This window comes from Sphingomonas elodea ATCC 31461 (genome assembly GCF_000226955.1).
Taxonomy (GTDB): domain Bacteria; phylum Pseudomonadota; class Alphaproteobacteria; order Sphingomonadales; family Sphingomonadaceae; genus Sphingomonas; species Sphingomonas elodea.
In genome coordinates this window covers 1-44,807 of record NZ_AGFU01000070.1, presented here as the reverse complement: position 1 = coordinate 44,807, position 44,807 = coordinate 1, and the positions used below count along the sequence as shown (strand labels likewise).

38 protein-coding genes are annotated in these 44,807 nt (G+C 68.0%); 20 read left to right on the top strand and 18 right to left on the bottom strand.

The window, feature by feature from the left end; all coding sequences use genetic code 11:
• Together KK7_RS0116930 and KK7_RS0116925 are read left to right on the top strand one after the other, a co-directional pair.
• A partial coding sequence (locus tag KK7_RS0116930) for a phospholipase domain-containing protein (RefSeq protein ID WP_010545834.1) occupies positions 1 to 455 on the top strand: 455 nt, incomplete at its 5' end.
• 59 nt (positions 456 to 514) lie between these two features.
• The gene (locus KK7_RS0116925) at positions 515 to 1,501 is read left to right on the top strand and encodes a substrate-binding domain-containing protein (protein ID WP_010545833.1); all 987 of its coding nucleotides are present in this window, start codon (positions 515 to 517) and stop codon (positions 1,499 to 1,501) included.
• A 27-nt stretch (positions 1,502 to 1,528) separates the two neighbouring features.
• On the opposite strand, the gene KK7_RS0116920 is transcribed toward KK7_RS0116925, so the two are convergent.
• The 10 genes from KK7_RS0116920 to KK7_RS0116875 all read right to left on the bottom strand — a co-directional run bounded on the left by KK7_RS0116920 (position 1,529) and on the right by KK7_RS0116875 (position 16,845).
• The gene (locus tag KK7_RS0116920; protein ID WP_010545832.1) at positions 1,529 to 3,334 is read right to left on the bottom strand and encodes a response regulator; all 1,806 of its coding nucleotides are present in this window, start codon (positions 3,332 to 3,334) and stop codon (positions 1,529 to 1,531) included.
• Positions 3,327 to 4,199: a CheR family methyltransferase gene (locus tag KK7_RS0116915; RefSeq protein ID WP_029623386.1), complete on the bottom strand. Its 873-nt coding sequence runs from the start codon at positions 4,197 to 4,199 to the stop codon at positions 3,327 to 3,329. The genes KK7_RS0116920 and KK7_RS0116915 overlap by 8 nt, the downstream gene beginning before the upstream one ends.
• Positions 4,184 to 7,291: a response regulator gene (locus KK7_RS0116910; RefSeq protein ID WP_029623385.1), complete on the bottom strand. Its 3,108-nt coding sequence runs from the start codon at positions 7,289 to 7,291 to the stop codon at positions 4,184 to 4,186. The genes KK7_RS0116915 and KK7_RS0116910 overlap by 16 nt, the downstream gene beginning before the upstream one ends.
• Positions 7,292 to 7,453: 162 nt before the next feature.
• On the bottom strand, positions 7,454 to 8,839 hold the full coding sequence (locus KK7_RS0116905) for a TolC family protein (RefSeq protein ID WP_010545829.1): 1,386 nt from the start codon (positions 8,837 to 8,839) through the stop codon (positions 7,454 to 7,456).
• Positions 8,836 to 9,909, bottom strand: coding sequence for an HlyD family secretion protein (locus KK7_RS0116900; protein ID WP_010545828.1), 1,074 nt, complete (start codon positions 9,907 to 9,909; stop codon positions 8,836 to 8,838). The genes KK7_RS0116905 and KK7_RS0116900 overlap by 4 nt, the downstream gene beginning before the upstream one ends.
• Positions 9,899 to 11,584 carry an ATP-binding cassette domain-containing protein gene (locus KK7_RS0116895; RefSeq protein ID WP_010545827.1) on the bottom strand — a complete coding sequence of 562 codons (1,686 nt, stop codon included), beginning with the start codon at positions 11,582 to 11,584 and terminating at the stop codon, positions 9,899 to 9,901. The genes KK7_RS0116900 and KK7_RS0116895 overlap by 11 nt, the downstream gene beginning before the upstream one ends.
• A gap of 73 nt (positions 11,585 to 11,657) precedes the next feature.
• A complete protein-coding gene (locus tag KK7_RS0116890) occupies positions 11,658 to 12,599 on the bottom strand; it encodes a hydrogen peroxide-inducible genes activator (RefSeq protein WP_010545826.1) in 942 nt (313 codons plus the stop codon).
• 37 nt (positions 12,600 to 12,636) lie between these two features.
• On the bottom strand, positions 12,637 to 12,897 hold the full coding sequence (locus KK7_RS0116885; RefSeq protein WP_010545825.1) for a hypothetical protein: 261 nt from the start codon (positions 12,895 to 12,897) through the stop codon (positions 12,637 to 12,639).
• The gene (locus KK7_RS0116880) at positions 12,894 to 15,293 is read right to left on the bottom strand and encodes a YbcC family protein (RefSeq protein ID WP_010545824.1); all 2,400 of its coding nucleotides are present in this window, start codon (positions 15,291 to 15,293) and stop codon (positions 12,894 to 12,896) included. The genes KK7_RS0116885 and KK7_RS0116880 overlap by 4 nt, the downstream gene beginning before the upstream one ends.
• 4 nt (positions 15,294 to 15,297) lie before the next feature.
• Positions 15,298 to 16,845, bottom strand: coding sequence for a proton-conducting transporter transmembrane domain-containing protein (locus KK7_RS0116875; protein WP_010545823.1), 1,548 nt, complete (start codon positions 16,843 to 16,845; stop codon positions 15,298 to 15,300).
• A gap of 103 nt (positions 16,846 to 16,948) precedes the next feature.
• Between KK7_RS0116875 and KK7_RS0116870 the strand changes: the two genes are divergently transcribed.
• From KK7_RS0116870 to KK7_RS0116855, 4 genes are all read left to right on the top strand, one after another.
• A complete protein-coding gene (locus tag KK7_RS0116870) occupies positions 16,949 to 17,833 on the top strand; it encodes a LysR family transcriptional regulator (protein ID WP_010545822.1) in 885 nt (294 codons plus the stop codon).
• Between the two features lie 81 nt (positions 17,834 to 17,914).
• Positions 17,915 to 18,673 carry an EAL domain-containing protein gene (locus KK7_RS0116865; RefSeq protein ID WP_010545821.1) on the top strand — a complete coding sequence of 253 codons (759 nt, stop codon included), beginning with the start codon at positions 17,915 to 17,917 and terminating at the stop codon, positions 18,671 to 18,673.
• Positions 18,674 to 18,753: 80 nt separating this feature from the next.
• The gene (locus tag KK7_RS0116860) at positions 18,754 to 20,277 is read left to right on the top strand and encodes a fumarate hydratase (protein ID WP_010545820.1); all 1,524 of its coding nucleotides are present in this window, start codon (positions 18,754 to 18,756) and stop codon (positions 20,275 to 20,277) included.
• 4 nt (positions 20,278 to 20,281) lie between these two features.
• Positions 20,282 to 20,671, top strand: a complete 390-nt coding sequence (locus tag KK7_RS0116855) for a DoxX family protein (RefSeq protein WP_010545819.1) — start codon at positions 20,282 to 20,284, stop codon at positions 20,669 to 20,671.
• Here the strand turns inward: KK7_RS0116855 and KK7_RS0116850 are convergent.
• Both KK7_RS0116850 and KK7_RS0116845 read right to left on the bottom strand, forming a co-directional pair.
• Positions 20,668 to 20,877: a hypothetical protein gene (locus KK7_RS0116850; RefSeq protein ID WP_010545818.1), complete on the bottom strand. Its 210-nt coding sequence runs from the start codon at positions 20,875 to 20,877 to the stop codon at positions 20,668 to 20,670. The two genes, KK7_RS0116855 and KK7_RS0116850, sit on opposite strands and share 4 nt — an antisense overlap.
• Before the next feature lie 76 nt (positions 20,878 to 20,953).
• Positions 20,954 to 21,631: an acyloxyacyl hydrolase gene (locus KK7_RS0116845; protein WP_010545817.1), complete on the bottom strand. Its 678-nt coding sequence runs from the start codon at positions 21,629 to 21,631 to the stop codon at positions 20,954 to 20,956.
• A 124-nt stretch (positions 21,632 to 21,755) separates the two neighbouring features.
• On the opposite strand from KK7_RS0116845, the gene KK7_RS0116840 reads away from it, so the two are divergent.
• Together KK7_RS0116840 and KK7_RS0116835 are read left to right on the top strand one after the other, a co-directional pair.
• Positions 21,756 to 22,346 carry a hypothetical protein gene (locus tag KK7_RS0116840; protein WP_237709244.1) on the top strand — a complete coding sequence of 197 codons (591 nt, stop codon included), beginning with the start codon at positions 21,756 to 21,758 and terminating at the stop codon, positions 22,344 to 22,346.
• Positions 22,346 to 22,582 (top strand): helix-turn-helix domain-containing protein, encoded by a 237-nt coding sequence (locus tag KK7_RS0116835; protein WP_010545815.1) that lies wholly within the window; start codon positions 22,346 to 22,348, stop codon positions 22,580 to 22,582. The genes KK7_RS0116840 and KK7_RS0116835 overlap by 1 nt, the downstream gene beginning before the upstream one ends.
• Before the next feature lie 13 nt (positions 22,583 to 22,595).
• Here the strand turns inward: KK7_RS0116835 and KK7_RS0116830 are convergent, their stop codons facing one another.
• Both KK7_RS0116830 and KK7_RS0116825 read right to left on the bottom strand, forming a co-directional pair.
• Positions 22,596 to 23,099: a hypothetical protein gene (locus KK7_RS0116830; RefSeq protein WP_100207624.1), complete on the bottom strand. Its 504-nt coding sequence runs from the start codon at positions 23,097 to 23,099 to the stop codon at positions 22,596 to 22,598.
• 23 nt (positions 23,100 to 23,122) lie between these two features.
• Entirely contained in the window at positions 23,123 to 23,671 is a 549-nt protein-coding gene (locus KK7_RS0116825; protein ID WP_010545813.1) for a TetR/AcrR family transcriptional regulator, read from the bottom strand.
• Positions 23,672 to 23,854: 183 nt separating this feature from the next.
• On the opposite strand from KK7_RS0116825, the gene KK7_RS0116820 reads away from it, so the two are divergent.
• From KK7_RS0116820 to KK7_RS0116795, 6 genes are all read left to right on the top strand, one after another.
• Positions 23,855 to 25,321: an efflux transporter outer membrane subunit gene (locus tag KK7_RS0116820; protein WP_202798687.1), complete on the top strand. Its 1,467-nt coding sequence runs from the start codon at positions 23,855 to 23,857 to the stop codon at positions 25,319 to 25,321.
• Positions 25,314 to 26,507, top strand: coding sequence for an HlyD family secretion protein (locus KK7_RS0116815; protein ID WP_010545811.1), 1,194 nt, complete (start codon positions 25,314 to 25,316; stop codon positions 26,505 to 26,507). Before KK7_RS0116820 ends, KK7_RS0116815 begins: the two co-directional genes overlap by 8 nt.
• 13 nt (positions 26,508 to 26,520) lie before the next feature.
• Positions 26,521 to 28,050 carry a DHA2 family efflux MFS transporter permease subunit gene (locus tag KK7_RS0116810; RefSeq protein WP_010545810.1) on the top strand — a complete coding sequence of 510 codons (1,530 nt, stop codon included), beginning with the start codon at positions 26,521 to 26,523 and terminating at the stop codon, positions 28,048 to 28,050.
• 705 nt (positions 28,051 to 28,755) lie between these two features.
• Positions 28,756 to 31,368 (top strand): TonB-dependent receptor plug domain-containing protein, encoded by a 2,613-nt coding sequence (locus KK7_RS0116805; protein WP_010545809.1) that lies wholly within the window; start codon positions 28,756 to 28,758, stop codon positions 31,366 to 31,368.
• 89 nt (positions 31,369 to 31,457) lie between these two features.
• Positions 31,458 to 32,273, top strand: a complete 816-nt coding sequence (locus tag KK7_RS0116800) for a sulfite exporter TauE/SafE family protein (protein WP_010545808.1) — start codon at positions 31,458 to 31,460, stop codon at positions 32,271 to 32,273.
• Between the two features lie 36 nt (positions 32,274 to 32,309).
• The gene (locus tag KK7_RS0116795; RefSeq protein WP_010545807.1) at positions 32,310 to 33,479 is read left to right on the top strand and encodes a pyridoxal phosphate-dependent aminotransferase; all 1,170 of its coding nucleotides are present in this window, start codon (positions 32,310 to 32,312) and stop codon (positions 33,477 to 33,479) included.
• 54 nt (positions 33,480 to 33,533) lie between these two features.
• On the opposite strand, the gene KK7_RS0116790 is transcribed toward KK7_RS0116795, so the two are convergent.
• Positions 33,534 to 34,712, bottom strand: coding sequence for a sensor histidine kinase (locus KK7_RS0116790; RefSeq protein ID WP_010545806.1), 1,179 nt, complete (start codon positions 34,710 to 34,712; stop codon positions 33,534 to 33,536).
• The gene (locus KK7_RS0116785) at positions 34,702 to 35,946 is read right to left on the bottom strand and encodes a sigma-54-dependent transcriptional regulator (protein ID WP_010545805.1); all 1,245 of its coding nucleotides are present in this window, start codon (positions 35,944 to 35,946) and stop codon (positions 34,702 to 34,704) included. The genes KK7_RS0116790 and KK7_RS0116785 overlap by 11 nt, the downstream gene beginning before the upstream one ends.
• Positions 35,947 to 36,085: 139 nt before the next feature.
• On the opposite strand from KK7_RS0116785, the gene KK7_RS0116780 reads away from it, so the two are divergent.
• From KK7_RS0116780 to KK7_RS0116760, 4 genes are all read left to right on the top strand, one after another.
• Positions 36,086 to 37,369: an efflux RND transporter periplasmic adaptor subunit gene (locus KK7_RS0116780; RefSeq protein WP_010545804.1), complete on the top strand. Its 1,284-nt coding sequence runs from the start codon at positions 36,086 to 36,088 to the stop codon at positions 37,367 to 37,369.
• 9 nt (positions 37,370 to 37,378) lie between these two features.
• Positions 37,379 to 38,059, top strand: coding sequence for an ABC transporter ATP-binding protein (locus KK7_RS0116775; RefSeq protein WP_010545803.1), 681 nt, complete (start codon positions 37,379 to 37,381; stop codon positions 38,057 to 38,059).
• A 94-nt stretch (positions 38,060 to 38,153) separates the two neighbouring features.
• Complete coding sequence (locus KK7_RS0116765; protein ID WP_010545802.1) at positions 38,154 to 40,565, top strand: ABC transporter permease; 2,412 nt, start codon at positions 38,154 to 38,156, stop codon at positions 40,563 to 40,565.
• Positions 40,566 to 40,680: 115 nt separating this feature from the next.
• On the top strand, positions 40,681 to 40,905 hold the full coding sequence (locus KK7_RS0116760; protein WP_010545801.1) for a hypothetical protein: 225 nt from the start codon (positions 40,681 to 40,683) through the stop codon (positions 40,903 to 40,905).
• Between the two features lie 45 nt (positions 40,906 to 40,950).
• On the opposite strand, the gene KK7_RS0116755 is transcribed toward KK7_RS0116760, so the two are convergent.
• Positions 40,951 to 41,130 (bottom strand): hypothetical protein, encoded by a 180-nt coding sequence (locus KK7_RS0116755; protein ID WP_029623378.1) that lies wholly within the window; start codon positions 41,128 to 41,130, stop codon positions 40,951 to 40,953.
• A 2-nt stretch (positions 41,131 to 41,132) separates the two neighbouring features.
• On the opposite strand from KK7_RS0116755, the gene KK7_RS0116750 reads away from it, so the two are divergent.
• Positions 41,133 to 43,283: a M3 family metallopeptidase gene (locus tag KK7_RS0116750; RefSeq protein ID WP_010545800.1), complete on the top strand. Its 2,151-nt coding sequence runs from the start codon at positions 41,133 to 41,135 to the stop codon at positions 43,281 to 43,283.
• Positions 43,284 to 43,330: 47 nt separating this feature from the next.
• Here KK7_RS0116750 and KK7_RS0116745 read toward each other — a convergent pair whose 3' ends face one another.
• On the bottom strand, positions 43,331 to 43,849 hold the full coding sequence (locus KK7_RS0116745) for a thioredoxin family protein (protein WP_010545799.1): 519 nt from the start codon (positions 43,847 to 43,849) through the stop codon (positions 43,331 to 43,333).
• Between the two features lie 286 nt (positions 43,850 to 44,135).
• Between KK7_RS0116745 and KK7_RS0116740 the strand changes: the two genes are divergently transcribed.
• Positions 44,136 to 44,807: gamma-glutamyl-gamma-aminobutyrate hydrolase family protein (locus KK7_RS0116740; RefSeq protein ID WP_010545798.1), on the top strand; the 672-nt coding region annotated here is incomplete at its 3' end.

Here is a 44,807-nt window from a genome sequence, read left to right as displayed (position 1 = left end):
CCCGCCTGCACCTCGATGCGCTTCCGCGACGCTACACGCTGGCGGAAGGCGGGTCGCTGGAGGCCGAATGGCCGCTCGACGAGACGGGTCGCTACGATCTGTGGCTGCTCGGGCCCAATGGGTTCCACCGGCATTTTGCCGGCCGCGGCACGGCGCATGCGGGCAGGGTCCGGTGGGAACAGCAGCAGCGGCGCGGGCTCCCCTCGCTGATCCTGGATGCTCCAGCCGGCCTCGATCTTGGGTGGCCGCGCCATCCCGCCCTCGCGGCTGCGTTCCCGCAAACGCGCAACAGAATGCACATCCCGCTGAACAAATCCGGCGGCTGGTACGACCTCGTCCTAACCGATCCAGATGACCCCGGTTTCCATCGACGTCTCGCTGGTCGGATAGAAAATGGCCAGGACGGCTGGTCGGAGCCGACTTTGATCAATGTTGAGGTTTCCCAAATCGATTAGACTCGTTAGTGTCAGCGCTGACAGAACAAGTTTGACGGGGGACGACGCAATTGAAGTCAGTGGGCCTGGTCGAACTAGCGAAGATCGCGGGTGTATCGGTTTCCACCGCGTCCCGCGCGCTATCCAACCATCCGCGTGTCGCCCGCGGTACGCGAGAGCGTATTGTCGCGCTCGCTCAGGAACATGGCTTCCGCCTCAACCAGACGGCGAGCGCGCTGCGCAAGCAACGGACCGGCGCGATCGGCGTGGTCGTGCCGCTCGGGCATGAAGTCGACCAGGCACTTTCCGATCCGTTCTTCATGGGACTGGTCGGCGGACTTGCCGATGCGCTGAGTCGCCGCGGGTACGACCTGTTCCTCTCCCGCGTGCTGCCGCAGGGGCCGGGATGGCTGGAGGATATCATCGCCTCCGGCCGGGTCGACGGCATCATCCTGATCGGCCAGTCGGACCAGATCGACGTGATCGAACAGGTTGCCGAGGATTACGAACGGATGGTCGTCTGGGGCGCGGCGCGGCTTGGCTCGCACCAGGTCACCGTCGGCACCGATAACGTGACCGGCGGAGAACTCGCCGCCCGCCACCTGATCGCACGCGGGTGCAAGCGGCTGGCATTTCTCGGCAACCCCGAGGTGCCGGAATTCGCCGATCGCTACCGCGGCTTCCACGCCGCGATCGCCGAGGCGCAGGGCGTGGCCGACATGGTGGTGCCGATCCACCTCACCGTGGAAAATGCCTATCAGGAGATGCGCGACTTCCTCGACGCCAATCCGGCGCCGGACGGCGTGCTCGCCGCATCGGACGTGATCGCGATGAGCGCCATCCGCGCCTTCGCCGATCGCGGCCTGCGCGTACCGGCGGATGTGGCGGTGGTCGGCTATGACGATATCCTGCTGGCCGGCTACACCTCGCCGGCACTCACCACGATCCGGCAGGACGTGGTGCACGGCGCGGACCTGCTGGTCGAACTGCTGCTCGCCCGCATTGCGGGGCAGACGGTGGGCTCGGTGGCCATGCTGCCGGAGCTGATCGTCCGCGACTCCGCCTGATCCCCGGTCACAGGGCGGAAGCGACACTCAGCCGTCCTGCGGCAGGAACAGCTGGTGCAGAGAGGCGAGCAGCATGCGGGCATCGAACGGCTTGTCGATCACGGCCACCGCCCCCAGCCCGATCGGCAGGTGATCGCGCCCGTAGCCGCTGACGAACAGGAAGGGCATGCCGCGCGCGACCAGCGCTGCCGCCACGTCGTCGACGCGCGCGCCTTGCAGGTTGCCGTCGAGCAGTACCGCGTCCGCGGGCATGCCTGCGATCGCGGCCATTGCCTCCTCCGCCGTCGCGGCGAGGCCCGCCACCACCATGCCGGCATCGCCCAGGATGGTCGCCAGTTCGAGCGCGACCAGCGGCTCGTCCTCCACGATCAAAACGCGCTTGCCGGCCAGCACGGTCCCGCCCCCGGCGGGCATTGCCGGCACCGGCTTGCGCGCAGACCGCTGGTCACCGCGCAACCGAACCGCGCTCGCATAGGGAATGGACAGCTTCCATGAGACGCCCCCCTCGCCATAGCCCGGCACCGCGCTGCCGCCCTCGGCCTTCAGGCTGCGTTCGATCAACGCCGTACCAAAGCCGCGACGCGTCGGCGGCGCCACCGCGGGCCCGCCATTTTCCTGCCAGTCGAGCTCCAGCATCCCGCCGCGCACGCCCCATTTCAGGCTCACCCGGCCCTCCGGGACCGACAGCGCACCATATTTATGGGCGTTGGTGGCGAGTTCGTGCAGCACCAGCGCCAGGTGCAGCGCCGGCTCGGGCGCGAGGTCGATCGCCGGACCGCCGGTCTCGAACCGCAGGGGGTCGATCGTGCCGATCTGGAGCTGTCCCTCCACCAGTTCGTGCAGGCTCGCCCCCTGCCAGGTGGTGCTGCTGAGCAGCGAATGGGCGCGCGCCAGGGCGTGGATGCGGCCGATAAAGGTCGGCGCGAAGTCCGACGGGCCGGAGGAATGGCGCAAGGTCTGCGTGGCGATCGCCTGCACGGAGGCGAGCGTGTTCTTCACCCGATGGTTCAACTCGCCGATCAGCAGCCGCTGGGTCTGCTCGGCACGTATCCGGTCGGTGACGTTGAGGATCTGCGTGTTGACCGAGAGCAGTACCCCGTCCGCGCCCAGCAGGGCCGAGCCATAGACTTCGCAGTCGAGCGTCACGCCCACCGCCGTGCGCAACCGCAGCGGCCGCATATCGCGCACCTGCGCACCGCCGATCATGCCGCAGATCATCGTATCGAACTGCCCGGCGTGCTCGGCATCGAGCCATTCCAGCTCGGACGGCCTGAGGCCCGAGACCTCTACCGCGCGCCAGCCGAACATCCGCTCGGCGCCCGCGGACCAGGCGATGATCCGCTGCTCGGCGTCGAACTCCACGATCGCAAGCGGCGAATTGTCGCGATGCGCCTTAAGCCGGGCGAGCGCCGCGGCATGGCGGTCGCGCTGATGGGCGATTTCCTGCCGCTGGCGGGCCAGCTCGACGAAGATCTCCACCTTGTTTCGAACGATCTGCGGATCGACGGGCTTGAGCAGATAATCGACCGCGCCGGTTTCATAGCCGCGGAAGCGGCGGCGCTCATCGGTGGCGACGGCGGTCAGGAAGATGATCGGCACGCGCCGGGTGCGTTCGGTGCCGCGCATCAGCTCGGCCAGTTCGAACCCGTCCATGCCCGGCATCTGCACGTCGAGCAGCGCCAGCGCCACGTCGTGCACCAGCAGCAGTTCCAGCGCCTCCATGCCGGAGGCGGCGGTGAGCAGCTCCAGCCCCTCCTGCGCGAGCAGCGCTTCCAGCGCGATCAGGTTTTCGGGCACGTCGTCGACGGCAAGGACCTTCACCGGATCACCCATCGGCCAGCGCCTTCAGGTCGATCGTGTTCCGCCGATAGATCCGCTCGTCGATATCGAAATCGGCAAAGGCTTCCGAGTAGCGGGAGAAGCGCAGCGTCTCCCGAGAGCCGAGCCCCAGGAACCCCCCGCGCACCAGCGATTCCCCGAACAGCCCGAGCGCGCGATCCTGCAGCCCGCGATCGAAATAGATCAGCACGTTGCGGCTGGAGACCAGTTGCGCCTCGGCGAATACCTGATCGGTGGCGAGGCTGTGCTCGGCGAACACGGCGCGCGCGCGCAGGCTCTTGTCGAACACCGCGCCGCCATAGGCTGCGGTGTAATAGTCGGAGAGCGAGCTGCGCCCGCCCGACTGGCGATGATTCTCGGTGAACTGCGGAATCCGTTCCAGATCGAAGATGCCGGCCTCGGCCTTGGCGAGCGCTGCGGGGCTGATGTCGGTGCAGTAGAAGATCGTGCGGTCCTCCAGCCCCTCCTCCCGGAAGAGGATGGCGAGCGAGTAGAATTCTTCCCCATTGGCGCAGCCGGCGATCCACACCTTGAGCGAAGGCCAGGTGCGCAAGTGTGGCACCACCTTTTCGCGCAACGCCCGGAAATAGGCCGGATCGCGGAACATCTCGCTCACCTGGATGGTGAGGAAGCCCATCAGCTCGGTAAACACCGCCGGCTCGCGGAGCAGCCGGTGCTGGAGCTGCGACAGCCCGTCGCACGCGAACCGGTGGCACGCCCGCTCCATCCGCCTGTGCAGCGAACTGCGCGAATAGCCTCGGAAATCATACTGATAGTGCCGCCAGATCGCCTCGAGCAGCAGGTCCAGCTCGATCTCCTCATGGGGCGCAAACACGTCCTCGATCACCGCGGCATCCAGACCCGCACGAGGCTGAGCAGCTTGTCGATGTCGAGCGGCTTGGCGAGATAATCATTCGCGCCGGCGTCCAGGCACTCCTGCTGATCGCGCGCCATCGCCTTGGCGGTGAGCATCAGGATCGGCAGCGTCTTGCCCCAGGGCTGCTTGCGGATCTCGCGTGTGGCGGTGAGACCGTCCATCTCCGGCATCATCACGTCCATCAGCACCAGATCGACCGCGTCGGTAAGCTTGCGCGCGGATTCCTCCAGCGCGTGCAGCGCCTCGCGACCATTGCGCGCGATACGAACCTTGACCCCATGCGGCTCGAAAATGCTCGTGAGTGCATAAACGTTCCGGATGTCGTCCTCGACCACCAGGATCGAGCGGCCTTCCAGCGCCGCATCGCGGCCCAGCGCCTTGGCGATCAGTGCCTGTTGCGGCTCGGGCAGTTCCGAGACGACCTGGTGGAGGAACAGCGTCACCTCGTCGAGCAGCCGCTCGGGCGACTTGGCGCCCTTGACGATGATCGACTTGGAATATTTGCGCAGGCGCAGTTCCTCGTCCTGGCTGAGGTCGCGGCCGGTATAGACGATCACCGGCGGGAAGCCGACGCTCTCGTCCTCGCTCAGCCGGTCGAGCAGATCGAGCCCGGAGGCATCCGGCAGGTTGAGGTCGAGCACCATGCAGTCGAATGTCTCGCGGCCGAGCAGGTCGAAGGTCTGCGCGGCGGAATGTGCCTCCACCGTCTCCACGTCCCGCGAGGCGAGCAGTTCCTTGACGCTTTCGGCCTGCTGGGCGTCGTCCTCCACCACCAGCACGCGGCGCATCCGCTGCGACATGCGGGCCTCCAGCCCTTCCAGCATGTCGACCAGCTGCTCGCGCTTCACCGGCTTGAACAGATAGCCGACCGCCCCGCTCGACAGCGCCGCCTGGCTGTCGTCATCCACCGAGACGACGTGCACCGGGATGTGCCGGGTGCGGACGTCGCGCTTGATCCGGTCGAGCACCGACAGGCCGGTATGGTCGGGCAGGTTCATGTCGAGGATCACCGCGTTCGGCACATATTGCCGCGCGAGCAGCGCGCCTTCGTCTGCGGTGCCGGCGATCAGGCACTGGAAGCCCTGGTCATGCGCGATGTCGCACAGGATGCGCGCGAAGACGGGATCGTCCTCGACGATCAGGATCACGCGGGAATCACCCGACAGCGTCTCGCGATCGTCCTCGCACGGTTCGGCACTCCGGCGGCGGCCGGGCTTGGGGTTGGACGGCTGCGGCTTGGCGGGCGCCGGGCTCGGCAGCGGTGCGGGCGCCTGGACGAGGGCCGGATCATAGGCCTCGGGCAGCACCAGCGAGAAGGCGCTGCCCTCGCCCGGCGTGCTTTCCACCACCACTTCGCCGCCGAGCAGGCGCGCCAGCTCGCGCGAGATCGACAGGCCAAGGCCGGTGCCGCCATATTTGCGGCTGACGGTGCCGTCCGCCTGGCGGAAGGCCTCGAAAATCACCTGCTGCTGCTCGGCCGGGATGCCGACGCCGGTATCGCGCACGGTGAACGCCACCCGCCCGTCCGGCCGCCGCGAAACCCCGAGCGACACCTCGCCCCTGGCGGTGAACTTGATCGCGTTCGACAGGAAGTTCTTGAGCACCTGCTCCAGCCGCTGGGGATCCGTCTCGATCTCGCCGGGCGCGCCGCTGGCCTGCTCGGTGCGGAACGCCAGCCCCTTGGCGGTCGCGGAGGCGGCGAACACCGCCTTCAGCTTGTCGAGCACCGAAAGGATGCGCACGCGGCGCGGCTGCAGCTCCAGCTTGCCCGCCTCGATCTTCGAGATGTCGAGAATGTCGTTGATCAGCGTGAGCAGGTCGTTGCCCGAGGTCTCGATCGTCTCCGCATGGCGGACCTGATCGGCGGTGAGGTTGCCGGCGCGATTCTCCGCCAGCAACCGCGCCATGATCAGCAGCGAGTTGAGCGGCGTACGCAGCTCATGGCTCATGTTCGCGAGGAATTCGGACTTGTAGCGGCTGGCCTGCTCCAGATCGGCGGCCTGATGCTCCAGCGCGGTCTGGGCACGGGCGAGTTCGTCTCGCTGAATCTCCAGCGCGCGGGTCTGCGCCTCCAGCTCGGCGTTGCTCTGTTCGAGTGCGGTCTGCTGCGCCTCCAGCCGCGCGGCGGTATCCTGCAGCTGGCGGCTCTGGGTTTCCAGCTCGTCATTGTTGGCGCGCAGTTCCTCGCTCTGGACCTGCAGCTCCTCGGCCTGCTTCTGCGTCTCCTCCAGCAGCTCGCGCAGCCGCGCCCGGTACTTGCCCGACCGGATCGACACGCCCAGCTGCCCGCCGATCCGCTCCAGCAGTGCCTGCACCTGCGGGTCGACCGCGTGCCCGAAGCCCAGCTCCACCACGCCGTTCACCTCGCCGTCCGCATCGGTGATGCCGATCAGCAGCGCCTTCGGCTGCGCCTGCCCCAGGCCCGAGCCGTAATAGAGATACCCCTCCGGCACCTGCTCCAGCACGAACTGGCGGCGATCGGCGATCGCCTGGCCCAGCAGTCCCTCGCCAGGCTTCACCCATTCGGGCAGCGGCGCGTCGCCCGGCACCGCATAGGTACCGCGCCGACGAAAGCCGTGGCCGCTGGGATCGCGGACGAAAATGGCGCCCGCCTGCGCACCGGTATAGTCGGCGAGAAAGCGCAGCGCCGCCGTCGCCAGCTCCTCCAGCGGCAGTTCGCCGGCCACCGCCTTGGCCAGCCCCACCTGCCCCGATTGCAGCCACTCCTCCTGCCGGATCGCCAGCCGGTTGCGGATGAAGGCGAAGCCGATGCCCGCCAGGATCCAGATGATCACCGTGCCGAGGATGCGGTTGATCAGCACGACCGAGGGGTCGACGCCCGGCGGCGCCAGCGTGAAGCCGGCGAAGTTGAGCAGCGTCGCGATCGCCGCGACGATCAGCGGCACCACCGGCCGCCCGGCGACATAGGCGATCACGGTCGGCAGCAGATATCCCGCCCAGGTCGCGGTGCCGAGCGGCAGCACCGTGTCGGCGCCGAACGGCAGCACCAGCATCGCGGCCAGGCCGGCATAGAGGGGCAAAGAAGGCTTACGACTGCGCTGGCTGGGGGACATAGCAAACTCAAGGGGATAGGCAGGCTTGCGATTACCCGTCTTTACCATCCCCCCGCAACCCCGTCCGCAGGGGCAACCCGCATCGGCGGGAACCGTGCCGATCGGCATCCGCGGGGACCGCGCCGATCGGCATCGTCGCCATCGGCGCAGTCCGGGCAGCCGTCAGAGCCCCAGCACCGCCCGATCCGCCGTCGCCGCGGCCAGGTCCGCGCGCGCGACGAGCGCCTGGTAGCGCGCATCCAGCGCCCGCAGGCGTGCGTCGGTGGCGCTTTCCTCACGCTGGTTGATCAGGAAGAAGTCGCTGGCGCCCATGTCGAAGCGGCGCTGCTCGGCAACCGCCATCTTGCCCGCCAGGTCCGCCTCCTGCGCGGCGAGATCGGCGACCCTGTCGGCACCCTCGATGCCGATCGCGATGCCCTTCACTTCGATGGCGATCTGCTCCTCCAGCATCCGCTGGCGCGTGCGCAGGCCGTCGATCTCCGCTCGCGCCTCCGCGATGCGTCCCTTGGCCGAGCGACGCTCCAGCGGCACCGAGAATTTCACGCCGACCATCGCCTCCGCCGGCGTGCGAGAGGGGCCACCGGGGCCGATGGCGCCCAGGTCCTTGCCCAGCTCCGCCCGCGCGTCGAGCCGCGGCTTCAGGTCGTTCTCGGCCAAGTTCAGGCGCGTCAGCGACTGGTCGATGCGGACCAGCACCGTCTTCAGGTCCGGCCGCAGGATCGGTCCGGCCTTGCGCGGCGCGATCGCCAGCTCCGGCAGCGTCTCCGGCAACTGCTCGACCACGGGCACCAGCGGCACGCCGTTCGCATCGCGCCAGAAAAAGGACAGCGCGTTCGATGCCTCCGCCAGCTTCTGCTCGGCCTGCGCCACCATCGACCGGCGGCGGGCAAGATTCTGGTCGTTCTCGGTGATCAGGATCTGCGGGCGCGCGCCCAGCTGCACCTGCCGCGCCAGCTGCGAGCGGCGCCGCTCGGAAAGTGCCAACAAATCGCGATAGGCCTTGAGGCGCAGTCCAGCGACCGCCCAGGCCTGATAGGCGCTCATCGCCCGGCGCTGGACGCCGATCGCCACCATCTCGCGTTCCAGCCGGGCAATGTCGACATCCTGGTCGGCAAGGCGCAGCTTGGTGCGGCGTTCGTCGGTCACCCGGTCGCGCAGCAGCGAGAAGACCGCACCGACTTTGAACTCGCCCAGCTGGTTCGTGTAGGCCTTGTCCTCATAGACCGGGAACTTGCCGCGAGAGACGCGGTAGCCCGCATAGAGGCCACCGCCGTTGTTATCGAGCGCCCGGCTGGCCTTCGCCTCGACGACGGAGCCGTCATAATAGCCGAAGGGCCGCGTCTGCGCATCGACGTCGAACACGATGTCGAACGCGCCTTCCGCGCTCAGCGCCTTGCCCTCCGCCTGGCGCTGCTTAGCCAGCGCCTCGATGATCTGGGGGGCATTCTGCGCCGACGAGCGCAGCACCTGATCGAGGGTGAGCGGGCCCTGCGCGGCGGCGGGCACCGCGAAGGCCAGGGCACAGAAGGCGAGCAGTTGCCGGATCATTTCTTTTTCTTCTTGTAGACGTCCATGCCCTTGTCGTCGCCCTTTGTGTCGCCCTTGCCCGACACCGCGCCGAACTCGAGCGGGAAGTCGTTGAGCTGACGCCAGAGCTCGTAGCCGACCGGCACCGTCTCGCCCTGCACCCAGCCGCGCACCTTGGCGCCGAGGCGCACGAAGCGGTCGTTGGGCCAGGTCGGGGTGCCCGGCATCGGCTCGATCAGTACGCGGAAGAGGCCGTCGGGCATGGCGGAGGTGTCGATCGAGCGGACGCGCCCGTCGAACAGGCCCCATGCCATGGAGGGCCAGCCGCTCAGCTGGATCGCGGGCCAACCCTCGAACTCCAGCCGCACCTGGCGACCGGGGCGGACCAACGCGATGTCGCGCCCGTCGACCATCAGTTCGACGACGCGCTCGGTGCCGCCCTCCGGCGCCAGCGTCGCCAGCTCGGTCCCCGCGCTGACCAGCGTGGCGCCGGCAGCGGCGTTGAGCGTCTGGATCCGACCGTCGCGCGGCGCGCGGACGATCTGCACCGACTGGCGATTGAGCGAAACTTCGATCCGGTTGAGCTTCGCCCGCGAGTCCGCGAGCTTCGCGCCCTGGTCAGCGACGCGGATCTGCGCCTGTTCATAGTCGCGGCGTGCCGCCAGGCCTTCATTGAACAGCGTCCGCGCCCGGTTGACGTCGATCGACGCGGTTGCCCGGGCGCTCTCCACCGCTGCGATCTCGGCGAGCACCTGATCGCGTTCGGCGGCGAGGCGGGCGAGCAGCTCGGGATCATTGTCCGAAATCTTGGCGATCGGATCGCCCTTCTTCACCGCCTGCCCGTCGGTGACGAACCAGCGCTCGACGCGGCCCGGCACCAGCGCCGTGACCGACTGCACCCGGTCCTGCGGATCGAGCGCGACGATCTGGCCCCGCCCTGGCGCCGTCTGCACCCAGGGGACATAGACCATCGCCACGGCGGTGACTGCCACCGTGATCACGATCATCCAGGCGATGGCGCGCGCGATACGCGGCGGGCGCATCCCGACAAGCGTTGGGAAGTGGCCGATATGGTCGGGCTTAAAGGGCATTGCGGGCCTCCAGATCGGCAAGCGCGGTGCGGAGCTGGTCCAGGGTGTCGAAGCGGGCCTGGCTGGTCTTGCCGAGCCACAGATAGCCGTCGCGACGGATCGCCTCCGGGCGGCCGGTGAACAGCAGCACCGTGGTCCCCGCCTCGCGGAGCGCATCCAGCGCTGCGGCCAGCCGCTCGGGCGGCATCAGGTCGTAGAGCGGCCCGAGCAGCAGCACCTTTGGCCGGGCGAGCAGCGCATTGGCAAGCTTCAGCGCCATCAACTCGCCGATCGACAGCGGATAGCCCGAAGCGGCGAGCGGCGTATCCAGCCCGTCCGGCAGCTGGCCGATGCGCGCATCGAGCCCGACCCGCGCGAGCGTATCGAGTACCTTGCCCGCCGGAATGCCGGCGCCGGCCAGCGCCAGATAGCCGCGGATGCTGATCTCGACGATCGTCGGCCGATCGAGCACGATCACGTCGGAACGGAGACGATAGACGTCCAGCGCTTCCAGATCGACGCCGCCCACCATCACCAGCCCGCTGTCGGGCTGGGTGTTTCGCTTGAGCAGCATGGCCAGGCGGTTGTCCATCGTCGGCGCACCCACCGCGACCAGCTGGGTGCCGGCCGGAATCGTCAGGTCGATGCGGGCGTCGCCGGCCTTGACCTCGCGCAGCCGCACCTCGCCATTGCCCGGCGCTTCGCTGCTGCGGTTATGCGTCTCGTGCGGGATCGCATAGAGCAGCGAGACTTCCTCGGCCGCTGCGACCATGTCGTAAAAGGCGTCGAGATAGGTACCCAGCTGGCCCAGCCCGTAGAACACGCCCGACAGGATCAGTTCGGCAGCGACCAGCTGGCCGATCGAAAGCTGGCCCTGCAGGATCAGCCAGCCGCCCATCGCCAGCAGAGCGGCGCTGGCGGTCGCGTAGAGCAGCAAATAGGCGCACGTCTGGGTGAAGCTGTAACGGAAGTAACGGCGATGCGCGGAGACATAGGCCGCCGTCATCGATTCCGATCCGTCCATCGCGAAGTCGAGATGGCGGCTGGACTTGTAGAAGCCGTTGGAGGTGCCCAGCCCCTCCAGCCAGCGCGCGGCATCATGCTTGGCATGGCTGAGCGCCACCGCCGAACGGATCGCGCCGGGCGACCAGAGCTGCCAGATCAGCCAGACCAGCGCGATCAGCACGACGTTGAAGGCGAGGAAGAACGGGTGATAGAAGCTCGTCACCACCAGCCCGACCACCGACTGGAGCAGGATGGTGAAGCCGCCGATGACCAGGCTCGGCACGCTCTTCTGAACCGTCATCAGGTCGAAATAGCGGTTGAACAGGTCGACGCGGCGGGCGTCGGCGAAGAACGGGTTGCGGGCATGGACGGCGCGGATGGTGATCTCCGCCACGGTACGCGCGAAAATCCGCCGCTCGAACAGCGCCATGACGTAAACGCGCAGTGCGCTCAGGATCACGACGATCATCAACAGCGTGAACATCAGCGCCGACAGGGTGATCAGCGGCGCCGGCAGCGCGATCTTCGCCACGCTGTTGATCAGCAGCTGCACCGAGATCGGTGTCGCCAGCGAGAGCAGGCTGATTGCGATGCCATAGACCATCGCCAGCCGTAGATAGCCGCCATCGGGTCCTATCACTTCGCTCAGCCAGCCGCGCACCTGCGCCCAGCCGATCTTCTGTTTCGCCATTGCTACCTAAACTCCCTTCACGATCGATGAAGTGCGTGCAGCGCACCATAAGAACAATGGCGCACTGACTATATCATCGATAGGAAATTCCTATATCCTCAACACACGCGACCAGTTCCTGCGCCAGCCGCTGGTAGGTTGCAGCCCGTGCCACACCGCTGCGCCACAGCAAACCCAGTTCACGATAATGACGCCCGGCCCGGAACGGGCGCGAGACGACATCGTCGCCCGGCCGGATCTCTTGCCGCACATAGAGTTCGGGCAGCACCGCGAGCCCCATGCCCATCCCCGCCATCTGGCGGATCGCATCGAGGCTGGTGCCCTCATAATCGTCGCGCACCCGCGCACCCGCCTCCTCGGCGATGGCGATCGTCTGTTCGGCGAGACGGTAGCCGCGCTGGAGGGTGAGCAGGTCCTGCCCCGCCAGGTCTTCGCGGCCGATCGTATCGCGCGCGGTGAGCGGATGATCCGCGGCCATGGCCAGGTGGAGCGGCTCGCGGAACAGCCGCTCGACATGGGCACCCGGCGCCTGCAGCGGCAGTTGCACGAGAATGACGTCATGCTGTCCGTCGGCCAGCGCCTCCACCAGCTGCGCCGGCGGGTTCTCGCGCACATGCACGCGCAGTTCGTGGAACTGCTGGTGCAGCCGGGCTACCAGCCGGGGCAGCAGATAGGCGCCCACGGTGGGCGTCACGCCCAATCGGATGGTGCCGAGCAGCGCCGTGTCGCCCGCGCCGACAAGTTCGCCCAGATCGCGCACCTCCAGCAGGATGCGCCGCGCGCGTTCCGCCACCTCGCGGCCAAGCGGAGTCAGGAACGCGCGGGCACCGCGCTCCACCAGCGGCGTGCCCAGTGCCTCCTCCAGCTGGCGGATCGCCTGCGAGAGCGAAGGCTGGCTGACACCGGACACCGCGGCGGCGCGCGTGAAGCTCGCCTCAGCGCCCAGCGCCACCAGGTACCGCAGCTGGCGCAGACTCACCTGCTGCTCGAAACCGGGGGTCGTCTTCAGATCCATATCGTTTCATACTGAAGCACAACTGTTACGGCTTCGCCTACGAACTTCTAAATAGTGTTTCTCCCGTAGCGGCGAGGACGGCGTACGCGGTGCTGCGGGGCACCAGCAGGTGCCGCAGCATCTCCACATCATTGGTGATCGTCACCGGGTCCTCGCGCAGCGCCGCTTCGAGCGCGGAACGCAGCCAGGCGCTGGTGCCCGGGTGCGCGAGCACCCAGGCGATCCGGTGCTCGATCGCGGCGATCTCCACCTCCGGCTCCGGCGAGGCCCGCAGCGGCAGGTCGATCCCGATCCTCATGCGACGCCGCCCTGCGCCTCGAACGGACGCCAGTTGAGGCCGCCAACATACCGCGATGCGATCCGGCCTTGCTCATCCATGGCAAGGAGGTGCAGCCAGTGATTGTCGAACAGCGCCCGAACCCCGTCATGGCGGGCGAGGATCTCGTCAATCGCGTCCGTCGGCGCCTCGACGACGACGGTCAGCCGCAACGGATCATGAACCAGTCGCTCGCCGTCATGCACCGATTGCCAGGGCAGACCGCCGCGCAGCATGCCGCCATTGCCTTCGAGCACGCCGATCCCACCCACCGCATTATGGAGCAGCTTGTTGCCGGCGCCGAATATCCCCGGCGCGACGCTGGAGCCGTAATATTGCAGGCTGATCCAGCTCGCGACCACCACCGGCGCGGTGAGGATCAGTTCCAGCACCGAGCGATCGGTATCGGCCCGCCAGTCGTAATCGTGGAGGAACGCCCTGCCCCCCAGCACGCGACCGGCGGTGCGAGCGCGGGGTGCGGCTATGAAGGCGCTGCATCCGGCCAACCCCCATTCCGGGCGCACTTCCGCCCAGTCGCGGCCCCTCGCTTCGATCTGCTTCGCCCCGTCGGCCCGCGGAAGCCGCGCCGCCCGGGCGATCGCCGCCTCGACCGACGCCCGGGCCAGCGCCTGCTCCACCTGCGCGAGAAGCGGTGCCGGCACCGCGGCATCGCTGGTGAACAGGTGGATGCGATCGCTGGTGGTATCGTGCAGACCAGCGATCGCGACCGTCTCGGCAGGGATCTCGATGCCCCGCGCAACCAGCCCCTTGCGAACGACCGCGTCGTTGAGCAGCCCGGCAAGCAGCCGCGCGTTGACGTCTCCGGCATGACCGCCGCACGCGCCGCACTGGAGTGCGCTGGCATGCAGGTTGTTGGTCACCCCCGCGCCATGGCCTACCACGATCAGCAGCGGCGCAAAGTCGCTGGTCAGCGACATGGCGCGCAGAATCCGTTCGGCGGCATCCAGCGCATCAGCCTGGGGCAGCGGCGGGTGGAAGCGCGGCATGCCCTTGGCAGCCTTGGTGTCGGTGATCCCCAGCGTCCCCTTGAGCAGCTTGGCGGCATAGACGAACCCGGCCGACTCAACGAAGGCGAAGGAGGAGACCGCCGCCTGCTTGAAGCGCCCCCACGCCCGGTCGCCGCGCGCATTGGCGTGATCGAGCGCTTCCAGGTGCGGATCGCCGCCATCGTCGCTGGTCAGGCCCGGGCGCAGCAGCACCGGCAGCCGTGCCTCGCCTTCGCACGCGCCGTGCGGCCGATGCGCGGTGCCGACGCCAAAGAAGCCGGCAAAGCCCTTGGTACGGATGCCCGGCGCCACCCGCTCGATCGCGACGCGGATCGGCTCCGAGCGCACGTCGATGCAAAAGGCCATCTGTGCGATCGGCGCGACCTCGGCCGTCGCCGCTGCCGGCGCGTTCAGCCGATCGGCCAACCGCCGCTGCTCGGCGATTTCGGCAGCATGCTGCAGGATGGCATCGATGCACGCGTCCTGGTCCGGGCGCGCGGGTGCCTCATAATCGCGTGCCGCGCGTTCCCAGCGGGTGCGTAGCGCGGCGCCGCCCAGTTCCCAAAGCGCCGCTTCCCACAGCAGCCGCACCGCGAGCAGTTGGACCAGCGTGTCGTCGGCACCGCTCGCCAGTTCGGCCTGCCAGCGGCGATAGCGGGCGAACTGCGCCCAGCCGCCCATGCTCATCAGCAGCCGCTCGAAATAGCGCGCAGCCGCCTCGGCCCGCAGCCCCAGCCGCGCGGCGCTGACCGCGATGGCGTCGCTGGCGGTCTCTGGTGCATTGGCGACGAAGGCGCGGAAACCGGTCAGGCCGAAGATCTCCGGCGTGCGATCGAGCGCCGCCTGCTCGCGCCAGCCAGCAAAGGCACCCGCCGCGCGCGGCGCTGCCCAGAGGGCCTGGCCGACGTCGAAATAGCTGCCGGCCCAGCCGCCGATCTGGTCGGCGATCACCGAGGGCCAATCGACGCCGCCGGGGGTTGCAGCGATCTCGGCCAGGGTCGGGTGGGCGACGGGATCGGCCGCTGCCTGCCCGATCGTCATCAGGAAGGTCTCGAACCGGGCGGGCCGCTCGGCGGCGGGGGTCGCGGACCAGGCGGCGTGCAGGTCGCTTTCGTAGATCGCGCTTTCGGCGATCCGGTCCCGGTACCAGCTGCGCGGCATCGTCGCCTTGGCGCCCCCGCTCCGCGCCAGCCAGGCCGATGCCTGGGCGAGGCTGCGGCCGGTATGGCCGAGGAACGGGTTCACCGCGACGCTGGTCGCCAGCGGCCAGAGCGGCGGGATACCGCGCGCGGCCTGCTCGGCGGCCTCGAGGAGCAGCCCGACATAGCTGGGCTGCGGCGCATAGGATTGCGGGTCGGCACTGCGATACATGGGATCAAGCCTTTCCGAGAACCCGGCCGCCGATCACCCGATCGAGCAGCGCGTTGACATAGAAACCGTGGACGAGATGGATGCGCAGACGCTGCGCTGCGGGATGGTCGCACCAGAGCGGCAACATCGCCTGCGCAACCGCGATGCCGCCAAAGGCGAGCAGCGCGACACCCAGCAGCACCCACTGGAACGGGCCGGGTGCGGGCACTGCCGGCAGCGTGCTGGCGGTCAGCCACTCCGCCGCATGGTGCAGCAGGAAATAGGCGGCGGTTGCCAGGATCGCGAAGCCGAGCGTGCGCTGGAGCAGCGGTCGCGGCGCAGCCGGGCTCATGCCCTGCACGATCAAATAGGCGACGCCGAACACCAGGATTGCGCCAAGCGCCACCGCCTGGGGCGGCTTGGTCCAGGCCCCGAACCCGATCGCGAGCGCGCCGTAGAGGATCGCCGCGCCCAGCATCGCCAGGGCAACGGCCATGCCGTCCGGCTTGGCGACCGGCCCCAGCCGTCGCGCGGCCGCGATCCGCTCCACTGCGCCGCCCGAGGAGAGGAAGGCATGCGCCTTGTAGAGCGAGTGGGCGACGATGTGCAGCAGCGCCAGGTAGAACAGCCCGAGGCCGCACTGCATGATCATGAAGCCCATCTGCGCGACCGTCGACCAGGCAAGCTGGGTCTTGATCGCCGGTTGGGTGGGCAGCACGAGGCTGCCGAACAGCGCGGTGAAGCCGCCAAGCACCGCCAGCAGCGCCAGCGCCGCGGGCGACGCCAGCATCACGTCCGCCAGCCGGATCAGCAGAAAACCGCCGGCATTGATCACGCCCGCATGGAGGAGCGCGGAAACCGGGGTCGGCGCCTCCATCACCTCGGTCAGCCAACCGTGCAGCGGGAATTGGGCGCACTTGAGCATGGCGGCGAGCGCGATGCCCCAGGCGGCCAGCGCCATCGCATCCGGCGCGGTGCCCGCGCGCGCGGCGGCCAGCAACTGGGCGATGTCGGTCGTGCCGGTAGCACGCCACAGCAGCACAGACGCGCCGATCAGGAGCAGATCGGCGAGGCCGGTGCTCAGCGCCTTCTTGCGGGCAGCACGGCGCGCCGCGGCACGGTCGGCGTAGAAGAGCAGCAGCCGGCCCAGGCCCTGCCCGGTCGCGATCCAGGCGAACACCAGCTGCGGCAGCGTACCGGCGCTCACCAGCAGCATCACGCTCGCCAACGTCACCGCCAGCCAGGCCATGAAGCTGCCCTGCCGCGCCTCGCCGTCGAGATAGGTAGCGGCGAAGCGCACCACCACCCAGCCGACGAAGCTGACCAGCACGAGCATGGTGACGCTGACCACGTCCAGTCGCGTCGCGACCAGCGCCTCGGCACCCGTCAGGCCCAGCGTACGCGGGCCTGCCAGCGCCACCCAAGCTGCAAGCGCCACCGCCGCGACCAGCGCGACCAGCGCCGCCGCGTTCACGATCCGCAGCGTCCAGACGGGCCGGAACTGCCGCCCGCCTCCCGCCGCGATCGCCGCCGCGGCGAGGACCGCCGGCCCGGCATTCGCCAACCACCACATGCTCACACCCGACCTCCTTCTCGTCTTGGGCAGAGCGTTAGGGCTGCGGAACGATCCGATAAAATTCATTGTTTAGCGTTATTCGTTCTCTTAAAAAGAACGAATGCGCGACCTCAACTACAACCACCTCCGCTATTTCTGGGCCGTGGCCCATGACGGAAACCTCACCCGCACGGCAGAGCGGATGGCAGTCTCGCAATCGGCGCTGTCCACCCAGATCCGCAAGCTGGAGGAGCGGCTGGGCCACGCCCTGTTCGAGCGCGAAGGGCGCCGGCTGGTGCTCACCGAAGCGGGTCGGATCGCGCTCGACCATGCCGATTCGATTTTCGCGACCGGCGACGAACTGCTCGATGTGCTTCGCGAGACCGGGCGCGCCCGGCAGGCGGTGCGAATCGGCGCGCTGGCGACCCTGTCGCGCAACTTCCAGATCGGCTTCGTGCAGCCCCTTCTTCATCGCACCGATGTGGAGCTCGTGCTGCGATCGGGCAGCGCGGCGGAGTTGATGCAGGCGCTGGCCAGCCTCCAGCTGGACGTGGTGCTGGCCAACCGGCCGCCGGCACGCGACGCGATCACGCCCTATCTCGCGCACAAGATCGCCGAACAGCGCGTCAGCCTGATTGGCCGGCCGGATATCGTGGGAGACACCAGCCTGGTCGCGCTGCTCGCCACCCAGCCGCTCGTGCTGCCGACTCTGGAGAGCAGCGTGCGCGCCGCCTTCGACGCGCTGGCCGCCACTCTGGGCGTCCGCCCCCAGATTGCCGCGGAAGTGGACGACATGGCGATGATGCGTCTGCTCGCCCGCGACGGAGTGGGCCTGGCCGTGCTGCCCCCGATCGTGGTGCGCGACGAACTGGCGACCGGCTCCCTCGCCGAACTGGCGCAGCTGCCGCAGGTGCGGGAGAGTTTCTACGCGGTGACGCTGGATCGGCGCTTCCCCAATCCGCTCGTCGGGGAGTTGCTGCGCGATGCCGCGGCAAGAAATGACTAGCAATCCCCTTCGCTTGACGGAAAGAAAAGGGACGCGTTGGCGATTTTTTATCGTTTGTGCAGTATCGGCAGGTGAATGGAGATGCGGAAGATTTGCACCGGCTGCCGCGACGGTACCGATTTCGACATCCCGTTCGACATGGCCTTCCAGCCGATCGTCGATACGGCGACCGGAACGCCCTTTGCCTATGAGGCGCTGGTGCGCGGCGCCGACGGATCGGGCGCGTACGGCGTCCTGTCCCAAGTAACCGACCAGAATCGCTACGCCTTCGACCAGGCCTGTCGGGTCAAGGCGATCGAGAGTGCGATGGCCGCCGGACTGATGGCGACGGACGCGTGCCTTTCCATCAACTTCCTGCCAAACGCGGTCTATTCGCCGGTCGCCTGCATCCAGCTGACGCTCCAGACCGCCCGCAAGGCCGCGCTGCCGCTCGATCGGCTGATCTTCGAATTCACCGAGAACGAGCAGATGGCATCGCCCGACCATGTCGCGACGATCATCGAATCGTACAAGCAGATCGGCTTCAAGGTCGCGATCGACGATTTCGGCGCCGGCCATTCGGGGCTGGATCGCTTCGCCCGCTTCGCACCCGACGAAGTGAAGCTCGACATGGAACTGGTCCGCGGCATCGAATCCGACCGTCGTCGCCAGGCCATCGTGCGCGCGATGGTGGGGCTGTGCACCGAGCTGAACACGCTGCTGATCGCCGAGGGAATCGAGACGGCGGCGGAGGCCGCGACGCTCCGCCGGCTGGGCGTGCGCTATCATCAGGGCTATTGGTATGCCCGCCCGGCGCTCGGCATGCTGCCGGCCATCGCCCCCGAGACGCTCGCGGTCTGACCCGACTAGTCCTTCGCCGACTTGGGCGATACAGGACCCTTGAGCCCGCCCTGGGCGACACAGCATCGCAGGCACCATCCATGACCGTCCTCATCCAGGAAGCCGATCTGATCGAGAGCGTCGCCGACGCGCTCCAGTACATCTCCTATTACCACCCGATGGATTATATCCGCGCGCTAGGCGACGCCTATGAGGCCGAACAGTCCCCCGCCGCCAAGGACGCCATCGCGCAGATCCTCACCAACAGCCGGATGTGCGCCGAAGGGCACCGCCCGATCTGCCAGGACACCGGCATCGTCACCGTCTTCATCAAATGGGGCCAGAAATGCGTGCTGAACAGCGAGCGCTCGCTGCAGGACGTGGTCGATGAAGGCGTCCGCCGCGCCTATCTCCACCCGGAGAACCGCCTGCGCGCCTCGATCCTGCGCGATCCCGCCTTTTCCCGCGTCAACACCAAGGACAATACCCCTTGCGTGCTCAACGTCGAAATGGTCCCCGGCGACCATGTCCATGTCGAGCTGGCGGCCAAGGGCGGCGGCTCCGAGAACAAGTCGAAGTTCGCGATGCTCAACCCGAGCGATTCGATCGTCGACTGGGTGCTCGAGATGGTCCCGAAAATGGGTGCCGGCTGGTGCCCGCCGGGCATGCTCGGCATCGGCATCGGCGGCACCGCCGAAAAGGCCGTGACGCTGGCCAAGCAGTCACTGATGGGGGACATCGACATGGCCCAGCTCAAGCTGCGGGGCCCCCAGAACGATATCGAGCGGCTCCGCATCGAGATTTTCGACAAGGTCAACGCACTCGGCATCGGCGCGCAGGGCCTGGGCGGCCTGGCGACGATCCTCGACGTGAAGATCCTCGACTATCCGACGCATGCCGCGTCGAAGCCGATCGCAATGATCCCGAACTGCGCCGCCACCCGCCACGCGCATTTCAGCCTCGACGGCAGCGGCCCGGTCTATCTCGACCCGCCGAGCCTCGACGAATGGCCGAAGGTGGAATGGACGCCGTCGAAGGAATCGATCCGCGTCGATCTCGACACGCTGACCCCCGAGGTAGTGGCAAGCTGGAAGCCGGGCGACCGCCTGCTGCTCAACGGCAAGATGCTCACCGGCCGCGACGCCGCGCACAAGCGCATCCAGGACATGCTGTCGCGCGGCGAGGCGCTGCCGGTCGATTTCAAGGGCCGGGTGATCTATTATGTCGGCCCGGTCGATCCGGTGCGCGACGAGGTGGTCGGCCCCGCCGGCCCCACCACCGCGACGCGGATGGACAAGTTCACCGAGATGATGCTCGCCCAGACGGGACTGATCGCGATGGTCGGCAAGGCGGAGCGCGGTCCGGTCGCGATCGAGGCGATCCGCAACCACAAGGCCGCCTATCTGATGGCGGTGGGCGGCGCGGCCTATCTCGTCGCCCGCGCGATCAAGGGCGCGCGCGTCGTCGGCTTCGAAGATCTCGGCATGGAAGCGATCTACGAGTTCGACGTGAAGGACATGCCCGTCACCGTCGCCGTCGATGCCACCGGCGAGAGCGTCCACCACACCGGCCCGCTGGTGTGGCGCGAGAAGATCGCCAAGGAGCGGCTGCTCCAGCAGGCCTGAGGATATGGGCGCGCCAGCCGAAACACCGTCGCGCCGCTGGGCGCGCATCGTGCTGGCGAGCCTCTATCTGCTGGCGGGCGTGCTGCACCTGGCGGTGCCGCGCCCGTTCCTGCACATCACGCCCGCCTGGGTCCCCCACCCAGCGCTGGTGATCGCCGGCACCGGACTGTGCGAGATCGCCGGCGCCCTCGCCCTCTTGACGGTGCGACTGCGCCCGCTCGCGGGGGTGATGCTTGCGCTCTATGCGCTGTGCGTGTTCCCGGCCAATCTCCAGCACGCGGTGCAGGACCTTTCGACCGGCACCGGGCTTGGCTGGACCTATCATGCCCCGCGCCTGTTCGTGCAGCCCTTGCTCTGCTGGTGGGCGCTGTGGGCGGGCGGTGCCCGGCGCTAGCCGCCCAGCGCGTCCGCCAGATGGCAGTTCCTGCCGGGCATCAGCTTCTCGACGCGATCGACCTGAAGGATCGAGCCACCATCCTTCCCCTCCATATAGCGCCCGATCACCTTGCCATAGGCGGGCAGCCTGGTCTTGCGGACCATGTCCATCGCGCTTGCACCCGGCGCGGCGATCAGGCCGAGGCCTAGGTGAAACAGCGTCATGCCACCTTCCCTATCGCCCGGCCCACGCTGCGCAGCCGGTTCACGACGAACAGTTTGCCGCCGACGCTGTGGACGCTCAGTGGCCGAAGCGCCGCACCAGCCGGATGCCGACATTGTCGATGCCGGGGTTCTGCGCGGAGAACAGGCTGTGGTGGCTGTAATGCTCCCACGCCAGTTCCGCGCTCCATCGGGTACCCAGGCGCACGCCGATCGACGCATTGGGATTGAACAGCACCTTCGATCCGAACGACGTGCGTCGCTGATAGACGACGTAGCGACTCCGCGCCTCCATCGGCGAGATGCCGGGCGCGAACGGATCGGGGGTGAAGCGATACCCGTCGATCACCGTCAGCCCCATGCCCCCCTGCACATAGACCGCACCGCGCAGAAAATGCTGGCGCCACTCCGCCCCGGCGCTGGCGAAGCTGGTGCGGCCGTCGGTGTTGATCTGCAGCTTGCCGGTCAACCGGGGCTTGAGCAGGAAGCGCAGCGGCATGCTGCGATAGAGCAGCTGCACGTCGGTCGTGCCGTTCTCCTCCATGCCGTCATAGACCTGGCCGGGCGGAAGCTGCGGCAGGTTGAACACCAGCTTGCTGCCCAGCGGATGGAAATCCGCCCCGTGTCGCAGCACGCCCAGCGCGACTTCCGCGCGCTCGCGGGTCGGTTGCGGCACCGTCCCTGCCTCCTGCGCCATCGCCGGGATCGAGACGAGCGCCAGCGATGCGCCCAGCACGCCAAAGTTCCAGCCGATCATGTCGGATTTCCCCACGCAACGCGGCTATCCATCAGCCGCCGATACCGTGTAAGATGGCAAAATGTTTTCGTCAAACAGAAAGATTATGATGCAAAACGGCTATTGGTTGCCCCCACGCAAGGCGATGCTGTGCCGTGCGATCGGCCTGATCTTCCTGGTCGCCGCGGTGGTGATGGGAGTCGTCATCGTCGTCGCCGGCCTGTCGCCGGGCGCCTCGCCGGTCTGCGGCGGCGGCTTTGGCTGCGGATGGCGCAACCAGCCCTCGATCCTGCTGGACCAAGACGTCCGCGTACTGGTGCTTGCCACGCCCGAGCGCCTGCAGGCGTTCGAGGCCTATGTCTGGCGTCCGCAGGTACGGCTGGGCCTGGCCGCCATCGAGGCGATCAACCTGGGGCCGTTCGCCGTGGTGCTGATCGGCGTCGGTCTGGCGCTGCGGCGGCTCGGCGGCAAGGGCGAGACGGTGCTGGGCCAGGCGCTTCGCTGGCTGCGTCTCTCCTCGATCGCAGCCGTCGCCTGGGCGCTGACCAGCCCGATCTACGAAAGCCTTCTGGGAACGCTGCTTTCGCCCGGCACGCCCAATGGCGACAAGATCGAGATGGTCATCTATCTCGACAAGATCGGTGCAGGGCTGCTGCTCGCCGTCGCCGCCTATGCCGCGATCTGGGCGGTCGAGGCGGGCCTGGACGCACGCCGTGATCTGGACAGCTTCGTCTGATGCCGATCATCGTCAATCTCGATGTCATGCTCGCCCGGCGCAAGGTCCGCTCGAAGGAGCTGGCCGAGGCGATCGGAATCACCGAAAGCAACCTGTCGCTACTCAAGTCGGGCCGGGTGAAGGGGGTGCGCTTCGCAACCCTCGCCGCGATCTGCCGCTATCTCGACTGCACGCCCGGCGATCTGCTGGACTATGCCCCTTCCGACGACGATCTCCGTGCCGAGGATGGCCCGTGACGCGCCCGGCGCCTCACTCCGGCAGGATCCGGATGCGCCGCTTGCCCCAATAACTGAGGTCGACCGAGAAATGGACCGGAGCGCCCTTGCGGACCAGCACCATCTGGTCGCCGCGATCGCCCTCGCCGGTATAGCGGTAGGTCCAGCCCTGCCGCTTCAACACCTCGGCCACCTTCAGCGGAGCGGACTGGTCGCGGTCATGCCACAGGGTGAGCTGGCGGAAGCCGCCGCTCCCGTCGCTGCCGATGAGATCGATCGCCGCTTCATAGGGCCCCTCGCCGAGCAGCATCACGCCCGAGCGACGGCAGCGTAGATGGCTGCCCGTCATCTGGATGCAGTTGCCGAAGCCCGCGCCCGTGGCATCGGCGAGGCTGCCCTGCACGGGCAATCCGGCATAGCGGAGAGACGGCGGCGGCGGCGGGGTGTCGGGCGCTGCCTCGCATCCAGCCAGCAGGAACGCCAGCACCAGCCCGCACACAGGCGACGCCCCGCGCGACTTCCGGTCAATTGGCGCCATGCTCGTCCCCCCTCGCGATCACGCTAGGCGGTGCGCGGCTCCGGCGCAAACGCGCGCAGGAAGACGTCGACGATGTAATCGGTCTCTTCGTCGATTTCCGCCTCGCTGAACACATAGCCCAGCATCGCACGCTGCTGATAGCCCATGCACAGGCTGGTCAGCGCGAAAGCGGCGCGCAGCGGATCGGACTGGCGCAGCTGCCCCTTTTCCATGGCATCGCGCAGATAGTCCGCCAGGATCTCGCGGGTACGCTGGGGGCCACGACGGAAGAAGATCGCCCCCATTTCCGGCGATCGCTCCACCTCGGCATGGATCACCCGGTGCAGCTGAATCGCTTCCTTGGACATGATCTTGCACAACAGGCTGCGGACAAACGCGCAAAGCGTGGCCTGCAGATTGCCCGACGGCACGAGCAACTGCAGCACCTGGGCGCGATAGTCCCGCGTCGCCTCGTCGACACAGGCGTCGAACAGCTCTTCCTTCGACGCGAAATAACTCCACAGCGTACCCTTCGACCCGCCTAGCTCGGCCGCAATCGCGGACATCGATACGGCCGCATAGCCTTGTTCCATGAAGTGACGCTTGGCGATGGCGAGGATCGCAGCCCGACGGTCCAGCTTCCGCGCCTCACGTTTCCCGATGCACTTTGGGGTAAGTGGTACCATTACCGTACTATAGGGTACGATTTCATATTGACAAGAGAAGATGTGCCGCCCATCTGGAACTCGTACCCAATAGTACGGTTTTCGTATCCCATGATGAGTCGTTTTCCGACAAGGCCCCTGTTGCTGAGCGCTGCCGCCGCATCGGCGCTGGCCGCCTGCGCCCCAGTGCCCGATCTCGACGCGCGCCCCGAAGTGCGCGCGGCAGGCAATTATGCCGCCAGCCAGTCGCTGGCCGGCACGCCACAGGCAGCATGGCCAGTCACCAACTGGTGGACGGCCTATAACGATCCGCAGCTCAACGGGTTGATGGACGAAGCGTTCCGCAGCGCGCCCAACCTCGCCGCGGCGGCCGCCCGGTTGCGGTCGGCCGAAGCCTATGCGGTGCAGGCAGGCGCCGCCTCGCTGCCGCGCGTCGATGCAAGCGGGTCGGCCGCGGCCAACCAGATCAACACCGGCAACGGCCTGCCCATCAATATCCCGTCGAACGTGCAGACCATCGGCTATGGCACGCTGAACCTCGCCTTCGATCTGGACCTGTGGGGCCGGAACCGCGCGCAGCTCGCCGCCGCCACGTCGGAGGCGGAAGCCGCCCGGCTGGAGCTGGAACAGGCCCGCCTCGCCCTCTCCACCAATATCGCCGCAGCCTATGCCGATCTTGCCCGCCTCGCCGCCGATCGCGCGGTTCAGGAACGCGCGCTGCAGGTGCGGCTTGCCACGCAGAAGCTGGTTACCGACCGCGTCACCAACGGGCTGGAGACCCGCGCCGAGGAAAAGCAGGCCGCCGCTGCGGTGCCTGCGGCCCGCGCGCAGCTCGCCGGCATCGACGAGCAGATCGGGCTCACCCGCAACCGGATCGCGGCGCTGCTCGGTCAGGGCCCGGACCGCGGTCTTTCGATCGCCCTTCCCCGTGCGCCGGTCGAGGCACGCGGGGTGCCGGCGGACGTCACCACCGATCTGATCGGCCGCCGCCCCGATATCGCCGCAGCTCGCGCGCGGGTGGAGGCGGCGGCAAGCCGGATCAAGGTGGCACGGGCCGCCTTCTATCCGTCGATCCGCCTCAGCGCGCTCGCCGGTTATGGCGCGCTCGGTCTCGACAATCTGGTAAAAGGCAATGGCGCCTCGGTCTTTCAGGCCGGCCCGGCGATCAGCCTCCCCATCTTCCACGGCGGCGAGCTGCGCGGCCAATATGCCGGTGCGCGTGCCGCCTATGACGAAGCGGTCGCGAACTACGACAACAGCGTCACGACCGCCTATCATGATGTGGCGGATGCCGTGACGAGTCAGAAGGCGCTGGCGACGCGCCTTGCCGAGAGCCGCCAGGCCCTCAACGATTCCGAACAGGCCTATGTCATCGCGCAGCAACGCTATGAAGGCGGGCTGTCGCGGTTCCTCGACGTGCTGACCGCCGAGGAGCGTGTGCTGCAGAACCGCCAGCTGGTGGCCGAACTGGAAGCGCGTGCGTTCGCACTCGACGTCCAGCTCGTCCGCGCGCTCGGCGGAGGCTTTACTACCAACAACGCGGCCGTTGCCGCTTCCGAGGTCTCGACCCATGGCTGACGCAGAACCCGCCATCCACTCCGCCCGCGGCGACGCCGCTGATCGCAAGCCCCACAGCCCCGCTCCCGCGGCAGTCGACGCGGAGGAGGGCAATCGCAAGTCGCTGCGCAAGCGGCTGATGCTGGGCGTGGGCGGCCTCGTCCTGGTCGCCGGCCTCGGCTATGGCGGCTACTACATGGCCGTAGGCAGCCATTATGTGAGCACCGACAACGCCTATGTCGGCGCGGACAGCGCCAGCATCACGCCGATGACCGGCGGCCAGGTGCTGCGCGTGGCGGTCGCCGATACCCAGACCGTCCGCAAGGGCGACGTGCTGGTGCAGATCGACGACAGCGACGCCCGTATCGCGCTCGCCCAGGCCGAGGCGAACCTCGCCAATGCCACCCGCCAGTTCGGCCAGACCTCCGCGACCAGCCAGGCATTGGCGGCGCAGGTTCAGGCCCGCGATGCCGACATCGCCCGTGCCCGCGCGCAGGTGACCGCGGCGCAGGCCGACCTCGAAAAGGCGCGGGTCGATCTGGCCCGCCGGCAGAATCTGGCGCCGAACGGCGCGGTGTCGGGCGAGGAACTGACCGCAGCGACCAACGCCTATCAGGCGGCGCGCGCCAATCTGGACCTCGCGCGGGCAGGGCTGGCACAGGCGACCTCGACCAAGTCGGCGGCGAGCGGCCAGCTGGCGGCCAACCAGGCGCTGATCAGCGGCGCCAATGCCAATACCGCCCCCGAAGTCCTTGCCGCCCGCGCCAAGGTGGAGCAGGCCAAGCTCGACCTTGCCCGCACGGTGATCCGCGCGCCCTTCGACGGCGTCGTCACCCGCCGCGCGGTGCAGGTCGGCCAGCGGGTCGCGCCGGGCGCGCAGCTGATGCTGATCGTGCCGCTCAACCAGCTGTACGTCGACGCCAACTTCAAGGAAGGCCAGCTCGCCAAGGTGAAGGTCGGCCAGCCGGTAAAGCTGACGTCCGATCTGTACGGCGGCGATGTCGAATATCACGGCCGCGTGGTCGGCTTCTCGGGCGGCACCGGCTCGTCCTTCGCGCTGATCCCGGCGCAGAACGCGACCGGCAACTGGATCAAGGTGGTCCAGCGCCTGCCGGTGCGCGTCGCGCTCGATCCAAAGGAGCTGGAGGCGCACCCGCTGCGCGTCGGCCTGTCGATGGATGCCGAGATCGATACCTCGGCCAAGTAAGGACACCTCTACCATGAGCGGGCAGATGCAGCGCGGCGGCTTCCTTTCGGGGCCGTCGCTGATCCTTGCCGGCGCGGTGCTGGCGCTGACCAACTTCATGGTCGTGCTCGATACCACCATCGCCAACGTCTCGGTGCCGCACATTGCCGGCAGCCTGGGCATCTCCGCGAGCCAGGGCACCTGGATCATCACCTCCTACGCCGTCGCCGAGGCGATCTGCGTGCCGCTCACCGGCTGGCTGGCCGGGCGGTTCGGGGTGGTGCGCGTTTACATTATCGGCATGATCGGCTTCGGCGTCTTTTCGGTGCTGTGCGGCATGTCGACGACGCTCGGCATGCTGGTCGCCTGTCGGATCGGCCAGGGGCTGTGCGGCGGACCGCTGATGCCGCTGACGCAGACACTGCTGCTGCGCATCTTCAGGAAGGAACAGCATGCCCAGGCAATGGGCCTGTGGGCGATGACCACCGTCGTCGCGCCGATCCTGGGGCCGATCGCTGGCGGCACGATCAGCGACAACTGGTCTTGGCACTGGATCTTCTTCATCAACATCCCGGTCTGCGCGCTCTGCGTGTTCGGGGCGATGCGGCTGCTCACCCGGGCAGAGACGCCCACCGAGAAGCTGCCCATCGACAAGGGCGGCCTGGCGCTCCTGATCCTGTGGATCGCGGCGCTGCAGATCATGCTCGACCTCGGCCGCGAGAATGACTGGTTCAACAGCATGACCATCGTCTGGCTGGGCGTGGTCGCGGCGATCGGCTTTCTCGTCTTCCTGGCCTGGGAGATTACCGAGAAGGATCCGGTGGTCGATCTGCGGGTATTCCGCCACCGGGGCTTCACCGTCTCGGTGATCTCGCTGAGCTTCGCCTTCGCCACCTTCTTCGCCTCTGCGGTGATCATCCCGCAATGGCTGCAATCGAGCCAGGGCTACACCGCGACCTATGCCGGCTATGCCACTGCTTTCTCGGGCGTCGCGGCGGTGTTCATGTCGCCCGTGGTGGCGAAGCTGTCCAAGAAGATGGACCCACGCCTGCTCGTGTCCATCGGTATCCTCTGGCTCGGGCTCTCCGCCTTCATCCGCGTCTACTGGAACAGCCAGGCCGGGTTCTGGACCTTCGCCTTCCCGCAGTTCCTGCAAGGCTTCGGCATGCCGTTCTTCTTCATCCCGCTCACCACGCTCGCGCTGGGCTCGGTGCTGCCGGAGGAGACCGCGTCGGCCGCCGGCGTGATGAGCTTCCTGCGCACCATGGCGGGCGCGATCGGCACCTCGATCTCGACCAGCGTCTGGGACGACAGCGCGCGCGTGGCGCGCAGCGAGATCGTATCGCGGATGAACACCGATCCGACGATGAACACACTCACCGCCCAAGGGTTCTCGGTCGATCAGGTCCGCGCCCTGGTCGCCCGCCTGGTGGATCAGGAAAGCCTGACGCTGGCGACCACGCATATCTTCCTGCTGTCGGCGATCATCTTCGTCTTGGCCGCCGGCATCATCTGGCTGACCCCCCGCCCGCGCGGCGAGGTCGACACCAGCGCAGCCCACTGATTTCCCAACGTTTGCGGGATCCGGACCGCCCGTACCAGAAATGGTGCGGGCGGTCTGTCATAGAGATGAAACAATCGGCCTGACATACGTCGTTCGCGCATTGACATAGTCCCGCTGCGGGATAGCATCCTCATAACAAGGAAGAAAATTTCCCAGGAGCTGGATGTCCGAATCGGTGCTTTGATCCAAAAAGGGGCGATCAAATGACCGACCATCTACTATCTGGCACGATGACGCCGCCGTTTGCGCGCACATCGAAGCGGGAATTACATCCCACCCAAGCATCCCTATGCCGTGGCATAGCCGATTGATCGGCGCACGGCTTCATGCCGGTCTTCCGGTTGAAGGAAAAAGGGACCTCGCAACTTCGTGAAATAGTGAGGCGCAGCAGGGAATAGTCCCTGCCGATCGCCTTCCTGCTTCAGGCCTGCGCGGCAGCAGGCCCGGTTCGACAGTATCCTTGGCGTGATTCCGCCGCGACCTATCCGGGCGCGCGGCATGGTGATGTGCGGCAACGTCTCCGGACCCGTCCGCCCTGGCGTACCCCAGTGTCGCCCCTCCCGCCCGACGGCGCCAGCGCGCTTCCGGGCATGGACCCTCGCGTCCCGGGCAGGCCGGCACCGGCAACGAGAAACGCGAGAAAATCCGTCCGCTTCTGAGGAACGACACGAACGACAACCATCAGCCTTCGGGGGGCACGATCGAATGCAATTTCGCGAAACGGCTTCGTTCACGGTTCTGGCCATTACCCTGGCGCTCGGCGCCACACCCGCCTTCGCGCAGGAACTGGCCGCGCCGGTGCAGGACGGAGGCGACATCATCGTCACCGGTACCCGCGTCACCGGCCTTCGCGCCGCGGACAGCCCCGCGCCGATCCAACTGCTGAGCTCGGCCGAGCTTGCCCGCACCGGTCAGCCGGACCTGATCCAGGCGCTCGCCCAGAACCTGCCGAGCGTGCAGGCACAGGCATTCGGCAGCGACCTCCAGGCGCACAACCTGCAGATGAAGCTGCGCGGCCTCAGCCCCAACCACACGCTGGTGTTGCTGAACGGAAAGCGCCGCCACGGCACCGCCAACGTCTCGATCGCCGGCGGCCCCTTCGGCGGCAGCGCCGCGCCCGACATCAGCTTCATTCTGCCCTTGTCGATCGACCATATCGAGGTGCTGCAGGACGGCGCCGCCGCGCAATACGGCACCGATGCCATCGCCGGCGTGATCAACATCATCCAGAAGAAGGCCGATCATGGCGGCATGCTGACCGCCACCGGCGGCCGCTATTACGACCAGGGCGGCAAGACCTACGCGATCGCGGCCAATGTCGGTTTCGCGCCGTTCGAGAACGCCTTCGTCAACCTGACGGTGGAGAAGAAGCGCAAGGGCTTCAGTTTCCGGGGGGACATCAACCCCCAGGTCTATGGCGACAACGCCGTCGCCAGGCGCTACCTCTCGCTCTACCCGGCGATCAGAAATCTGCCCTATTATCCCTATACCAACCGCATTCTCGGCGATCCCTCGATCGACCAGACCTCGGTGATGGCGAATGCCGGCTATGATTTCGGCGGCGGCTATGAACTCTACGCCTTCGGCAGCTACGGCCACAAATATGCCCGTGCCTATGAGAATGTCCGCACGCCCGACGTGATCGTCAGCGCCGCCGGCGTGCCCTTCTACCCCGCCGGCTTCCAGCCGCTCGAGGCGGTGCGCGAGACCGACTATGCCGTCACCACCGGCTTCAAGGGGCCGCTCGGCGCCGGCACCTTCGACATCGCCTCCACCTATGGCGACGATTTCGTCGGCGTGCATGTCGAGAACTCCGGCAACGCGCAGCTCTATCGCGCGACCGGCTTCACCCCCACCGAGTTCCACAATGGCGACTTCAAGGCCAGCCAGTGGACCAACACGCTCGACCTGACCTATCCGATCGAGCTGGGCCTGGCCGAACCCGCCAACCTCGCCGGCGGCCTGGAGTGGCGCCGCGATACCTATGGCATCGTCTCCGGCGATCCCGCCTCCTATTATGGCGGCGGCGCGCAATCCTTCTTCGGCTACAGCCCCAACGATGCCGGCAACCACCGCCGCACCAACTTCTCGCAATATCTCGACCTGAGCATCAAGCCGGTCGCCGCGTGGCTGATCGATGGCGCGATCCGCCACGAGCATTACAGCGACTTCGGCGACACCACCGTGTTCAAGCTGACCAGCCGCTACGACCTGTCGAGCGCCTTCGCGATCCGCGGCACCGTCTCCACCGGCTTCCGCGCGCCGACGCTGGCCGAGGGCTTCTATTCGGGCATCAACGTCGCCCCCAGCGGCATCTCGGGCGTGCTGCCCGCCAATTCGGCGGCGGGCGCGGCGCTGGGCTTCGGCGGCCTCAAGCCGGAAAAGTCGACCAACTTCAGCGCCGGCTTCGTCTTCCACCCGGCCAAGCGGCTGAGCGTGACGGTGGACGGCTACTGGATCGACATTCGCGACCGGATCCTGATCTCCAGCTCCTTCTACGGCTTCCGCGGCCAGTATTGCCCGCAGAACTATGCCGGATCCAACGCCAGCCGCTGCGTCGCCTACAATGCCGACAACTATCTGACCTACAACCAGAGCTCGGTGTACAACGCCGTCGCCGCCGCGCTTGGCGGCTCGATCCCCAGCTATGTGCTGCTCGACGTCAACGGCGAGCGGAACATCGACGGATCGGTGGCGGTGCAGACCTTCGTCAACGGCGCCAAAGTGCGCACACGCGGCATCGACTTCACCGCCAATTACATGACCGACCTGGGCGATCTCGGCACCGTCGACTGGTCGCTGACCGCCAATTACAATGAGAACAAGGTGCGCGGCATCTCCGGCCTGCCCGCGCCGCTCTACGTCAACCGCACCGATCCCAGCCGCTCGGCGCTGATCGATCGCTACAGCCTGGTGCAGCTGGAGAACAGCACCCCCAAGTTCCGCGCGACGTTCGGCGCCTTCTGGACGCGCGGCATCTTCAGCCTCAACCTGCGCGAAAGCTATTACTCCCGCGTCTATGCGCTGGAATCGACGCCCGGCAACAGCCCGCTGCGGGGCGCCGACACCATCGTGCCGGTCAACGCCGCCTTCATCACCGATGCCGAGCTGACCGTCGAGGTCGTCAAGCCGGTGCGGCTCTCGATCGGCGCCAACAACCTGTTCAACCATTATCCGACCGAACGCTCGGCGGAGAATATCCGCAATCCCCAGCTCATCTCGGGATCGCGCACCTATTCGAGCAATCTCTATCCGACGATCTCGCCCTACGGGATCAACGGCGGCTATTATTACGGCCGGATCACCGTGAAATTCTGAAGCCTTGCCGGCCGGGGCGTGCACCCCCGGCCGGCCCGTTCGCATGCAAGAACATATACCGGGAGTGATGCGCTTTGCTTTCCTCATCCATGGACTGGCTGATTCCCCTGCTGGGTCTGCTGGCCGCCGGGCTCGCTGCCGGTTTCGCCGGCGGCGTCTTCGGCATTGGCGGCGGGTTCGTCGTCGTCCCCGCCCTGCTGGTGATGCTGCCGCTGCTGGGCGGTGAACAGCACCAATATGCCCATGTCGCGATCGGCACCTCCGCCGCGACAATCATCATCACCTCGATCCGATCGGTGATGAGCCACCACAAGCGCGGATCGGTCGATTTCGAGATCCTCAAGACCTGGGCGCCCTGGGTGGTGCTGGGCGACGGCATCGGCGTGCTGCTCGCCAGCCATGTCGACGGCCGGGTGCTGACGCTGGTGTTCGCCAGCGGCGTGCTGCTGATGTCGATCAACTTCCTGGTGCCGCGTCTCGGCAACCGGGTGATCCGCGACGAGATGCCGATGGGCGTCGCCCGCGTCGCCATCGCCGGGGGGCTCGGCACCTTCTCGTCGCTGCTCGGCATCGGCGGCGGCACCATCGCGATCATGGTGATGACGCTGTGCGGCCGATCGATCCACCGCGCGGTGGGAACGGCGAGCGGCATCGGCACGCTGATCGCGGTGCCCAGCGCGATCGGCTTCGCGATCATCGGGCTGCACGAGCCGGGGCTCCCCTGGGGCTCGTTCGGCTTCGTCAACCTGCCGGCGACGGTGGCGATTGCCTCGATGTCGATGCTTACCGCGCCGCTCGGAGTCGCAGCTGCCCATGCTTTACAGCCGGCGATGCTGAAGCGGGTATTCGGCATTTACCTCATCGTGATCGCCTTCGTGATGTTCCACAATGCGCTGAAGTTCTGACGCGCGTCTTCGACAGACAACAGGGAGACCCTCGACATGACCATCCTCGAAACCCTCCGCACGCCCGAGATCACCGAAGACCTGCGCGGCCGGGGCTATTCGCGCCGCGACATGGGCCGCATCGCCGCCCTGCTCGGCGGCACCGTGGCGCTCGGTCGCGCGGCGCCTGCCTTCGCCCAGCAATCGGCCAAGGCGGTGGTCGGCGCCGTCCGCATCGGCTCGAACGAATGCTGGACCGGGCCGCTGCCCGCCGGTGCCAATGCCGCGATGAAGATCGTGATGGAGGGCAATCGCTACGAGCCGAACGACGAGCATGCCAAGCTGTTCGCCGCCGTCTCCGCCGTGGAAGGACTGCCCGCTACGCACATCAAGGCCTGGCCGGGATCGAGCGACCCGCTGAACCGCGCCGCCGTGACCTTCGCCTCGCCCGCGCGCGGGATCGTGACCGCCGATCCCACCTATGAGCAGATCTGGCGCACCGGCGCCTGGATCGGCGCCAAGGTCACCAAGGCCCCGCTCGGCCCCCAATATCAGCACGACGTGAAGGCGATGCTGGCGGCGGACCCCAATGCCGGGCTCTATTATGTCTGCTCGCCCAACAATCCCACCGGCACGCTGACGCCGATCGCCGACATCGTCTGGCTGGCCGAGAACAAGCCCAAGGACGCGGTGCTGATCGTCGACGAGGCCTATATCCACTTCGCCGACGTGCCCAACGCCGCCAAGCTGGTCGCCGCCCGCGACGACGTGCTGGTGATGCGCACCTTCTCCAAGCTGTTCGGCATGGCCGGCATGCGGCTGGGCCTCACCTTCGCGGCGCCGTCGCTGCACGACAAGATGATGCGCTATGACGGCATGCAGGTGACCAACATGCTGCCGATGACGGCGGTGGCGTGCGGCACCGCCTCGATCCCGCTGGCGTCCGAGATCAAGGCGCGGCGCGACGAGATGATCGCGGTGCGCGAGAAGACGATCGCCCATCTTCAGAACCGCGGGCTGAAGGTGCTGCCGGGCAGCCATGCCAACATGTTCATGACCGAATGGAAGGGGAAGGCACCGAAGGAGATGATGGCGGCGCTGCTCGCCCAGAACGTGCAGATCGGCCGTTCTTGGACCGCCTATCCCACCATGTCGCGCGTCACCGTCGGCTCGGCCGCCGACATGGAGAAGTTCCGCATCGCCGTCGACAAGGTGTTGATGGCCTGATTGCTGTGGCACCTGGCCCGCGCCGCTCCCTGGCGGCGCGGGTCTGTTTTGTTTTCAGGCCGGCGGCACGATCGGCAATGTCGCCTCGAACCGCGCGCCACCCCCGCCTTCCACCAGCACCAGATCCCCGCCATGTGACAGCAGGATCTGCCGCGCCAGTGCCAGCCCGACGCCGCTGCCCTGCGACTTGGTAGTGAAGAAGGGACGGAAGATCGCGCCCCGATCTGACGGCGCCACGCCGGGGCCATTGTCCCATACCTGCCAATAGGCAGCACGCTCGTCACGCCACAGCGACAGGCCCACTTGCCCCTCGCCGCCGCCGCCGGCAGCCTCCGCCGCATTCTGGAGCAGGGCCCACAGCGCCGCGCTCAGCTGGTCCGCATCGCCCTGAAGGCGGATCGGCGCGCCCCCTTCGAACGCCAGCGGCAGCCCCGGCCAGCGGGTCGCGAACAGGCGGACCAGATCGGCGGCGACCTCCAGCAGGTCGAGCGCAGCGACGCGCGGCGCCGGCAGCCGCGCGAGCGAGCGATAGGCCTCGCCGAAGCGCTGCAGGCCCGCCGCACGGCGCGCCACGGTGCCCACCGCGTCGCGCAGGGCGGGGAGCGACGGGGCATCGTCTTCCAGCATGTCCGCCGCCGTGCGGCTGAGCGAGGCGATGGGGGTAAGCGCGTTGACGATCTCGTGGCTCAGCACCTGCACCAGATCGCGCAGCGTCGCGGCCTCCGCCGCCTTGAGTTCGGCGTCGATGTCGATCAGCGCGGCCAGCCGCGTCTCGGCGCCGCCGAGCGCGAGGTCGCTGGTGGTGAGCGCATAGCTTCGGCCGCCGATCGCCACCGTCGCCGCGCGGGCGGAAACGTCGCCGATCGCCGCGACCAGCCCGGGCGGCGGGTCGGCGACCAGATCGGCGGCGCCGAACAGCCGCCGCGCCGCGCGATTGATCGCATGGAGGCGCCCTTCGCCGTCCAGCGTCACGATCGGCGCGGGCGAGAGATCGAGCAGCGCGGTCAGCCGCCGCTCGCGGTGCGCAGGATCGGGCGCCAGCGCCGGCGCGGCAACGGCCACCAGCTTCGGCCGCCGGGCCTCGGCGATACCGGTGGCGACGCCCCACAGCGCCGCCAGTGCCGCCACCAGCGCGCTGGCATAGAGCCCCGCCCCCCAGGCCACCGCAAAGGCGCCGCCGGCCAGCAGCAGCAAGATCCCCCGCAGCAGCGCCGCCCAGCCCCTAGAGCCCATATTTCGCCATCCGCCGATAGAGCGCCGCCCGTGTCAGTCCCAGCTCGGCGGCGGCACGGCTGACGTTGAAGGCGTGCCGCTTGAGCGCCGCCGAGACCAGCGCCGCCTCGCTGCGGCCGATGTGCAGGTCTGCCCTGATCGCCCGCGGCTCCAGCGCGTCCTCGGCCAGAACAAGTCCCAGGGCGGAGACATCGATGACCTCGCCGCCGCCGAGCAGCACGGCACGCTCGATCGCCTGGCGCAGGCCATGGACGCCGTCCGGCCAGGGATCGGCGGCGATGGCGCGGGCGGCCTCGTCGGTCAGCGGGCGCAGCGGCTGGCCGTAGCGGCCGGCGAACAGCGCGCAGAAATGGCGGGCGAGCAGCAGCGCGTCGTCTCCCCGCCCGGCGAGCGGCGGCAGATCGATCTCCACGGTGTTGAGCCGGAAGCGCAGGTCGTCGCGCAGCGCCGTGCGGGTGCCGGCCCGGTCGCGCCGGCTGGTCGCGATCGCGCGGATACCGCCAAGGCGGCGGGCGAGTTCGGGCTGGAGCTCCGGGGCAAGCTGGTCCACCGCCTCGATCAGCAGCGTCGCCCCCTCCGCATCGGACAGGCGCGCCTCGATCGTCGGCAGATCGGCCACCGCGGCATCCAGCACCACCAGCGGCCGTTCTGCGCGCGGGGAAGCGCGGTGGAGCAGCTGCGCCGCCAGCGTCTTGCCGCTGCCTGCCGGACCGGTGAGCAGCACGGCCGCATCGGTCGGCCCCACGCGCGCGACCAGCCCGCGTGCCGCCTCGATCGCAGGCGCCTCGCCGAGGAGCAGCAGCGCCTCCTCCCCCGTCGGCGCCGGTGCCGCCGCCAGCCTGGCCCGGCGCAGCGCCACGGCGCGCTCCACGGTCGCGAGCAGCCGCTCGTTGCTCCACGGCTTGATCACGAAGTCGCTCGCCCCGCCGCGCATCGCCTGCACCGCCACCGCGATGCCGCTATGCCCGGTGACGACGACCACCACCGCGTTGCGATCGGCCGCGATCAGCCGGTCGAGCATGCGGAAGCCCTCCTCCCCGCTGGTCCGCCCGCGCGCGAAGTTGAGATCGAGCAGGATCGCATCGACCGGGCCCTCGGCCAGCCGCACCCAGGCGGCATCGGGATCCGCCGCACCGCACACCCGCATGCCGTTCCGCTCGAGCAGCAGGGTCGCGGCGCGGACGATGTCGGGATCGTCGTCGATCACCAGGATGGTCGGCGATTCGGTTGGCACAGGCTTGACCGCTCCAGACGAGTGTTCGGAATCGGACACTAGCTTGAACACTGTTCGCCCGGAGCGCCAGCCCTTTCATAATTTCATAACCATATCAGCCCTTTAGGACTGATCGACTGACTGCCGTACACTGGCGGCCATGGACGTTACGCCTCTTCACACCAACGGCGCCGCGATGGATCGGCGGATCGAGCGCCCGCATGCGCGCCGGCGCAGGCTGCTGGTCCGGATCGGTATCGGCATCCTCGCGGTCGCCGCTGCGCTCGGGCTCTGGCGGTTTCTGCCCGGTTCGGGCTCGCTGGCAGTCGATGCGGCGACGATCCGCATCGCGCCCGTCGCCCGCGCCGCCTTCGCCGATTATGTGCCGCTGCGCGCGCAGGTCGCCCCGCTCCAGACCGTCTACGTCACCGCGATCAGCGGCGGGCAGGTCGAGGCGCTGATCGCCAGCGACGGCCAGTCGGTTGCCGCGGGCGCCCCGCTCGCCCGGCTCGCCAACCCGACGCTGGCGCTCGACGTCGCCAGCCGCTCCGCCAACATCGCCGGGCAGCTGAGCGCGATCAGCGGCCAGCGGCTGTCGATCCAGCAGAGCCGCGAGCAGACCGAGCGCGACATCGCCGCCGCCCGCAACGAACTTGCCAAGGCCGAGGCGCTGCTGCGCCAGAAGCAGATCCTGTTCGACAAGCAGATCGTCACCGCCGCCGCCGTCACCCCGCTGCGCGAAGAGGTGACGTACCAGCGCGCGCGCCTGGCCGCGCTCACCCGCAGCGCCGCCGAGGCCGGGCGGATGCTCGCCGACCAGTCCTCCGGCGTGAACGCCACCGCCGGCGAACTGCGCGAGAGCCTGGCCATGACCCGCGCCGGCCTTGCCGCGCTGGTGGTGCGCGCGCCCGTCGCCGGGCGGCTGACCGCCTTCACGCTCCAACCGGGGCAGATGATCAAGCCCGGCGATACGGTGGGGCAGGTAGATTCCGAGCGCGCCTGGAAGCTCATCGCAGACGTCGATCAATTCTATCTCGGTCGCGTCCGCACCGGCCTCAACGCCGTCGCCGATCTTGACGGGCGCAGCCTGCCGCTGACCGTGATCAAGGTCCTGCCCCAAGTCACCGAAGGGCGATTTCGTGTCGAACTCGGCTTCAAGAGCGCGCCGCCCGCAGGCCTGAACCGCGGCCAGACGCTGGACGTGCGCCTCACCCTCGGTGCCGATCGCCCGGCGGTGGTCGCCCCCGCGGGCGGTTGGCTCGATGCCGGCGGCACCACCGCCTTCGTGCTGACCGGCGACAACCGCGCCGTGCGCCGGGCGATCACCACCGGCCGCCGCAATCCCGATCAGGTGGAAGTCACCAGCGGCCTCGCCCCCGGCGACCGCATCGTGACCACGCCGCTGACTACCTACGCCCCCTACCAGACCCTGCTCCTCCGATAGGAACCCGCCATGATCCAGCTCAACGCCATCCACCGCGCCTATCGCTCCGACGAGGTCGAGACGACCGCGCTCACCGAGATCGACCTCACCGTCGAGGCGGGGGAATTCCTCGCCATCATGGGCCCCTCGGGCTGCGGCAAGTCGACCCTGCTCAACATCCTCGGCACGATCGACCGCCCGACCAGCGGCGCCTATCTGTTCGAGGGCGAGGACATCGCCAAGGTGCCCGAGGCGCAGCTGGCCCGGCTCCGCCGCGACCGGCTGGGCTTCGTGTTCCAGAGCTTCAACCTGATCGACGAGTTGACCATCGCCGAGAATGTCGCGCTGGCGCTCGCCTATCGGTCGATGCCGGCGCGCGAGAAGCGCGAGCGGGTGGACGCCGCGATGGACCGGGTGGGCATCGCCCACCGCCGCAACCACCATCCCCACCAGCTTTCGGGCGGCCAGCAGCAGCGCGCGGCGATTGCCCGCGCGATCGTGGGGGAGCCGAAGCTGATCCTCGCCGACGAACCGACCGGCAATCTGGATACCGAGAACGGCGCGCAGGTGATGGACATCCTCACCCGCCTCAACGCCGACGGCGCGACGATCGTGATGGTCACCCACTCGCCCGCCCATGCCGATATCGCCAGGCGCACGGTGCACATGCTCGACGGGCGGATCCTCTCTGCGGTGCGGCGGGCGGCGTGAAGCTCGATCGTGTGCTGACGGTGCTGGTGCTGCTGCTCCTCGCCGTCGCCCTGCTCCGCCATCTTTCCACCACCCGCGAACCGGGAGTGACGCCATGACCTCCGCGCTGATCAGCTTCTACCGATCGCTTACCCGCCACAAATTGTTCGCCGCGCTCAACATCGGCGGACTCGCGCTCGGCATCGCGGTGTTCCTGGTGCTGTATCTGTTCGTGCGGTTCGAGACCGGGTTCGACCGGTGGATCCCCGGCGCGGACCGGCTCTACATGATCCAGGAAACCTACCACATGCCCGGCTATCCGGAGACGCCGAGCCCCTACACCATGGGCGCCGAGCTCGAGCATCTCCGTGCCGACTATCCCCAACTGGTCGGCACCCGCTTCTGGCCGCTGGGCGGCATCGTCCGGCAGGGCTCCGTGAGCAGTTCGGAGGATCTGACCGCGGTCGATCCCAACTATTTCCAGCTGGTGCGGCTGCCGGTGATCGCCGGCGATCCCACCCGGGCGCTCGCCGATCCGGACACCATGGTGATCACCCAGCGGGTCGCGACCACCTATTTCGGCACCGGGTCGCCGCTCGGGCGGACGCTCACCATCGTCATCGGTGACAAGACCTACAGCTACCGCGTCGGCGCGGTGATCGCGGACAACCGCAAGGACCAGAGCCTGACCTCCGAAATCTACGTGCCGATGAACCGCGCGCGCTTTGCGAGCGAATGGTTCGATCATTGGGGCAGCACCTCGCTTGCCACCTTGCTGCACTTCCCCGACGCGGCCGCGGCCAAGGCGTTCGAAGGAGAGCTGCACCGGTTCGCCGCACGCCGGGTGTTCGGGGACAATATCAAGAAGGGGGAATGGGAACAGTCGCTGCGGCCGCTTACCGCGCACCATCTGTTCGATCCGGCGGACAATGCGGTGGTGACCACGCTGGGTGCCGTGGGTGCGCTGACGCTGCTCATCGCCATCGTCAATTACATCAACCTGGCCACCGCCCGCGCCGGACTGCGGGCCCGCGAGGTGGCGGTGCGCAAGGTGCTGGGCGGCACCCGCCGCGCGCTGGTCCGCCAGTTCCTGATCGAGGCAGTCGCGACGGTTGCGCTCGCCGCGCTGATCGGTCTCGCGCTGGCGGAACTTGCCCTGCCGTTCCTGAACAGCCTAGGCGGGCTGAATCTGACGATCCACTATTGGGGTGCGAACAGCATCATGCCCGCCCTGCTGGTGCTCGTGCTTCTGGTAGGCGGGATCGCCGGCCTGTACCCGGCGGCGGTGCTGGCCGGCTTCCGCCCTGCAGCGGTGCTGGCCTCCGCGCGCGCGCCGGGCGGCGGCAAGGCCGGTGCCCGGCTGCGCGCCGCCCTCGTAATCGTCCAGTTCGCCATTGCCATCGCCTTTGCGATCGGCACGACGGTGATGCTCGCGCAGACTGCCCATGTGCAGGCCGCGGACCTCGGCTTCCCGCGCGACGGCCTCTACGTGGTCCGTTCCTACTATTCGGACTCGCTGGGCAAGGACCAGAAGGCGGCGCTGCTCCGCGCCTTTGCCGCGGTGCCCGGCGTGACCGGCGTGACCTCGGCACAAAATGCGCCGGGCGACCAGAACATGACCAACCACTCGACGATCTTCCAGCCGGGCAAGGAAGCCACGATCAAGCCGTCGCTGATGAAGGTACAGGTGGGCGACAATTATTTCGAAACCTTCGGGGCGCGACGGATCGCCGGCCGCGTGTTCGACCGAGCGCATCCGGGGGACGATTTTGCGCTGCGCATCAAGGGCAGCCAGACGCCCTACAGCGTCGTGCTCAATCGCGATGCCGTCGCGAAGCTGGGCTTCCGCAGCCCCCAGGACGCGATCGGCAAGCCATTGGGCGGAGACGGCGCGATGACCGTGATCGGCGTGGTGGACGATCTCCGCTTCCGGGGGCCGCGCGAGCCGGTAGGCGGCGTCGTCTACAACTTCAGCAGCTATCCCTTTGGCGGCGCCTTCGTCACCATCCGCTACACCGGCGACCCCCGCCCCACCGCCGACGCGATCGAAGCGGCATGGAAGCGCATTGCCCCCACCGAACCGTTCAGCGGCCGCACCGTCGAGGAAAATCTCTACAAGCGCTATTACGAGCAGGACGCCCAGCGCACCCGCCTGTTCACCATGGGCGCGGTGCTGGCGATCGGGATCGGCTGCATCGGCCTCTATGGCCTGGCCGCCTTCGACACGACGCGGCGGATCAAGGAGATCGGCATCCGCAAGGCGCTGGGCGCCTCCACCCGCGACGTGCTCCAGCTGCTGGTGGTGAAGTTCCTGCGACCGGTGCTGATCGCCAACCTCATCGCCTGGCCGCTGGCCTGGGTGGCGATGCAGCGCTGGCTCTCGACCTTCGACGACAGGATCGGCCTGTCCCCCGTCTATTTCGTGCTCGCCTCGGCGCTGGCGGTACTGATCGCCATTGCCACCGTGATCGGCCAGTCCTGGCGGGTCGCCCGCGCCGAACCCGCCCGCGCCCTGCGCTACGAATAGGACCAATGGCCATGCCCCGCCCGCTTTTGTCGCCCTGTACCGGGCGCTCACCCGCGACAAGCTGTTTGCCGCGCTCACCATCGGCGGGCTGGCGGTAGGGATCGCCGCCTTCCTGGTGCTCGCCCTCTATGTCCGCTTCGAAACCGGCTTCGAGGGCTGGGTGCCGGGCTACGACCGGATCTACCGGGTGGACACCGCGGTGCAGTTCCCCGGCAGCCCGTTCAACGGCGCCTATCCGGCCACGATGCCGGACAAGCCGGAGCAGATGCGGAAGGATTTCCCCGGCCTTGTCGGCCCGCGCATCCGGGGCGGCGGCACGCGCACGCCCGAACGGCGCTAGGAGCGGCGCTCGCATGGCTGGCCGGGTTCGCCCGCTGTCACCGCTCTACTTTCTATCTGCGAGCGCGAACGCCACCGCCATTGCCGTGGCGACGATGCTCGGCCGATCGCTGCGCGCCAGCCGCACCCTGCGCCACGAATAGCGCGCCGGGACCAGCGCCATGCAGCATTGACCTGCCGCGCCGGCGGGCGCATCGATCGCGACATAATCTTGCCGATGGAGCATCCATGCGCCTGCTCGCCGCTACCGCCACGATCCTGCTGATGTCGACCACCGCCCTGGCCCAGACCGCCGCGCCGTTGCCCGCCGCCAACCCGTTCGCCAAGCCGAGCACGCTGCCCTTCCAGGCCCCGCCGTTCGACAGGATCAAGAGCAGCGACTATGCGCCTGCCCTGCTGGCAGGCATGGCCGAACAGCGCGCCGAAATCGCCGCGATCACCCGGGTTCGCAGCGCAGCCACCTTCGAGAACACGATCGCCGCGCTCGAGCGGTCGGGCCGCCTGCTGGAACGCGCAACCATGGCGTTCTACGGCGTGGTCGGCGCCAACACCGACGACACGCTGCAGAAGACCCAGGCCGACCTTGCCCCCGCCTTTGCGGCGCATGCCGATGCGATCGCGCTGAATCCGGCGCTGTTCGCACGGGTGAAGACGCTGTATGACCAGCGCCAGTCGCTGGGGCTGGATGCCGAGCAGCTTCAGGTGCTCACCCTCACCTATGAGAACATGGTCCGCGCCGGCGCCAAGCTGTCGCCCGCCGACAAGACGGCGCTGAGCAAGCTCAATGCCCAGCTTTCGACGCTGGAGACCGCCTTCCAGCAGAAGCTGCTCGCAGCCGCCAAGGCGGGCGCACTGGTGGTGGACGACAAGGCGAAGCTGGCCGGTCTCTCCGATGCCGAGATCGCCGCTGCCGAAGAGGCCGCCAAGGCGCGCGGCCTAGCCGGCAAGTACGTGATCACGCTCCATAACACGACCCAGCAGCCCGAGTTGGCGACGCTGAAGGACCGTGCGACCCGCGAGGCGCTGTTCGAGGCCAGCTGGACCCGCGCGGAGAAGGGCGACGCCAACGACACGCGCGACACCATCGCGCAGATCGCGCTGCTCCGCGCGCAGAAGGCCAAGCTGCTGGGCTTCGCCACCTGGGCCGATTATGTGCTGCAGGACCAGATGGCAAAGACGCCGAAGACCGCGCTGGGCTTCATGCAGCGGCTGGGCACGCCGGTCGCCGCCGAACAGCGTCGGGAGGGGGCCGAGCTGCAGGCGCAAATCCAGGCCAGCGGCGGCAACTTCCAGCTCAAGCCCTGGGACTGGGACTATTATTCGGAGCAGGTCCGCAAGGCGAAATACGACCTCAACCAGGACGAGCTGAAGCCCTATTTCGAGATCAACAAGGTGCTGACCGACGGCGTGTTCTACGCCGCCAACCAGCTCTATGGCCTCACCTTCACCCGCCGTACCGACCTGCCCGTCTATCAGCCGGACGTGATGGTCTATGAGGTGCGCGAGGAAAACGGCACGCCGGTGGGCCTGATGTATTTCGACTTCTGGAAGCGCGACAACAAGAATGGCGGCGCGTGGATGTCGAACTTCGTCAACCAGTCGAAGCTGCTCGGCACCAAGCCGGTGATCTACAACAGCTGCAACTTCACCAAGCCCGCCCCCGGCCAGCCCGCGCTGATCAGCTTCGACGACGTGACGACGATGTTCCACGAATTCGGCCATGCGCTACACGGCCTGTTCGCGAACCAGACCTATCCCAGCGTATCCGGCACCAACGTCGCGCGGGACTTCGCGGAGTTTCCGTCGCAGTTCAACGAACATTGGGCGCTCGATCCCAAGGTGCTCCCCCACTATGCCGTCAACTACAAGGACGGCAGCGTCATTCCGCAGGCGCTGGTCGACAAGATCAAGCGCGCAGGCACCTTCAATTCGGGCTATTCGTTCGGTGAGGCGCTTGCCGCCGCCGAGATGGACATGAGCTGGCACTCGCTGGCCGCCGCGGACGGCAAGCAGGATGCCGATGCGTTCGAGCAGAAGGCGCTCGCCGCCACCGGCCTGGACGTGACCGACGTGCCGCCGCGCTATCGCTCCAGCTACTTCCTCCACATCTGGGGCAATGGCTATTCGGCCGGCTATTACGCCTATATGTGGACCAAGATGCTGAGCGCGAACGCGTTCAACTGGTTCGAGCAGCATGGCGGGATGACCCGCGCCAACGGACAGCGCTTCCGCGAAATGGTCCTGTCGAAGGGCCATACCGAGGACTATGCCCCGATGTTCCGCGCCTTCAACGGTGCCGATCCGCAGGTGGCGCCGCTGCTCAAGGATCTCGGGCTGAACGCCGACGGGACGCGGATCGAGCCGGGCAAGGGCAACTGAAGGAAAGAACGCAGCGCCGCGGACGACGCGGTGCTGCGCTCACCCGATCAGCGGGGCCACTGCGCCAGCCAGTCGGCCAGCGCCTGGGGCGTCAGGCTGCGGGCATCGGCCAGCGCGGAAACCCGCCCGCCGTTGAGCAGCTTGTCGGTCCTCGGATCGACGACGAGCAGTGCCGGCACCCCTTCGAGCTTCGCGCCGGCGCCGTAGCGGGCAGGAATGGCGAGGTTGCGATCGAACCGGCCGATGTCGACGGCCACGATCTCGTAATGACGTTCGACCCAGGGCTTGAGCGTGGGCAGTTCGATCGTTCCGGCGAGCAGGCGGCAATCGAGGCACCAGTTGCCGCCCAGGTCTATCAGCAGCAGCTTGTGTGCCTTGATCGCCCGCGCCCTTGCCGCCTTCACCACCGCGTCCGCATCCGCCCTCTCGTCATAGGGCAGCGGCAACGGCTTGGGCAGCGCCTCGAAACTGGCGATGCCGACCCGAGGTGCAGGCTTGGGCGCCGGTGCGGCAGCGAGAAGCGTCGTGGTGGACGCAAGGAGCACGGCGGCAAGCAGGCGGCGCATGGCAACTCCATCGGTGGGCGCAGGATGGCGCTTAGGACACTCGAAGCTCCCACCGGCGTGATGGGATTTCCATCCCAGGAAATCTGCGCCGGCGGCAAAGTGTAGCTTTAGGCACCGCTCCCGAACGGGCCGGAGGTCGCTGCCCGCTTGGGTCCCGCCAAATTTTTCTTCGCTGATAATCCTACGGCCATGATAGACGTTCGCGCGCCGGTTGTCGTTGTTGGAGAAGGCTCATGGCGCTCAATTGCTTCGTCCTCTTCGCCGGCTACAGCCCGGGAACGAGCGCATGAGCCGCTTCACACGCCGCGACCTGCCTTTGGCAGCCACCCGCCCGGTGATCGGTGTGCTGTGCTGCAACGAAGTGGCGGATCGGCCGGTTCAGGTCGTCGCCAGCCGCTTCCTCGAGCCGTTGTCGCGGATCGCGGAGGCGACGGTGCTGCTGGTGCCGGCGCTGGTCGAGGTCGCCGATGTGACCGCGCTGGCCGGACGGCTGGACGGCCTGCTGCTCACCGGATCGCGGTCGGACGTCGAGGCCCATCATTATGGCGGCCGCGCGGCACCGGAGTCGCGATCCGACGCGCAGCGCGACCGGGTCGCCTTCGCACTGGCCGAGCGGATGATCGAGAGCGGCCGGCCGGTCTTCGGCATCTGCCGCGGGCTCCAGGAGATCAATGTGCTGTTCGGCGGCTCGCTCCGCCGCGATCTCGGCGACGAACATCATCATCCGGAGGACGTGCCGTTCGAGGCATTGTTCGAGCAGCGGCACATGGTGGAACTCGCCGCCGGCGGACTGCTGGCGGGAGAGGACCAGCCGACGCGGGTCCTCGTCAACTCGGTGCACCGCGAGGGCATCGACCGGCTGGGTGCGGGCCTGTCGGTGGAGGCGCTCGCCAGCTCGGACGGGCTGATCGAGGCCGTTTCCGCCCGCCCCTGCGGCGCCGATGTGCTGGCGGGTGGG

What these genes read in the sequence shown, in the direction of transcription:
- KK7_RS0116920 (WP_010545832.1), bottom strand. Translation starts at nt 3,334, where the DNA reads ATGGGTGATCCGGTGAAGGTCCTTGCCGTCGACGACGTGCCCGAAAAC.
- KK7_RS0116910 (WP_029623385.1), bottom strand. Translation starts at nt 7,291, where the DNA reads ATGTCCCCCAGCCAGCGCAGTCGTAAGCCTTCTTTGCCCCTCTATGCC.
- KK7_RS0116905 (WP_010545829.1), bottom strand. Translation starts at nt 8,839, where the DNA reads ATGATCCGGCAACTGCTCGCCTTCTGTGCCCTGGCCTTCGCGGTGCCC.
- KK7_RS0116900 (WP_010545828.1), bottom strand. Translation starts at nt 9,909, where the DNA reads ATGCCCTTTAAGCCCGACCATATCGGCCACTTCCCAACGCTTGTCGGG.
- KK7_RS0116895 (WP_010545827.1), bottom strand. Translation starts at nt 11,584, where the DNA reads ATGGCGAAACAGAAGATCGGCTGGGCGCAGGTGCGCGGCTGGCTGAGC.
- KK7_RS0116890 (WP_010545826.1), bottom strand. Translation starts at nt 12,599, where the DNA reads ATGGATCTGAAGACGACCCCCGGTTTCGAGCAGCAGGTGAGTCTGCGC.
- KK7_RS0116885 (WP_010545825.1), bottom strand. Translation starts at nt 12,897, where the DNA reads ATGAGGATCGGGATCGACCTGCCGCTGCGGGCCTCGCCGGAGCCGGAG.
- KK7_RS0116880 (WP_010545824.1), bottom strand. Translation starts at nt 15,293, where the DNA reads ATGTATCGCAGTGCCGACCCGCAATCCTATGCGCCGCAGCCCAGCTAT.
- KK7_RS0116875 (WP_010545823.1), bottom strand. Translation starts at nt 16,845, where the DNA reads ATGTGGTGGTTGGCGAATGCCGGGCCGGCGGTCCTCGCCGCGGCGGCG.
- KK7_RS0116870 (WP_010545822.1), top strand. Translation starts at nt 16,949, where the DNA reads ATGCGCGACCTCAACTACAACCACCTCCGCTATTTCTGGGCCGTGGCC.
- KK7_RS0116865 (WP_010545821.1), top strand. Translation starts at nt 17,915, where the DNA reads ATGCGGAAGATTTGCACCGGCTGCCGCGACGGTACCGATTTCGACATC.
- KK7_RS0116860 (WP_010545820.1), top strand. Translation starts at nt 18,754, where the DNA reads ATGACCGTCCTCATCCAGGAAGCCGATCTGATCGAGAGCGTCGCCGAC.
- KK7_RS0116855 (WP_010545819.1), top strand. Translation starts at nt 20,282, where the DNA reads ATGGGCGCGCCAGCCGAAACACCGTCGCGCCGCTGGGCGCGCATCGTG.
- KK7_RS0116850 (WP_010545818.1), bottom strand. Translation starts at nt 20,877, where the DNA reads ATGACGCTGTTTCACCTAGGCCTCGGCCTGATCGCCGCGCCGGGTGCA.
- KK7_RS0116845 (WP_010545817.1), bottom strand. Translation starts at nt 21,631, where the DNA reads ATGATCGGCTGGAACTTTGGCGTGCTGGGCGCATCGCTGGCGCTCGTC.
- KK7_RS0116840 (WP_237709244.1), top strand. Translation starts at nt 21,756, where the DNA reads ATGCTGTGCCGTGCGATCGGCCTGATCTTCCTGGTCGCCGCGGTGGTG.
- KK7_RS0116835 (WP_010545815.1), top strand. Translation starts at nt 22,346, where the DNA reads ATGCCGATCATCGTCAATCTCGATGTCATGCTCGCCCGGCGCAAGGTC.
- KK7_RS0116830 (WP_100207624.1), bottom strand. Translation starts at nt 23,099, where the DNA reads ATGGCGCCAATTGACCGGAAGTCGCGCGGGGCGTCGCCTGTGTGCGGG.
- KK7_RS0116825 (WP_010545813.1), bottom strand. Translation starts at nt 23,671, where the DNA reads ATGGAACAAGGCTATGCGGCCGTATCGATGTCCGCGATTGCGGCCGAG.
- KK7_RS0116820 (WP_202798687.1), top strand. Translation starts at nt 23,855, where the DNA reads ATGATGAGTCGTTTTCCGACAAGGCCCCTGTTGCTGAGCGCTGCCGCC.
- KK7_RS0116815 (WP_010545811.1), top strand. Translation starts at nt 25,314, where the DNA reads ATGGCTGACGCAGAACCCGCCATCCACTCCGCCCGCGGCGACGCCGCT.
- KK7_RS0116810 (WP_010545810.1), top strand. Translation starts at nt 26,521, where the DNA reads ATGAGCGGGCAGATGCAGCGCGGCGGCTTCCTTTCGGGGCCGTCGCTG.
- KK7_RS0116805 (WP_010545809.1), top strand. Translation starts at nt 28,756, where the DNA reads ATGCAATTTCGCGAAACGGCTTCGTTCACGGTTCTGGCCATTACCCTG.
- KK7_RS0116800 (WP_010545808.1), top strand. Translation starts at nt 31,458, where the DNA reads ATGGACTGGCTGATTCCCCTGCTGGGTCTGCTGGCCGCCGGGCTCGCT.
- KK7_RS0116795 (WP_010545807.1), top strand. Translation starts at nt 32,310, where the DNA reads ATGACCATCCTCGAAACCCTCCGCACGCCCGAGATCACCGAAGACCTG.
- KK7_RS0116790 (WP_010545806.1), bottom strand. Translation starts at nt 34,712, where the DNA reads ATGGGCTCTAGGGGCTGGGCGGCGCTGCTGCGGGGGATCTTGCTGCTG.
- KK7_RS0116780 (WP_010545804.1), top strand. Translation starts at nt 36,086, where the DNA reads ATGGACGTTACGCCTCTTCACACCAACGGCGCCGCGATGGATCGGCGG.
- KK7_RS0116775 (WP_010545803.1), top strand. Translation starts at nt 37,379, where the DNA reads ATGATCCAGCTCAACGCCATCCACCGCGCCTATCGCTCCGACGAGGTC.
- KK7_RS0116765 (WP_010545802.1), top strand. Translation starts at nt 38,154, where the DNA reads ATGACCTCCGCGCTGATCAGCTTCTACCGATCGCTTACCCGCCACAAA.
- KK7_RS0116755 (WP_029623378.1), bottom strand. Translation starts at nt 41,130, where the DNA reads ATGCTCCATCGGCAAGATTATGTCGCGATCGATGCGCCCGCCGGCGCG.
- KK7_RS0116750 (WP_010545800.1), top strand. Translation starts at nt 41,133, where the DNA reads ATGCGCCTGCTCGCCGCTACCGCCACGATCCTGCTGATGTCGACCACC.
- KK7_RS0116745 (WP_010545799.1), bottom strand. Translation starts at nt 43,849, where the DNA reads ATGCGCCGCCTGCTTGCCGCCGTGCTCCTTGCGTCCACCACGACGCTT.